49 protein-coding genes, 1 tRNA gene and 1 pseudogene (2 of these 51 cut by a window edge) are annotated in these 57,671 nt (G+C 63.0%); 28 read left to right on the forward strand and 23 right to left on the reverse strand.

All coding sequences use genetic code 11. The features are described from left to right. A protein-coding gene (locus tag C481_RS11005; protein WP_006109282.1) for a methyl-accepting chemotaxis protein crosses the window boundary here: on the reverse strand, positions 1–1,082 show its 5' portion. It extends 394 nt beyond the left edge of the window; 1,082 of the gene's 1,476 nt are visible here — the first part of the coding sequence; it begins with the start codon at positions 1,080–1,082; its stop codon lies beyond the left edge, outside the window. 129 nt (positions 1,083–1,211) lie between these two features. Between C481_RS11005 and C481_RS11010 the strand changes: the two genes are divergently transcribed. Next, the gene (locus C481_RS11010; protein WP_006109283.1) at positions 1,212–2,390 is read left to right on the forward strand and encodes a tRNA sulfurtransferase; all 1,179 of its coding nucleotides are present in this window, start codon (positions 1,212–1,214) and stop codon (positions 2,388–2,390) included. A gap of 210 nt (positions 2,391–2,600) precedes the next feature. Here the strand turns inward: C481_RS11010 and C481_RS23065 are convergent, their stop codons facing one another. Further along, the gene (locus C481_RS23065; protein WP_006109284.1) at positions 2,601–2,948 is read right to left on the reverse strand and encodes a hypothetical protein; all 348 of its coding nucleotides are present in this window, start codon (positions 2,946–2,948) and stop codon (positions 2,601–2,603) included. 189 nt (positions 2,949–3,137) lie between these two features. Between C481_RS23065 and C481_RS11020 the strand changes: the two genes are divergently transcribed. Further along, positions 3,138–3,575, forward strand: a complete 438-nt coding sequence (locus C481_RS11020; protein ID WP_049904599.1) for a DUF6653 family protein — start codon at positions 3,138–3,140, stop codon at positions 3,573–3,575. 150 nt (positions 3,576–3,725) lie between these two features. Here the strand turns inward: C481_RS11020 and C481_RS11025 are convergent, their stop codons facing one another. The 4 genes from C481_RS11025 to C481_RS11040 form a co-directional block, all read right to left on the reverse strand. Continuing rightward, positions 3,726–4,796 carry a quinone-dependent dihydroorotate dehydrogenase gene (locus C481_RS11025; RefSeq protein ID WP_006109286.1) on the reverse strand — a complete coding sequence of 357 codons (1,071 nt, stop codon included), beginning with the start codon at positions 4,794–4,796 and terminating at the stop codon, positions 3,726–3,728. A 97-nt stretch (positions 4,797–4,893) separates the two neighbouring features. Continuing rightward, positions 4,894–5,232, reverse strand: a complete 339-nt coding sequence (locus C481_RS11030) for a (2Fe-2S) ferredoxin domain-containing protein (RefSeq protein ID WP_006109287.1) — start codon at positions 5,230–5,232, stop codon at positions 4,894–4,896. Further along, positions 5,229–6,023 (reverse strand): CbtA family protein, encoded by a 795-nt coding sequence (locus tag C481_RS11035; RefSeq protein WP_006109288.1) that lies wholly within the window; start codon positions 6,021–6,023, stop codon positions 5,229–5,231. The genes C481_RS11030 and C481_RS11035 overlap by 4 nt, the downstream gene beginning before the upstream one ends. Continuing rightward, the gene (locus C481_RS11040) at positions 6,023–6,208 is read right to left on the reverse strand and encodes a CbtB domain-containing protein (RefSeq protein ID WP_006109289.1); all 186 of its coding nucleotides are present in this window, start codon (positions 6,206–6,208) and stop codon (positions 6,023–6,025) included. Before C481_RS11040 ends, C481_RS11035 begins: the two co-directional genes overlap by 1 nt. A gap of 243 nt (positions 6,209–6,451) precedes the next feature. On the opposite strand from C481_RS11040, the gene C481_RS11045 reads away from it, so the two are divergent. The 9 genes from C481_RS11045 to C481_RS11085 all read left to right on the forward strand — a co-directional run bounded on the left by C481_RS11045 (position 6,452) and on the right by C481_RS11085 (position 15,016). Next, the gene (locus C481_RS11045) at positions 6,452–7,495 is read left to right on the forward strand and encodes a monovalent cation/H+ antiporter subunit E (protein ID WP_006109290.1); all 1,044 of its coding nucleotides are present in this window, start codon (positions 6,452–6,454) and stop codon (positions 7,493–7,495) included. A 98-nt stretch (positions 7,496–7,593) separates the two neighbouring features. After that, a complete protein-coding gene (locus tag C481_RS11050) occupies positions 7,594–7,809 on the forward strand; it encodes a cation:proton antiporter (protein WP_369335240.1) in 216 nt (71 codons plus the stop codon). Further along, positions 7,806–8,204, forward strand: a complete 399-nt coding sequence (gene mnhG / locus C481_RS11055) for a monovalent cation/H(+) antiporter subunit G (RefSeq protein WP_006109292.1) — start codon at positions 7,806–7,808, stop codon at positions 8,202–8,204. Before C481_RS11050 ends, mnhG begins: the two co-directional genes overlap by 4 nt. Continuing rightward, on the forward strand, positions 8,201–8,752 hold the full coding sequence (locus tag C481_RS11060) for a DUF4040 domain-containing protein (protein ID WP_006109293.1): 552 nt from the start codon (positions 8,201–8,203) through the stop codon (positions 8,750–8,752). The genes mnhG and C481_RS11060 overlap by 4 nt, the downstream gene beginning before the upstream one ends. After that, complete coding sequence (locus tag C481_RS11065; RefSeq protein WP_006109294.1) at positions 8,752–9,255, forward strand: MnhB domain-containing protein; 504 nt, start codon at positions 8,752–8,754, stop codon at positions 9,253–9,255. Before C481_RS11060 ends, C481_RS11065 begins: the two co-directional genes overlap by 1 nt. Further along, positions 9,248–9,625 (forward strand): cation:proton antiporter subunit C, encoded by a 378-nt coding sequence (locus tag C481_RS11070; protein ID WP_006109295.1) that lies wholly within the window; start codon positions 9,248–9,250, stop codon positions 9,623–9,625. The genes C481_RS11065 and C481_RS11070 overlap by 8 nt, the downstream gene beginning before the upstream one ends. Beyond that, positions 9,618–11,240, forward strand: a complete 1,623-nt coding sequence (locus C481_RS11075) for a proton-conducting transporter transmembrane domain-containing protein (protein WP_006109296.1) — start codon at positions 9,618–9,620, stop codon at positions 11,238–11,240. Before C481_RS11070 ends, C481_RS11075 begins: the two co-directional genes overlap by 8 nt. Continuing rightward, positions 11,241–13,196, forward strand: a complete 1,956-nt coding sequence (locus C481_RS11080; protein ID WP_006109297.1) for a proton-conducting transporter transmembrane domain-containing protein — start codon at positions 11,241–11,243, stop codon at positions 13,194–13,196. Continuing rightward, positions 13,193–15,016, forward strand: a complete 1,824-nt coding sequence (locus C481_RS11085) for a Na(+)/H(+) antiporter subunit D (protein WP_006109298.1) — start codon at positions 13,193–13,195, stop codon at positions 15,014–15,016. Before C481_RS11080 ends, C481_RS11085 begins: the two co-directional genes overlap by 4 nt. Before the next feature lie 123 nt (positions 15,017–15,139). Here the strand turns inward: C481_RS11085 and C481_RS11090 are convergent, their stop codons facing one another. The 4 genes from C481_RS11090 to C481_RS11105 all read right to left on the reverse strand — a co-directional run bounded on the left by C481_RS11090 (position 15,140) and on the right by C481_RS11105 (position 20,614). Continuing rightward, a complete protein-coding gene (locus C481_RS11090) occupies positions 15,140–16,132 on the reverse strand; it encodes a M14 family zinc carboxypeptidase (RefSeq protein WP_006109299.1) in 993 nt (330 codons plus the stop codon). A gap of 225 nt (positions 16,133–16,357) precedes the next feature. Then, a complete protein-coding gene (locus C481_RS11095) occupies positions 16,358–17,551 on the reverse strand; it encodes a tyrosine-type recombinase/integrase (RefSeq protein ID WP_006109300.1) in 1,194 nt (397 codons plus the stop codon). A gap of 182 nt (positions 17,552–17,733) precedes the next feature. Next, positions 17,734–19,347 carry an alkaline phosphatase family protein gene (locus C481_RS11100; protein ID WP_006109301.1) on the reverse strand — a complete coding sequence of 538 codons (1,614 nt, stop codon included), beginning with the start codon at positions 19,345–19,347 and terminating at the stop codon, positions 17,734–17,736. A gap of 256 nt (positions 19,348–19,603) precedes the next feature. Continuing rightward, positions 19,604–20,614: a lipid II:glycine glycyltransferase FemX gene (locus tag C481_RS11105; RefSeq protein WP_006109302.1), complete on the reverse strand. Its 1,011-nt coding sequence runs from the start codon at positions 20,612–20,614 to the stop codon at positions 19,604–19,606. 276 nt (positions 20,615–20,890) lie between these two features. On the opposite strand from C481_RS11105, the gene C481_RS11110 reads away from it, so the two are divergent. Then, entirely contained in the window at positions 20,891–21,973 is a 1,083-nt protein-coding gene (locus tag C481_RS11110; RefSeq protein WP_006109303.1) for a DUF1616 domain-containing protein, read from the forward strand. Between the two features lie 192 nt (positions 21,974–22,165). Here the strand turns inward: C481_RS11110 and C481_RS11115 are convergent, their stop codons facing one another. Beyond that, complete coding sequence (locus tag C481_RS11115) at positions 22,166–22,861, reverse strand: hypothetical protein (protein WP_049904611.1); 696 nt, start codon at positions 22,859–22,861, stop codon at positions 22,166–22,168. Between the two features lie 249 nt (positions 22,862–23,110). Between C481_RS11115 and C481_RS11120 the strand changes: the two genes are divergently transcribed. From C481_RS11120 to C481_RS11140, 5 genes are all read left to right on the forward strand, one after another. Next, positions 23,111–25,012: a hypothetical protein gene (locus C481_RS11120; protein ID WP_006109305.1), complete on the forward strand. Its 1,902-nt coding sequence runs from the start codon at positions 23,111–23,113 to the stop codon at positions 25,010–25,012. Positions 25,013–25,489: 477 nt separating this feature from the next. Next, positions 25,490–26,578: a Gfo/Idh/MocA family protein gene (locus C481_RS11125; protein ID WP_006109306.1), complete on the forward strand. Its 1,089-nt coding sequence runs from the start codon at positions 25,490–25,492 to the stop codon at positions 26,576–26,578. A 42-nt stretch (positions 26,579–26,620) separates the two neighbouring features. Continuing rightward, positions 26,621–28,072 (forward strand): flippase, encoded by a 1,452-nt coding sequence (locus C481_RS11130; protein ID WP_006109307.1) that lies wholly within the window; start codon positions 26,621–26,623, stop codon positions 28,070–28,072. Positions 28,073–28,391: 319 nt separating this feature from the next. Then, positions 28,392–30,101, forward strand: a complete 1,710-nt coding sequence (locus tag C481_RS11135; protein WP_049904601.1) for a right-handed parallel beta-helix repeat-containing protein — start codon at positions 28,392–28,394, stop codon at positions 30,099–30,101. Between the two features lie 329 nt (positions 30,102–30,430). Further along, complete coding sequence (locus C481_RS11140) at positions 30,431–31,426, forward strand: polysaccharide deacetylase family protein (protein ID WP_006109309.1); 996 nt, start codon at positions 30,431–30,433, stop codon at positions 31,424–31,426. Positions 31,427–31,455: 29 nt separating this feature from the next. On the opposite strand, the gene C481_RS11145 is transcribed toward C481_RS11140, so the two are convergent. The 3 genes from C481_RS11145 to C481_RS11155 all read right to left on the reverse strand — a co-directional run bounded on the left by C481_RS11145 (position 31,456) and on the right by C481_RS11155 (position 35,234). After that, entirely contained in the window at positions 31,456–32,475 is a 1,020-nt protein-coding gene (locus C481_RS11145) for a GNAT family N-acetyltransferase (protein ID WP_006109310.1), read from the reverse strand. 138 nt (positions 32,476–32,613) lie between these two features. Next, complete coding sequence (locus tag C481_RS11150; protein WP_006109311.1) at positions 32,614–33,879, reverse strand: glycosyltransferase; 1,266 nt, start codon at positions 33,877–33,879, stop codon at positions 32,614–32,616. Beyond that, positions 33,876–35,234 (reverse strand): prenyltransferase/squalene oxidase repeat-containing protein, encoded by a 1,359-nt coding sequence (locus C481_RS11155; RefSeq protein WP_006109312.1) that lies wholly within the window; start codon positions 35,232–35,234, stop codon positions 33,876–33,878. The genes C481_RS11150 and C481_RS11155 overlap by 4 nt, the downstream gene beginning before the upstream one ends. Positions 35,235–35,409: 175 nt before the next feature. Between C481_RS11155 and C481_RS11160 the strand changes: the two genes are divergently transcribed. Together C481_RS11160 and C481_RS11165 are read left to right on the forward strand one after the other, a co-directional pair. Next, complete coding sequence (locus tag C481_RS11160) at positions 35,410–36,525, forward strand: glycosyltransferase (RefSeq protein WP_006109313.1); 1,116 nt, start codon at positions 35,410–35,412, stop codon at positions 36,523–36,525. Between the two features lie 69 nt (positions 36,526–36,594). Further along, positions 36,595–37,458, forward strand: coding sequence for an alpha/beta fold hydrolase (locus C481_RS11165; RefSeq protein WP_049904602.1), 864 nt, complete (start codon positions 36,595–36,597; stop codon positions 37,456–37,458). Between the two features lie 14 nt (positions 37,459–37,472). Here C481_RS11165 and C481_RS11170 read toward each other — a convergent pair whose 3' ends face one another. The 3 genes from C481_RS11170 to C481_RS11180 all read right to left on the reverse strand — a co-directional run bounded on the left by C481_RS11170 (position 37,473) and on the right by C481_RS11180 (position 40,633). Beyond that, positions 37,473–38,825, reverse strand: coding sequence for a hypothetical protein (locus C481_RS11170; protein WP_006109315.1), 1,353 nt, complete (start codon positions 38,823–38,825; stop codon positions 37,473–37,475). Beyond that, positions 38,822–39,940 (reverse strand): polysaccharide deacetylase family protein, encoded by a 1,119-nt coding sequence (locus tag C481_RS11175; protein ID WP_006109316.1) that lies wholly within the window; start codon positions 39,938–39,940, stop codon positions 38,822–38,824. Before C481_RS11175 ends, C481_RS11170 begins: the two co-directional genes overlap by 4 nt. Positions 39,941–40,045: 105 nt before the next feature. Beyond that, the gene (locus C481_RS11180) at positions 40,046–40,633 is read right to left on the reverse strand and encodes a metal-dependent hydrolase (protein WP_006109317.1); all 588 of its coding nucleotides are present in this window, start codon (positions 40,631–40,633) and stop codon (positions 40,046–40,048) included. 185 nt (positions 40,634–40,818) lie between these two features. Here C481_RS11180 and C481_RS11185 point away from each other — a divergent pair, with 185 nt between their 5' ends. Continuing rightward, positions 40,819–41,166 (forward strand): ArsR/SmtB family transcription factor, encoded by a 348-nt coding sequence (locus tag C481_RS11185; protein WP_006109318.1) that lies wholly within the window; start codon positions 40,819–40,821, stop codon positions 41,164–41,166. Continuing rightward, on the forward strand, positions 41,163–41,474 hold the full coding sequence (locus C481_RS11190; protein WP_006109319.1) for a DUF7521 family protein: 312 nt from the start codon (positions 41,163–41,165) through the stop codon (positions 41,472–41,474). Before C481_RS11185 ends, C481_RS11190 begins: the two co-directional genes overlap by 4 nt. Before the next feature lie 736 nt (positions 41,475–42,210). Here C481_RS11190 and C481_RS11195 read toward each other — a convergent pair. Continuing rightward, positions 42,211–43,704, reverse strand: a complete 1,494-nt coding sequence (locus tag C481_RS11195; RefSeq protein WP_049904603.1) for an MATE family efflux transporter — start codon at positions 43,702–43,704, stop codon at positions 42,211–42,213. Between the two features lie 609 nt (positions 43,705–44,313). Between C481_RS11195 and C481_RS11200 the strand changes: the two genes are divergently transcribed. Next, positions 44,314–45,006 (forward strand): hypothetical protein, encoded by a 693-nt coding sequence (locus C481_RS11200; RefSeq protein WP_006109321.1) that lies wholly within the window; start codon positions 44,314–44,316, stop codon positions 45,004–45,006. A 162-nt stretch (positions 45,007–45,168) separates the two neighbouring features. Here C481_RS11200 and C481_RS11205 read toward each other — a convergent pair whose 3' ends face one another. Next, positions 45,169–46,200, reverse strand: coding sequence for an FAS1-like dehydratase domain-containing protein (locus C481_RS11205; protein ID WP_049904612.1), 1,032 nt, complete (start codon positions 46,198–46,200; stop codon positions 45,169–45,171). Between the two features lie 188 nt (positions 46,201–46,388). On the opposite strand from C481_RS11205, the gene C481_RS11210 reads away from it, so the two are divergent. Continuing rightward, positions 46,389–47,570: a thiolase family protein gene (locus tag C481_RS11210; protein ID WP_006109323.1), complete on the forward strand. Its 1,182-nt coding sequence runs from the start codon at positions 46,389–46,391 to the stop codon at positions 47,568–47,570. A gap of 23 nt (positions 47,571–47,593) precedes the next feature. Here C481_RS11210 and C481_RS11215 read toward each other — a convergent pair whose 3' ends face one another. Beyond that, complete coding sequence (locus C481_RS11215; RefSeq protein ID WP_006109324.1) at positions 47,594–48,844, reverse strand: acyl-CoA dehydrogenase family protein; 1,251 nt, start codon at positions 48,842–48,844, stop codon at positions 47,594–47,596. Positions 48,845–49,045: 201 nt separating this feature from the next. Here C481_RS11215 and C481_RS11220 point away from each other — a divergent pair. The 3 genes and pseudogenes from C481_RS11220 (at position 49,046) to C481_RS11230 (ending at position 51,816) form a co-directional block, all read left to right on the forward strand. After that, positions 49,046–50,597, forward strand: a pseudogene (locus tag C481_RS11220) (class I adenylate-forming enzyme family protein). A gap of 213 nt (positions 50,598–50,810) precedes the next feature. Next, complete coding sequence (locus tag C481_RS11225) at positions 50,811–51,623, forward strand: aminoglycoside N(3)-acetyltransferase (RefSeq protein WP_006109326.1); 813 nt, start codon at positions 50,811–50,813, stop codon at positions 51,621–51,623. Between the two features lie 120 nt (positions 51,624–51,743). Beyond that, positions 51,744–51,816 (forward strand) — tRNA-Gln (locus tag C481_RS11230). A gap of 258 nt (positions 51,817–52,074) precedes the next feature. On the opposite strand, the gene C481_RS11235 is transcribed toward C481_RS11230, so the two are convergent. From C481_RS11235 to C481_RS11245, 3 genes are read right to left on the reverse strand one after another with little or no spacing between them, the layout of a single operon-like run. Next, complete coding sequence (locus C481_RS11235) at positions 52,075–52,653, reverse strand: hypothetical protein (protein ID WP_006109327.1); 579 nt, start codon at positions 52,651–52,653, stop codon at positions 52,075–52,077. 5 nt (positions 52,654–52,658) lie between these two features. After that, entirely contained in the window at positions 52,659–53,549 is an 891-nt protein-coding gene (locus C481_RS11240) for an ABC transporter permease subunit (RefSeq protein ID WP_006109328.1), read from the reverse strand. Continuing rightward, positions 53,546–54,502 (reverse strand): ABC transporter ATP-binding protein, encoded by a 957-nt coding sequence (locus C481_RS11245; protein WP_049904604.1) that lies wholly within the window; start codon positions 54,500–54,502, stop codon positions 53,546–53,548. The genes C481_RS11240 and C481_RS11245 overlap by 4 nt, the downstream gene beginning before the upstream one ends. A gap of 584 nt (positions 54,503–55,086) precedes the next feature. Between C481_RS11245 and C481_RS21240 the strand changes: the two genes are divergently transcribed. Together C481_RS21240 and C481_RS11260 are read left to right on the forward strand one after the other, a co-directional pair. After that, positions 55,087–56,601: a formate/nitrite transporter family protein gene (locus C481_RS21240; RefSeq protein WP_006109330.1), complete on the forward strand. Its 1,515-nt coding sequence runs from the start codon at positions 55,087–55,089 to the stop codon at positions 56,599–56,601. Positions 56,602–56,835: 234 nt separating this feature from the next. Continuing rightward, a protein-coding gene (locus C481_RS11260; RefSeq protein WP_049904605.1) for an alkaline phosphatase family protein crosses the window boundary here: on the forward strand, positions 56,836–57,671 show its 5' end (the start). The gene runs 925 nt beyond the window's last position; only the first 836 of its 1,761 coding nucleotides appear in the window; the start codon lies at positions 56,836–56,838; its stop codon lies off the right edge, out of view.

Raw genomic sequence — 57,671 nt, forward strand, 5'->3', positions numbered from 1 at the left:
TCCTGAGTCTCTTCGGCCAGCGACTTAACCTCGCTGGCGACGATGGCGAAGCCGGCACCCTCCTCGCCGGCCTGTGCGGCCTCGATCTGGGCGTTGAGCGCCAGGATGTTCGTCTGGTCGGCGATGCCGTCGATAACGTCGACGATCTCGCCGATTTCGTCGATGCTCTCGTGGAGCGTTTCGATATCCGCCGACACGTCTTCGGCGGCGTCCGACACGGACTCCATCGTCTCGATAGCGCCGCTCGCAGCGTCTGCACCCTCGTCGGCGAGGTCGGCGGCCTCGTCGCTGGTCCGCTGCACCGTTTCCGTCGTCGACACGATCTCCTCGATGGTCGCGCTCTGGTCCGAGACCTCCGAGGCGATGGTCTCCATGCGCTGGGTCTGTTCGACGCCGAGTTCGTGAATTCGATCGATGGTGTCCGTTATCGCCTCCGTATTCGCCTCGAGTTCGACGACTTCGGACTGGACCTGTTGGGAGACGGTCTCCTGTAATTCCTCGAACTCCTGGCGCTGGTGGACGAACTCGGTTACGTCCGGCGTCGCCTCGAACGCACCGATGGCGTTCCCGTCGGGGTCCCGAAGCGGGACGGCGTACACCTGGTGGTAGCGATCCGAGTGTGGGACCGTCCGGGTATCGTTCTCCTGAATCGGCTCGTTTCGGCGGATGACCTTCTCCGCGAGGGTCTCGCTCTCGCCTTCGGTTTCGAAGATGTCGTAGGCGTTTTCCCCCAGGACGCGGTCGGCACCCGTCCCGTTGAGATCCGTCATCGCCCCGTTCCAGTTCGTGATCTCGCCGCCCGCAGCGACGGCGAACGCGCCCTCGGGGAAACAACCGACGAGTTGCGTGTACAGCGACCGCCAGAAGTCCCGCTCCCGCCGGATTCGACTGAACTCGTCGCCCTCATCGGCGCTCCTCTCGTCAGTGTCCCCACTACCGCTCGCCCGCTCACCGTGCGCTGTCTCCTCGCCCGAGGCGAGATACTGCTCGAGGAGCGCACTCTCGCCCTGACTGTGACCGGTTCGCGTCGAATCCACCGCTTCAGTACCCGTCCGTGTTTCGCGTGCCAACGGCTCGCTCATTACGCTGGACAGTCCGTCCATCGACTATAATCTCTCTGGCCGTTTCCCTCGATACGTCGCCGTCTGAGACGAGTTCTCACGCGATCGTCGCTCGTAATCCCCTTATGGCCCGCCTCCCTAGCGGCGGGCATGCATCCGCCGGGAGCCGACACCGTCCTCGCCCGCCACGGGGACGTTAACACAAAGAGCAACACCGTCAAGCGGTACATGGAGGACCGCCTCGCCGAGAACATCGAGGCCCTCCTCGCCGACCGCTCGATCCCCGGCGAGGTCGAACGCCGGTGGAACCGTCCGCTGATCCACACCGACGAGGAGCACGTCGACGCCGCGACCGACGCCGCGACCGACGCATTCGGCGTCGTCTCCGCCAGCCCCGCCCTGACGGTCGACACCGCCATGGGCGAAATCTGTACGGCGCTCGCGGAAACCGCCCGCGCGTGCTACGACGGCGGCGCGTTCGCCGTCGACGCCCGCCGGGCCGACAAGAGCCTGCCCTACACGAGCGAAGAACTCGCCCGCGAGGGCGGCACCGCCATCTGGGAGGCCGTCGAGGACGAGTTCAGTCCCGAAGTCGACCTCGATAACCCGGACCTCACCTTCGGCGTCGAGGTCCGCGAAGACTTCGCGTTTATCTACCTCGAGACGGTCCCGGGGCCGGGCGGCCTGCCGCTCGGGGCCCAGGAGCCGGTCATCGCCCTGATCAGCGGCGGGATCGACTCGCCGGTCGCGGCCTACGAACTGATGAAACGCGGGAGTCCGGTCGTCCCGGTCTACGTCGACCTCGGGGCCTACGGCGGTATCGACCACGAGGCGCGCGCGATGGAGACGGTGCGAACGCTCTCGCGGTACGCGCCGAACTTCGACATGCCGGTCTACAAGGTTCCCGGCGGCGAGACGGTCGATCGTCTCGTGGAGACGATGGAACAGGGCCGGATGCTTTCGCTGCGGCGATTCTTCTACCGAACGGCGGAGCACCTCGCCGAGCGGGTCGACGCCCACGGCATCGTCACCGGCGAAGCCGTGGGCCAGAAGTCGAGCCAGACCCTCCAGAATCTCGGCGTCACCAGCCGCGCGACGCGACTCCCGATCCACCGTCCGCTTCTCACCCGGGACAAACCGGAAATCGTCGCTCAAGCCCGCGAGATCGACACCTACACGCAGTCGACGATCAACGCCGGCTGCAACCGCGTGGCACCAGACCGCGTCGAGACGAACGCTCGGCTCGAGCCGCTGCTCGAACACGAGCCCGACGACCTCTTCGAGCGGGCCGAAGACGCGGCGAAACGCACTGAACTCGTCGAACCCTGAGCCGGAAACGGAGTTGTCCGCGATAGAGACTCTTCTGAAGCGCTGATCCGAGTAATCCCATCAGAGAATAATCGGTTTGACACCCTCAGCGGGAAGTACTGGTGAGAGCGGTCCCAGCAGAGCCGTCGGTCTATTTGCTGTCTGCCAAGAATCGCGTATTGAATGCAGAGCGTGAATTGAACGGTGGAAGGGAATCGCTCGAGCGTGAGTTCACTGTAGGTTCGACGAGAACAATCTAAGGACTACGAGACTCCAGAGAACGAGTCCAATCCCGTAGAAAAAGAGTCGTACCTGGAACGGAGTGTCGGAGGATACTCCCGGCCAGATTCCCGTATCATCGACCGTCGTTCCTAACTCACCATACTCACCGTACCCGGACTCACCCGAAGTGACCTGTCCAGCAGTACCCCCACCGACCGCAATACAGATGACGCCAAGGCCGGCCAGTCCCAAGATGAGGACTCCCGAGTGGGTGAGACCGTACACGAACGCGACGGTCACGACACCCAACACGCAAGTATCCATCGCCAGCGGTTTTAATAACCGTGTCAAATTCATCGCTAACGAGTGGTGTATATATACTGGCGGATTATTAACATTCGGATCCCGTGACAGATACGTAAGTCTATTTAATGGCTGTTCAACGGTGAAAGTATCGAACCAATAGGTATAACGGAGTCGTCGCTGCGACGGATCGCGGTGAATCCACGCGATAGAGTGATCTACACGCTGCACGAAAAGCCTCCTATGAGCCCCGAGTTCACTGAGAAGGAGACCGTTTGGGGTCGTCACTCCAATCCGAAAAGCGGCTGGAGTCGATTGGGTGCTGGGTTTGTAATCGTTGCTGCACTCTACTATCGCGACTGGAGGGTAATTGGACTCACAGCTCTGTTCTTGGTGATCAATCCGGTGTTGTTCCCCGAACCCGCCGAAGAGCCGGACGACTGGATGTACGCGGTCGTGCGGGCCGAAGAACGCTGGACGAACGACGGACATCGCCTCGTCGGCCTCGGCTATCCGCAGATTCTTAATACGCTGAGCGTTCCAATCGGGCTCTACGGCCTCTACGCTGCGTATAAGCGGAAGCCGATTTCGACGGTGGTTTTCCCGCTCGCTTCAGCGGGACTCAACCAGTGGTGTATGAAGAAAATCATCGACCACTACCGAGAACTCGATTCTCGATGAAAATCGGTCCGCAGATGTCGACCGCCTCCCGCGACTCTTTCGAGAGATCTACGCCCCGTACTCGGCACCGCTCGACAACCATCTGCGGGCAGGGTGTGATCAATTCGGCCGGTGCGAGCAACTGATCGATTCGATCCGCATATCTCTCGGTTACTCGAGTTCAGCCCCAACTGCCTCCGCAACTGATGCGAACCCGTCGCGTTCGAGCAGGTTCACGAGACCGCGGTTGATTCGTTTCGCGGTCGAGGGGCCCCGGTAGACGAAGCCGGTGTACAACTGGACGAGCGACGCGCCGGCGCGGATCTTCCGGTAGGCGCTCGCGGCCGAATCGACGCCGCCGACGCCGATGATCGGTAGGTCGCCGTCGGTGTGTTCGGCGATCGTGCGGATGACCGCCGTCGAGCGCTCCTCGAGCGGTTTGCCGCTCAGGCCGCCCCACTCCTCGCGCCGCGGCGAGGCGAGGTTCTCGCGGTCGGTCGACGTGTTCGTCGCGACGATGCCGTCGAGGTCGAACGCCCGAACGATGTCGACGAGTTCGAGAATCGACTCGGCGGGTTCGTCGGGACCGACCTTCACCAGGATCGGCACGTCCGCGTCGTTTTCGGCTTCGAGCGTCTCGAAAATCTCTCGGAGGTGGTCGGGGGAGGCCTCGTCGAACTCGTCGGGCGTGTTCGGACAGGAGACGTTGACGACGACGTAGTCGGCGAACGGCGAGAGGCGGTCGAAGACGCGCCGGTAGTCCTCGACGGCTTCGCGCTCCGTCGACGAGTTCATCTTGCCGATGTTCACGCCGAGCGGAAAGTCGGGCGCGCCGTCGGTCTCGAGTCGGGACTTGACCCGCTCCATCCCCTGGCCGTTGAACCCCATGCGGTTGACCATCGCCTCGTCCTCGCGCAGGCGGAACAGCCGCGGCCGGTCGTTGCCGCCCTGCGAGTAGGGCGTCACGGTGCCGATTTCGACGAACCCGAAGCCGAGCGCCGCGAGCGCGTGGGTTATCTCGGCGTTCTTGTCGAAACCGGCCGCGATCCCGACCGGGTTCGGGAACGTCGTGTCGAACAGGTCGACGCAGAGTGCGGGATGGTCGTACTGGTAAGCCGCCGCCACGGCCGCCCGCGTCGGCCTAGTGGACTGTGCCGCCCGGAGCGTCCGCTTCCCGAGGCCGTGGGCCGTCTCGGCCGGAAGCCGGAACGCGAGCGGGCGAACTCGCGAGTACAGCGTCATCGACAGCCCCTCGGTGTGGCTGGTAGGTAAACGTCCCGGGACGGAGTCGACAACGGGCGCGCGTTCGCTCGAGGAGTCGGTTCTTCGGCGGTGGTTCTCAGGAGTCGTCAGGGTCGCCAATGCAGTCAGCCGTCGGCCCGAATTCGGCCGCGAGTAGCTCCGGAACGTCTTCGGGCGTAACGTCCGAGTACCAGGTGTTTCGCGGCTGAATCGTGATCGCGACACCGTCCTCGCTGCACAGGCCGAGACACGAAGTCGTCCCGACGGAAACCGCCGTCCAGAACGCGTCTCGCTCGCGCAACCAGTCTTTGACCGCCGCAACCGTCTCCTCGGCACCGACTGTTCCGCAACTCGCGTGCTCCGACTCGCGGGCGTTGGTACAGACGAAGACGTGCGCGTCGAGGCGCTCGCGGTGGCGCTCGGTCTGGTCTTTCATGAATGCAAACTCGTGAGAGCGACTCGCTGTTCGGTACTCGCTCGGTCTCGGGTTCGGGTCTGGAGCCAGCCGAAACAGCCGGCGACGAGCGCCCAGAGTGCGGCCTGGCTGAGCGCGGTCAGTCCCCGGAACGCGGTGACGAGTTCGCCCGGGATTGTACCGCTCTCGACGATCGTCGGTGCTGCGAGAGTCGTCACGGCCGCGAGAGCGACGATTGGGAGGGCTGCAAGACACAGTCCGAGCGGGCGGCTTCGCGTCGAGCCACGGCGGTAGCCGTAGATCGCAGTTGCGGCGATGATTGCGCCCGCGAGCACGAGTCCGCCGTAGACGGCGATGCGGATCGTCGGGGTGTACGCCTGCTCCGCGCCGGGCGTCGCCGGCGGCAGAACGAGCCACGGGGCGCCCGAGACGGCGAGAAATCCAGCGCCGGCCAGCACGTAGCCCTTGATCGACCCGCGTCCGGGGAGTGCGGGTTCGAGGAAGTAGAAGGCGAGTGCGAAGGCGGCTCCCAGCAAGATGCCCCAGAAGACGCCGCTACCGATGCTCACGACGGCAGTCGTCGTTTCGCCGACCGCGTGGGCGTGCTCGCCAGCAGCGTGGGCATGTTCGCCGGCGGTATGTGCGTGTTCGCCGGCGTGGGCGTGTTCGTGGCTGCTTTCAGCGCCGCCCCCCTCGGCGAGGGCTTCCATGTATCCGACCAGCGGATTCGCGACCAGCGTGACGTAGAGGCCGTAGGCGATGCCCGCGAGTGCACCTGCGAGCACGCCTCGCTTGAGGTAGTCGACGAGCATCAGTGACAGGTCACACCGACTGCGTGTCGAAAGTTGTGCAGCGAGTCGTGAACGAGCGGTTCTTGGACGAATAGAAGTGTAAACGCCACTGTTGCAACGAGCGCGAAGACGAGCGCTAATTGTGCGGTCGTGTGATCGTCGCGGGCAGTTTCGATTCGATCGTGAACGGTTTCGGTCGCCGTCATGAAAATCAACTTTCCCTACTGAAAGTATAATTGTAAAACTACCGGTCGCTCTTCGGTCGGCGTGTCCCGCCAACCGGACCTGTTACCCGTTCACGAGACCGAGGCTGGACGTCCCGATATCGCGATAGCGTCGTCCGAACGCGTGCTGGTAGATAACGAAATCGTTTTCCTACAGCTACCGCTTGAATCGACTAACGACGAGAGTCATGAGTATTCAACGCCGGTCACCAGGAGGGACGTGCTGTGGCGGCTGAACGAGTTCTCGTACCGCTGTCGGATACGGTGACCGTTCGACAGACGGTCGGGTACGCCGTCCGAGCCGCACTCGAGGACGCCGATGCGGTCGAGTTTCATCTCGTTGCCGCCCTCCCCTACGATGCAGCGGTCCCGGAGGGGCGCTCGCTGACCGAGGACGCCGAACAGTTGCTCACCCGCGCCGAAAACTGGGTCGAGGAGGACATCGACGATACGGACGCAACGGTCGAGATCGAAACCGCCGTGGTCGGGACGAACGAGTACCTCTTCGGGCCGCGGGACTTTGCGGAGGCATTCGAGGCGTACGCGACGAGACACGATATCGATCAGGTCGTCCTCGACCCGGAGTACCAACCGGGACAGACGGCACAGCTGATCCAGCCTCTCGAACGTGAATTAACCGCCCTGGGCCTCTCCTACGAGGAGGCACCCGTCGACCGTCCCGCCCGTCACGAACGACTGATCGGCGGCGGGACCGAACGGTTCGACCAACTGTTTGCAACGTTCTGGATCTCCTACGGATTCTATCTCATCCTCGGCGATCCGACCGCCCCGTTCGACCTCGTCACCGGCGCTGCGGTCGCCGGTATCGTCTCGATTTCGCTCGCGTACGTCACCTTTACCTTCCCACTCGGCCGGCTCCGGTCGCCGCTGCGGACCGTCCGGTTCGCCCTGTACATCCCGTATCTCCTCTATGAAATCGTCAAGGCGAACCTCGCCATCTCGGTCGTCATCCTCCGGCCGTCGATGCCGATCGAACCCGTCCTCACCCGGGTCAACGCCCGCGTCAGGGGCGGCCTTCCACTGCTCGCGCTCGCAAACAGCATCACGCTCACCCCGGGCACGCTAACGGTTCGCGCCGACGACCAGCGACTGATCGTCCACACGCTCCTCCCCGGCGCTCGCGACGACCTCTTCGACGGCGCGCTCGAACGCGCCGTCAGATTCGTCTTCCACGGCCGCTCCGGGGCGCGCATCCCCACCCCGCGCGAACGTGACGATACCGAGATCATCGGTGGTGACGACGTGTGAGCCCCCCGCTGTCTCCAGCGGCGCTTCCGACCCCCGAAAACTTGGCGCTCACTGAACTCTTCGTCCCGGCAGCCGCGCTGTTCGTCGTTCTGGCGATCATGCTGTTCTACCGCGCTGTCGCCGGGCCGACGACGCAGGATCGCCTCCTCGCGGTGAACGTCCTCGGGACGAACACCGTGGTGATCCTCGCGTTGCTCTCGGTCGGCCTCGACGAACCGTGGTTTCTCGACGTGGCCCTGGTCTATGCGCTGTTGAACTTCCTGATGGCAATCGCCATCTCGAAGTTTACCGTCGAACGAGGTGGGGTTCTGTGATCGACCAGCTCCAGTTCTGGGCGGTCTTCCTCTGTCTCGCCTTCGGGCTGTTCTTTACGTTCGTCTCCACCGTGGGCGTGCTCCGCCTGCCGGACGTCTACTCGCGAGCACACACCGCCTCACAGACGGACACGCTCGGCGCGGGACTCTCGCTGGCTGCCGTTGCACTCGCGCTCGGCTGGGAGAGCACGACGATTTACACCGTCCTGTTGCTGTTCTTCGTGTTCCTCACCAATCCGACGGCTGCACACGCGATCGCGCGCTCGGCCGCCGAATCCGGAATCACGCCGCTGACGGCCGAAGATGAACTCGAGTCTGAGACGGTCGACGACGGGGCGTCCGCTCCAGGCGATACCGCCGTCAACGCCGGCGAGGAGGGAGGTGACCACGCATGAGCGCTCTCGCGTACACGCTTGCCATCTTCATCCTCCTGACCGCCATTGCGACGGCGCTGTTCCGAGACGTGCTCTCGACAATCGTCGTCTTCGGTGCCTACAGCCTCGGAATGGCCATCCTCTATACGTTCCTGCTCGCCCCGGACGTTGCCATGACCGAGGCCGCAATCAGCGCCGGTGTGACGACGATCTTGCTCCTGTTGACGATCGCGCGGACGACGCGACCGTCGACGGACCGGATCTTCGAACGGGTCAACGTTCCCGCCGTCGTCGTCGTCGGCGCGTTCGTCATGGTTCTCGGAACGCTCGTCCTGCCGGAGATGTACGCCGTCGGCGACCAGACGGCACCGATCTGGGGCTGGCCGGCACTCGACATCTCTCCGTCCGTCTACTACATCGAGAACACGGTCGCCGACACGCACGCTCACAACGCCGTCTCCGCCGTTCTTGCGTCCTATCGTGGGTTCGACACGTTCGGCGAGGCAGTCGTCATCTTTGCCGCCGCAATTGCAGTTCTCATCGTATTGAAACGGGAGGTGTTCACGTAATGTCACAATCAGAGACCCAGAACGACACGTACTCAGAGAGCCACGTCATCCTGACATCGGTCAGGATCCTCTCCCCGTTTACGCTTACCTACGGGCTATTCCTGGCTCTCCACGGGACAGACACTCCCGGCGGAAGTTTCCAGGGTGGCGCGATCATCGGCGTGACCATCCTGATGCTCGCGTTCGCCTTCGGGATCGAACCGACCCGCAGATGGCTCAAAAACTCCCTCATCACCGGACTCGTTACCGGCGGCGTCACCATCTTCGTCGCGACCGGTCTCGCAACGATGGTCCTCGGCGGCACGTTCCTCGAGTTCGACGCGTTCACGGACGCCTTCGGACTCTCCCATCACTGGGGGATGGAAGCCGTCGAAGTCGGCGGGGTCGCCCTGATCGTCTCCGGAGTCGTCGTGACCCTCTTCTTCGCGATGGCGGCGGGCTTTACGCCCGAGCGCTACAACGCCGTCCAGGAGGACGTCGCGGAGGTGAGCGACGATGATTGAACTCGAACTCGAGATCCTCGCCTCTCACTACGCCTACTCGTTGCTGTTCGTCCTCCTCGGCATCGGGCTATACATGATGATCGCCAACGAAAATCTCGTCAAGAAACTGATCGGCGTCAACCTCTTCCAGTCCGCGATTTTCCTGTTCTTCATCGCGATGGCCTACGTCGACGGCCGCGCCCCGATCATCGAGGGCAAATCACACAGCGTCGGCGAGATTGCAAGCCCGCTGCCCCAGGTGATCGTCCTGACCGCCATCGTCGTCGGCATCGCGTTGACGGCGGTCGGACTCGCGCTGATCATCCGGATCTACGCGGAGTACGGAACGCTGCGCGAGGATACCCTTCGGGAGGTGCGTGCCGATGAGTAACGTCGACTTCCTCCTCCCGTTGCTCGTCGCCGTCCCCATGTTGCTGTCGACGGTCCCGATCGTCCTCGGCCTCCGCTTCGACCGAACCGGCTGGTCCGTCGCCGCACTCACCACGACCGCGCTGGTCGCCGCGACGACCGCCCTCGCAAACGCCGTCTACGCCACCGGACCAGTCAGTCACAAACTCGGCGGCTGGAACCCGGCCTACGGCATCGAACTCGTCCTCGACGAGTTCTCCGCGCTGATCGCGGTCCTGGTCGCCGTCACGGCCGCCGGCGTGCTCGCGTACACCCGCGTCGGCGGGCCGCGCGGGAACACGTTCTATAGCGGCTACTTGCTGCTGACCGGCGGCCTCCTCGGAATTTCGGTCACCGGCGACGTGTTCAACCTGTTCGTATTCCTCGAGATCGTCGGCCTCGCCACTTACGCGATGATCGCGAGCGGCGACGGGCCGGAATCGGCTGTTGCAGCCCTGAAATACCTCATTCTGGGTACCGTCGGCGCATCGATGTACCTGATCGGTGTGGGGCTCATCTTCATGGCGACCGGCACGTTGAACATGGGGGTGCTTGCGGAGGTGCTCCCGGCCGCCGTCGAGCGCGATCCGACCCTCGTTCGCGCCGGCTTCGCCTTCATCTTCGTCGGCTTCTCGATGAAGGTCGCCCAGTGGCCGCTGCACACCTGGCAGCCCGACGCCTACCAGCACGCTCCCGACGGCGTGACACCCGTCATCGCGGCGGTGGTCTCGACGGCCTACGCGTACGCGTTCGGCCGCCTCCTCTACTCCGTCTTCGGGCCGGAGTTCCTCACCTCCACGCCCTATCTGACTGAACTCGTCGTGACGGTTGGCTGCGTCAGTGTCGTTGCGGGGAGCGTACTCGCGGTGATCCAGACCGACGTGAAGCGGATGTTCGCGTTCTCCTCGGTCTCGCAGTTCGGGTTGATCGTCGCCGCGTACGGGCTGGTCACGGAGTCGGCGTTCGTCGGCGCGACGATCCACCTCGTCGGTCACGCGGTGATCAAGGCCGGATTGTTCGCCGCAGCGGGCGTAATCGCCATTAGCTACGACGCACGAACCGTCGACGAGTACGCGGGACTCGCCGACGAGCATCCCCTCGTCGCCGGGATGATGGCGCTCTTGCTGATCTCTCTGATCGGGATCCCGCCGTCGGCCGGCTTCGTCGGCAAGTGGTACATCGCGCTGGGTGCCGTCGAGGCGCAACTGTGGCCCGTTGCGATCGTGGTTCTCTTTAGCACGCTGATGACGCTCGCCTACAGCGCGCGGCTGCTCGAGAAGATGTACTTCACCCCGGCGACGCCGCTCGAGGCACCGCACGCCCCGGAGTCGGTTGCGACGGACGGCGGCGAGGACGGGGGCGATACCGAGACGGCTGCTGGCGCGGACGCCGCGAACGACGGCGCTGCCGGAACTCGTGGCGGTACCGAGACTGCCGCTCTCGACGCGATCACCGCAAACGGCGATCGCAATACCGTCTCGTACGGCATGCTCGCTCTGGTCGTCGCGGCTGCCCTGCTTGCGATCTCGCTCGGATTCGCGGGCGGATTCCTCGCCGGCTTGCTCGATCCGTCGTTCATCACGGAGGTGTTCAACTAGATGCCTGAGTCAATTCTGCCGCTCGCTGCCGTGCTCACCTCGGCAGTCGCGGTCGTCCTGATCGTCGCGTCGTATCGCCGTCCGAACATCCGCGAGGGATGGTCCGTCCTCGCGGCACTGACACAGTTCGGGATCGTCCTCAGCATGCTTCCTGGCGTCCTGGACGGAACCGTCTACGAGTGGAGTCTGCAGCGGTCACTCGGCGTCGAGTTCCTCGCTGGGATCGACTTCGTCCTGCGAGCGGACCTGCTTGGACTGTTGTTCGCGCTGCTTGCGAGTTTCCTCTGGATCTTCACGTCGTTCTACGCCACGGGTTACATGCGCGGGCTGGACGAACACGACCAGACGCGATTCTTCGCCGCGTTCGCGGCGAGTCTGTCCTCGGCGGTCGGCATCGCCTTCGCCGGGAATCTGGTGACGATCTTCGTCTTCTACGAACTGCTGTCGCTCGTGACCTACCCGCTCGTCGCTCACGACGGGGACAGAGAGGCCCGGATCGCCGGCCGGAAGTACATCGCCTACACCTTCTTCGGCGGCGGCGTCATCCTCCTGGCGGGGACCGTCATGGTCTACTGGCTCACGAGCCAGACCGGCACCGCGACGACGGCCTTCGAAAGCGGCGGTATCGGTGCCCTCGCCGAAGGCGCGGCGACCGACCCCACCGCCGCCCAGATCACGTTCTACCTCCTGATCACCGGCTTCGCCGTCAAGGCTGCGGTGATGCCGCTTCACTCCTGGCTCGCGGACGCGATGGTCGCGCCGACGCCCGTCTCCGGCCTGCTTCACGCGGTCGCGGTCGTCAAGTCGGGCGCGTTCGGTATCGCGCGCGTCATCCTCGAGGTGTACGGTCCCGAGACGATCCGGGATCTTCCGCTTTCGGTCCCCGGTATCGGCGAGGTCGGTCTGAACGTTCCGCTCGCGATACTGGCTGCGTTTACGCTGACCACGGCGAGCATCATCGCGCTGCGAAAAGACCACCTCAAGCGCCGGCTCGCGTACTCGACGACGGCCCAGCTCTCCTACATCGTCCTCGGGCTGTCGATGCTTCACCCCTACGCGATCCTCGGCGCGCTGTTTCACATCCCGGCCCACGCCTTCGCCAAACTCACCCTGTTCTTCTGCGCCGGGTCGATCCACGTCGAGACCCACACCGACTACATCAACGACATGGCCGGCATCGGCAAGCGCATGCCCCTGACCATGTCCGCGTTCACCGTCGGCGCCGCCGGCATGGCCGGCATGCCACTAATCGCCGGCTTCGTCAGCAAGTTCTACATGCTCCTCGGAGCCGGCTACGTCGGCGGCGAGTACTGGCTCTTCGCCGCCGCGTTGCTCCTCTCGGGCGTCCTCAACATCGCGTACTTCTGGCCCGTCGTCTACACCGCCTTCTTCGAAAGCGAAGACCGCCACGACGCCAAACCGCTCCTCGAGTTCCCCGCCGGCGGCATCCGCCAGTTCGCCGGCGACGAACTCGCGACCGACGGCGGCAAACGCGACGAGGAAACGGAACTGAACTCGGACGACGATAGCGGTGCCGGTGTCGATTCCGAAGCCGACTACGAGTACGCCGTCGACCGGTATCCGAGCGATGCGGACGTTCCGGGCGGCCCCGGCGGCTCACCCGCCGAGGGCGACGCGAACTCGAGTGTAAAGACGGGTCCGGAGACCGCTGGTACCGGTCACGATCACGGCCACGCCGTCGCTCACGATGACCAGCACCACGGCGGGCCGCCGGCCGGCGGGTGGACCCGCCACTCGCCGCTCACCGAGAGCACGTGGCTCATGCTCGGCCCGATCGTCGTTATTGCGACAGGGGCGGTCGTCCTCGGGGTTATCCCCGGACACGCCGCCTTCCTCGATCTGGCGACCGAGATCGTCACGTCGGTCTTTGACGCGAACTCGCTCGAGCAGTTACGGGGTCCGCTTTCGGCGGCCCTGGAGGTGAGCACCCAATGATCGAGTCGGAACTCCTGACGATGGCCTACCCGCCGCTGTTGGTGTTCGCCGCGGCGATACTCGTCTGGCTGTTACCCCGCGCCGTCGGGTTCACGTTCGGCGCGCTCAGCCTCGCCGCCGTGCTCGCGATTTCGCTGGCCGTTCCCGAGGGGTCGTACCTGACGGGAACCTTCCTCGGTCACTTCCGAGTCGTCCCCTTCTTCGTCGATCCGTTCTCTCGGTTCGTCGGAATCGGTCTCGGGCTCCTCGGCGTGTGTACCGTGATCTACGCCTATTCGAGCGGCGCGAGCCGCACGTTTACGGCGATCGCGCTCTCGTACGTCGCGTCCTCGATCGGGGCGGCGTTCGCGGGCGACTGGCTCGTGCTGGTGTTCATGTGGGAGCTTATGGCGATCACGAGCACGGTCGTCGTCTGGTACTACGGCGGCGACGCGGTGCGGGCCGGCTACCGGTACGCGCTCTTGCACGGTACCGGCGGCGTGCTGGTGATGTTCGCCGTCGCGGCCCACTACGTGGCGACCGGGACGTTCGTCTACGATCTGAGTGCCGGACTCGCAGACGGATTGCCCCAACTGCTTGCGATGCTCGGAATGGGGGTCAACGTCGCCTTCATTGGACTGCACTACTGGCTGCCTGATACGTATCCCCGGCCCAGCTTCGTCGCGTCGGCGTTCCTCGCGGCCTACACGACGAAAACGAGCGCGTTCATCCTCTATCGGGCGTTTCCCGACGACGGACACCTCTTCCTCGCGTACATGGGTGGCTTGATGTCCATCTACGGCGCGACGTTCGCCCTGTTGCAACACGACATGCGAGCGCTGCTGTCCTATCACATCCAGGCACAGCTCGGCTACATCGTCGCCGGGATCGGCATCGGCACGTCGATCGCAACCGCCGGCGCGATAGGCCACCTGTTCAACAACATCCTGTTCAAGAGCCTGCTGTTCATGGCCGTCGGCGTCGTCATCTACCGGACCGGCGAGAACGATCTCTACGAACTCGGCGGCCTCTGGCGAGAGATGCCCCTGACGGCGATCGCGTTCGGGCTCGGCGCGTTCTCGATCACCGCGATTCCGGGCTTCAACGGTTACGTCAGCAAGGGGATGCTCTTCGACGCGGCCGATCCGCACTACTTCGGCGCACCGGAGTACGAGGCGCTGTACTGGCTGTTGTACATCGGGGCGATCGGAACCTTGCTCTCGTTCATCAAACTCGGCTACTACGTCTTCTTCCACGGCGAGAGCGATATCGAGGTTCCCGACGCCAAGCCGGGCCAGGTGATCGCGATGTTCGGCCTCGGCGGCGCCTGTCTCCTCTTTGGCGTCTGGTGGCAGGGCTTCGCTGACCTGATGCCGGTGATCGAGGAGTCGACGCACTCGTTCATGGCCAACGGTGCTGAGAAACACCTCCACCCCTACAGTCCGAGTCACCGTCGGACGGCTGCAACGCTGACCGCCATCTCGCTCGTCACCTTCGTGATCGTCCGCAAGCCGCTCTCGAAGCTCGAGTTCACGGATCCGGGAAGCGTTATCTATCCCATCGGCTACTATCTGGGTCGGTGGTCGATGCTCGCGACGACGACCCTGTACGCCGCCGTCGACCGCCTCGCCGTCGCGTTCGTCAAGCGGTGGTACTGGATCGGGAACAACCCGGTCCTGGCCGTCGATGCGGCCGCCCGTCGGCTGCCGATGGTCGACGTCGCGGAGCGCCAACCAGCGGATGGCGGCCGTCCGTCCACGATCCACCTCCGGGCGGGAATCGGCACGACGGTGTTGCTGTTAACCGTCGCGCTCACGATCGTCATCTGGTTGCTCGTCTGAGAACTCGAGTTCAGATCGCGGCGGGATTTCGGATCGCCGAACGGAATGCGGGACGTGTTTTGCCGTCGGTTCGCGACTGCTTTCGAGAATGCCGACCGCTGGGGTAGCGTGCGGTCGAGACCGTTACTCGCTATCCCACGGCCAGGGGGAACTGGACCCGCGCTCGGGGATCGTGTTCGCCAGGTCGGGGTCGCGGGCGAACAGCGATCCGTCGGCGGTCTCGGCGAGGAGGGTTTCTATCTGTGCACGCATGTGCCGGACCATCTTCCCCTCCATTCGCTGGCCGCGGTCGTCGACCTGTCCGGTCATCTCCAGCAGGGCGCTGCCGTACCCGCGGATGCCGTACGCGTTGCGAGCGATGTTCGCACCCGTGCCGCCGGGATACTGCGACATGTTCGCGAATCCGTACTCGTCGTCGACCTCGTCGTACATCGCCCAGTTCATCCGCTTCGAGCGTTCGACGGCGTCCGCTTGAGCAGCGGGGGCGATCGGCCAGAACGTCGACGCGCTGATCGACTCGCCGTCGTCGTCGACGTAATCCCCGGTCTGGGTGTGCAGGTCGGCGACCCACGTCGGTTCGAGGGCGGTGACGTAGTCGATCATGGCCTGCGTTTCCGGCGACGGGTTGTCGGTCGCGCCGGGTTCGTAGTCGTGCTGGCGGTTCGGATCGATACCGTCGGCGTTCGTCCGCTGATTTCGCATGCCGCCGTCGGGGTTGTGCATGGGGAGCGCGTGAACGGTCAGTTCGTCCCGGACCGGCGCGACGGCGTTCCCGCCCGCGGCGAGCCGTTGTAGAACCTTCAGGAGCGCGACGGTCCCCGTCGGCTCGTCTCCGTGCTGCTCGCTCGTAACGAAGACGTCCGTGTCGCCGTCGCCGACGGTCGCCACGACGAGTTCGCGTCCCTCGATGCTGTCGCCGATCGTCTCCAGGGAGACGGCTCCCTGGCTGGTGTGTTCGTACGTCGCCAGTCGATCCATCACGTCCGCGTGCGTGTGCCACCGCGAGTTCTCTCGCGGATAGTTCTGTGCGCTTGCAATCCCGATACCGGACTTGAGTACGCCCGTTCCGGCTCCGGCGATGCCACCGATCAACGATAGTGCGTTACGCCGCTTCATAATTGCCTATGACTGTAACTTATAGTTATATTTAATTCTTGTATTAATGTCCTGTCAGGTTCGCCGATAAATACAGCCGACGGTTGATGATAGCGACGGCGATCGGGAGAGCCGGATTCGAAGAAGACGGGACGATCGACGCGGAGTTCAGTCACCGCTCGATACCGCAGTCCGTCGAGCGCAACTGCACGAGCGGGACGAACTCGTCTCGGTTCTCGACGGCAGTCAGTTCTCCTCGGTTCCGTTCGGTTTCCCGTCCGTGTCGTTTACGTCCGTCACGTCGATTCGGAGCGGTTCGTCGACCGGAACGGCGATCGCTCGCTCGCCGGTCGAGATCCGCAACGCCGGCTGTTCGCGCGTCGCCTCGCGTCGCGTTCGCTCGCCGTCGGCCGTTCGGCCGTTCGTTCGCTCGAGTTCGCCGCGGACGCCGCGCGGGGTCAGGTAGTCGCCGTCGACCGCGAGGCCGATATCCGCACAGAGGCGTTTGAGCACCGACCGGGCACCTTCAGTCGTGATCGCCGGCGGGGCGATGTCTCGCTCGCGGGCGAGTTCGGTCGCCGTCGCGTCCGCGAGCAGGGATTCGATCTCGCGTTCGTCGTGGCCGCGGTCATCGAGTACCGTCCTGACCCGGCGGGCAATCGAGGGGGCGTGTCGCGTCGGAAAGAGGGGCCACTCGTTCGAGGGCGGATCGAGGACGACCCGGTACCGCCGCAGCGGCGTGCGGGCGGGGGCGAAGAGGGACACGTCCTCCAGGCGCTGGGACTTCCCGAGGACGCGAATCGTTCCGGTGTAGAAGTCGACGTCGTCCCAGGTCGCGCCGGTCCGCCTGTCGTCTTCGGGGACGCGAAACAGTTCCGAGCCGCGGACGGCGGAGTGGGCGAGGAGCGCGACCATGGCGTACTCGCGCAACCGCGTCCGCCGTTCGACCGGGTCCTGTCGAGTCGTCTCCGAGAAGGCGCGTTTGCGGACGTGGGTTTCGAGTCGGCGGCGCTGTTGGGCACTCCAGCTGTCGGCATCGTCGCGATCGGTTGCACTCGGCAGGGTCGATTCCGCGAGTTCAGTTGCGGCCGGATTCGTTTCGAGGATGCCGCCGCGGACGCACCACGAGAGGAAGGCCCGGACGACGGCAAAGTAGGTCCGGGCGGATGAGGCGGTGTAGGCACCGCGCTCGGTCCGTCTGTGTAGCTCCTCGGCGTAGGCGCGAACGTGATCGCTATCGAGGTCGAACAGCGAGGTCAGACCGAACTCGCGGTCGAGCCAGTCGGCGAATCGACGGAGGATGGATTCGGCGTTCGATGCGTACGCGCCCGCACCCGGTCCGTCGGGATCGCCGACGGCCTTTCGCTGGAGGTAGGCGTCGACGGCGTCCGCGACGGTGACGTCGGCGCCGTTGTCATCGGCCGGTTCACGATCAGGCACGCCGATTCTCCCCCCTCTTCCCGTCGGTGCGACGAGCACGGCGGCCGAGACCGGAATCGTCGCGTCCCATCATTCGTGTCTCCTACTGCGACGGCGCGGTAAATCCGTGTTTCGGTGACTCGGGTCGAGAAAGAGGAGCAATCCGTTACCGCGGCGAAAACGGGTCGCGTCGCCGCCCGTGCTCACTCGAGATAGCCCAGATCCGCGAGCCGCTGTTCGACCCCCTCGTCCGCGGTTTCGACGACCTCACCGTCGTCGCGCCTATCGTAGGTCGCCTTCCCGCTCGGTTCGACACACGGGAGGACCGCGCCGTCCATGCGCTCGTCCGCCGGGACGCCGAGCGTCGCCAGGACGGTCGGCGCGACATCGAAGAGGTGTGCGCTTGCGACGCCGGCGGCGCGGTCGACCCCTGCACCCGCGACGGCGACCGTCCCCTCGAGCTTGTGGTTCCATGGCTCGCTCGGCGGCCCGAACTGCTCCTCTCGCAGCGTCGCCGACAGGAAGTGCTCGAAGTCCGCCGGAATCGTCACGATGTCGACGGCGTGCTCGCTCTCGGGCCCGTGGAAGAACTCTTCGCGCGGGCGGACCGCCTCGAAAACCGGCTCGCCGTCCGGCGTCCGCACCGAGCGGAGGGCGTCGATAACCTGCGTGCGAACCGCCTCGTACTCCGCCTGCGGTACCTGGCCGTTCGGCTCGCGGCCCTCGAGATTGAGCCGGACCCCGAGTTCGATCCGCGAACGCACGTACGCCTGCGAGTTCGGAAAGTCGACCTGGGTCGCGCCCGCGCTGACGAGCCCCGAGGGGACGACGGCGGCGACGAGGCCGGCGAGGCCGAGTCGTTCGAGCGCGGCACCGAGGCGCTGGCTCGTGAGACCGACGCTGGCGGCGGCGGCCATCGAACGCTCCGGCAGGCCGGGATCGCGCCGCGTCGTCTCCTCGCCGGCCTTGAGGGCATCGTCCCGCACCGTCGCCCAGGTTGGCATTCCCTCGCCGCCGTCTTTCGTCTCGACGTAGCCCTCCCGGCGGAGGTGTTCGTTCGCCCTGAACTCGTGGCCCGCGTAGGGGCCCATGCCGTGATCGCTGGCGACGATAACCGTGTCCGGGTCGTGCGTTTCCAGCACGGACGCCACTTGGCGGTCGAGTTCGCGATAGATCGCCCGGATCGCCGCGTCGTTCTCGGGCTCCTTGTGGAAGATGGAGTCGGTCACCTGGAACTCGAGGAAACCGAACTCGGGGTCGAACCGGTCGGCGAGGTACCGAAACGCCTCGCCGCGCATGCGGACGCAGTCGCTGGAGGCGCTGGCGAGGTCGTCGGCGTCTTCGTCGGGATAGACGCGGTACTCGCCGAGTTCGTCCCTGACATCCGCGAGCAACCCGTCGGGGTGGCAGGTCGGGTCCTCCGGCGCGGTGTAGCCCGGGATCAGCGCGCCGCTGAACTCGCGGGGCGGGTGCGTGACCGGGACGTTGACGACGACGCTCGCGATGTCGTGTTCGGAGAGCAACTCCCACAGCGACGGCTCGCGCACGTCGCTTGCGTTGACCACGTCCCAGTCGTAGCCGTCGAAGGAGAGAAAGCCGAAGACGCCGTGCTTGCCGGGATTCTTCCCAGTGTACATGGACGGCCAGGCGCTCGCCGTCCACGGCGGAATCTGGGATTCGAGCGCGCCGCTTGCCCCGTCCTCGTAGAGCGATTCGAGCGTCGGCACGTCGTCGTTCGCAAACAGCGGCTCCAACACGCGGTCGCAGGCTGCATCGATCCCGACGAGCAGGGTCTGCAGCGAGGAATCGTCGTCCATTGCCGGCGTCTCCGCGGCGGTTCCCTTTCGTTATGGGCGGAGTTACCGCGAGCCGCCGGTTCGTGGGTCCTCATCGGGATCACGATCGCCGAGAGCCGTCGGGGACCGAGTGTCAGTCAGCCGCCGTGAAACGACGGGTAACCGCGTCCTACCCGTCCTCCGTTTCGCATCTCTTGTCCTCGCTTTCGCTTTCGCTCTTGATCTCGATCCCGCTCTCGTTCCTCGTCTCTCATCTCCCCTCGCTCTCGTGCCGAGACTATTTGACCGAGTCGTACAGCGACGCCACCGTCCGCATTCCCCACGACCCGTACTCCAGACTGTAGTACGTTTCCAGGTCCGGATTGAACTTCGCCTTGTACCGGTTGATCCGGCGCGTATCCGCGCCGACGAGATCGTACGTCTCGAGTTCGCGGTCGCGGGCGTCCGTCATGATCGCCCAGTCGAGCAGGTCGTTCGTCGGCACGTCCACGTCTGCATCCGTTCGAACGCCGCCCATCCACCGGCCCGTCGTGTCGCCGTACTCGAGCGCCAAAATGCCGCCGACGAACGAACCGTCGACGCGAAGCACGTACGGTCGCACGTGCCCGTTCGCGGTCCGCTCGGCGAGGTCGAGGACGAACTCGACCGGCACGTCGAAGCCGATCCCCTGGGATTCGTACCGGTTTTTCACCTGCTCGTGAATCAGGCGAATCTCCTCGAGACCGCCGACCGAAACCTCGTAGGCGTCCTCGTCGGCGTTCGTGATATTGCTCCGCGCGTCGCTGCTGAACGACAGTAGAAGTTCGTCGCGCTCGCGCGCGAGATCGACCGCGTAGGTGTACTCCGGCGTCGCGTCGAACTCGTTCCACTTGAACGGCCGCGAGTCCGCGACGCCCGTGCTCGTCCTGACGTGGGCGTACCGCGGCGAGAGTTCGGTTCGGATCCAGTCGAGACAGCCGTCCATGAACCGCTGGCGACGTCGCTCTCGCTTTCGCTGTTTCAGCTTGCCCATGTTCAGAAACGCCGGGCCGAGGTACGGCACGCGGATGTGCGGCGGCGGCGAGAACACCGTCGCCACGAACCGTTTCCGCAGTTCGAACACCGGAAAGAGGCCGACCGGTTCCTGTCCCTTGAACCCGATCAGCGGATGGAGCGCCGCCCCCGAATGGTCCGCCTGGACCTCCAGGGCCTCGAGTTCGTGACACAGCGTTCCCTGCGGGGAGCGCTCGACGAACTCGTTCCAGCGCTCGCGGTCCTCGTCGGTCGCAACGCGAACGTCGATGCTCATCGCGTCGCCCCTCCGTGTAGCCGACGGACTCCGCCGTCGGTCGACCCGTTCGGAGCGCTCTCGTGGGATGCATGCAGCGTCGCTCGGCCAGTCATACCGACAGCCTCGCACCACGAGCACTTTGTAAGCGACCCGTTTCCACCGGTGACGGCCCGTCGAGCGGGGCGAACGAGCGGCGAAACCGGTCACGAGCCGCGTTCTGCGGGATCGCGCGAGCGCGGGGGAGTCCCCGCCCAGGTTCTCGGTTCGGATCGACCGGTTACGCGACTCGTAACAATGGTCGAACCAGTCGACGCCCGGATAACTGGCTCATACATGAAAGAGCGTTTGACGAATACGACCGAGCCGTCCGCTACCGTCGGCCGGGGACCTGGAGCTATCGCGTCCCGCCTCCCGACCGACCTGATCGGCGTCGCCGGATTCACTGCACTCGCGGCCGTCCTCCTGCTCGTCGTCGAAATCACGATGCCGATCGCTCGCGTCGCGATCGGGTTCCCACTGTTGTTTCTCGCACCCGGGTACGTCACCGTCTCCGTGCTGTTCCCGCGTGACGAGCCGCCGGCGCGGACCGAACGCGTGCCGGTGATCGGGCAGACGCTGTCGGTAACCGGGATCGAACGCGCGGCGCTCTCGTTCGGGCTAAGTTTTGCGCTCCTGCCGCTGCTCGGTCTCCTGATCGCCGCCACGCCGCTCGTGTACACGGTAACGGGCGTCGTTGGAACCGTGAGCGGGTTCGTTCTCGTCGGTACCGCTCTCGCCGCTGTACGCCGCGCTCGAGTGGCACAACCCGACCGCTACCAGTTCAGTCTCGCTCGTACCATCGACGCGCTCTATACGGCGGTATTCGGTACGAGTTCACCCGTCCACACGGCGGTTAACGTCGTGTTGGTCGTGAGCATGCTCGTTGCACTTTCGACCGTGGGGTACGCGCTCGTCGCGCCACAGGACGGCGAACAGTATACGGACATGAAACTGCTCACGGAGGACGACTCCGGTGAACTCGTCACGGCTGACTACCAGACGTCGACGGAGCCCGGCGAATCCGTGCCCATGACGATCAGCGTCGAGAATCAGGAGAACGCCGAGCGGGAGTATACGGTGGTCGTGCAAGAGCAGTGGGTCGAGGACGGGAGCGGAAACGTGTTCAACCGCACGGAACACGAGCGATACTCGTACGAACTCGGAGACGGGGAGCGCGAACTCACGAACGGCACCGTGACGCCGAACGCCGAGAGCGGGACGGTTCGAATCGCGGCGTTGCTCTACGAGGGCGAGGTGCCGGAGTCGCCGACGATGGCGAACGCCGACCAGTCGACGTACCTCTGGACGACGATCGAGGAGGGCAGTGGGGACGAATAACGGTAACGGCAACGAGACTGAACTCGCCGTCTGCGGTGGTTCGTTCGTTATCATCCGACGGTAGATAGAACGCTTCTTGCGTTTTACGGCAATATCTGAGTAGAGTGATCCGTACACAGTGAAGAGACGGATACCGTCCGAAGAGATTGACTGACCGACGGAAAGGAGACCGTTTCACTCTGAATACAGCTATCAGTCGGCCGCCGCCCGAAAACACCAACCGGCGTAAGCCAGCAATCCACTTCCCGAGAGAAAGAGCGCCACTCTGACGCCGATGAGTCCGTTACCCGTTAGCCAATAGCCTTGAGATTGATATCGTGTTTGCCAATAATACTCCCCATCATATGCAATAATCTTGTTCTGCTCGAAATCGCTACTGTGTTCGCCATACACCGTAACTGACCCGGTTTCGACAGCCTCCTGAACTTCTTCGGACCGTTCCGCCGCATCCACGGCAGTGCGTTCAACAGCCTCAATATTGCTAATTTCCGAGAGAGTTAACACCGTTTTATTGCCTTTATATTCACTTTCTGGAACATACGGCTCACCCGCCATTGTGACGACGGGATACCACCGCGGATCGTCAGTGATTCGCGAGTCGTTACGGAACTCTTCAGAATCGTCTATGAACCCATCGTATTCAACAGATCCTGCCTCGAGTATTTGCGTTTCCAAAGCGCAGGGGCGTTCACCGGGGCATTGTAATACTTGTTCAGATTGCTGAAGAGCTGCTTCCGCTCCGGCTTCAGTTTCGATCGTTTCGACATGGTACGTGACTTTGTATTCCCCGCTTCCATCGGGATGGAGATAGAGCGGATTTAACAGAAGAACGAGACCGAGAAGGGCAGCCCCCGAAACAGCAATGTATGTCAAATATGTATGGTTCATAACTCTCATCATGTCTACCACCTAAAACTATTTTTGATGGAGAATTCACACTGGCTGTCATCATCGTCTTATCCGTCACTTCTTCACCAGCGCTTTTCCGAGAAGCGAGTGTAATACTCTTGATTCCGCTAGCCGGTCTCAGACTGTCGTGGACTGTTTCTCATATCGAACGGACGGTACATCCAGACTTACGGTCAGCAATCGGTGAATAACAAGGATAGCTATCGGATAACGTCGCAGCAGCACCGAATGTCTTCCCAGTCAGCCGCCTCTGACGATCCGTTCCGGAAACTCGCGCTCGCTATCGGCTTCCTCACGGTCGCCGTCACCGCGTTTCTCGCCCACGAGTCGCCGGCGGCCGGATACGAACTCTCGATATACACGATGACTCCCGACCAGGTCTGGGTCGGGTTGCTCGTGGCGATGAGTATCGCCCTCGCCGTCGCGTTCGTGCCGGGAGCACGCACCGATACCGATGGTACCGATAACGGTACCGAAACCGGCACCGACGACAACGACGGCACGCCGTCGCGCGGACTCTTCACCAGCCGCCTGCTCGCTCTCGGACTCGGCGGACTGGCGATGACCGTCTTCGCCACACTGCCCATCATCCGCGGCTACCGCTTTTTCGGCCACCACGACGCGTTAACGCATCTGGGCTGGGCTCGCGCCATCGCCGAGGGAACGATCGTTCCGTTCGACCTGTACTATCCCGGTATCCACACCGTGACCGTCCTGGTCAACGCGGTCCTTGGCACCTCGCTGGAACACTCCATGATGCTGACCGTCTTCCTCTCGCTCGTCGTCTTCTGGGTGTTCGTCCCGCTCTGTATCGGGACGGTCGCCTCGGACCGCCGAGCGGTCGTGATAGCCACGTTCTCCGCGTTCTTGCTGTTGCCAATCACGACGATCTCGATGTTTATGACCGCCCACGCGATGTCACAGGCAGTGCTGTTCTCGGCGCTGCTGCTTTATCTGTTCGTGAAGTATCTTCGCGCGGACCGGTCGCTGGCGTCGATTTCGGCCGTCGGCATCGCGCTCGCAGTCACCTCTATCGCGACCGTCGTCTACCACCCGCAACTCGTCGCCCACCTGATCGTCGTCTTCCTCGGAATCAGTCTCGTCCAGTTCCTTGCCCGGCGGATCGCGGCGACCGGCCGGATCGCCTCGCAGACGCCCATGTACGGCCAGTCGCTTTTTCTGGTAACGCTGTTTCTCGTCTGGACCTCGAATCACGGTTTCTTCGGCGGCATGATCGACCACTTCCTCAGTTCGGCGGTCGAGTTCATCCTCGCGGGGAGCAACACTGCGGGCGATTCGGTCGCGATGCAGGGGGCGTCGCTCGGTGCGATCGGGGGCAGCCTCGTCGAGATCTTCCTCAAGTTATTCCTGCCACAGCTCGTGTTCTCGGTGCTCGCTGGCGGGCTGATTCTCGGTGCCGTCTTCGTCCGGGGATCGGACTGGTTGGCGAGGATCCGGCCTGAAACGCTGTACTTCGCCGTCGCTCTGATCGGACTCGTGCCGCTGTTTGGCATCTACTTCCTCGCGCCGGATTCGACGATGTACTTCCGGGTCTTCGGATTGATGATGGTCTTCGTCACCCTCCTCGGTGCGCTCGCGATCTACGGCCTGTGCAGTCGTTTCTCGGGTGCGAGCCGCTGGCGACGGTCTAGATTCGTTCCCTCGGGACAGCCGCTGTTTGCCGTCGGCTTTGCGCTCTTGCTCTTGCTCTCGCTGGCTGCCGTCTTCTCCTCGCCATACACCTACACGCCAACCGCGCACGTCAGCAACCAGGACATCCAGGGCTACGAAACGACCTTCGACGACCGAGACGGCGAGATCGGTCTCGTCGGATTGCGAAACGGTCCGAACCGTTTCGACGACGCCGTCAACGGGAACGGAGAGCGCATGCGAGTTCACCAGGACGTTCCCGAGTCGACGCTCGGCAGGAATCTCACTGAGGAGTTCGAAGGGGATCGGTATCTCGTGTTGACCCAGTACGATTACGATCGGGAGGTGATCGCCTACGGTGAACTCCGGTACAGCGATGCGCAGTTCAGTGCCGTCGAGAACGAGCGGGGGGTCAGTCGTATCCACTCGACGGACGAGTTCGAGCGCTACTACGTGGATACCGAGAGGGGAGACGCGTAACGAACTGAGCGGCTTGCACGACGCGTTTCGAACGGGTTAGATTGTTCCGTTGTTCCGTTTTCGAGCATCGTGGGACGCTCTATCGGTTTCGGTGCCGGTGCTGTTATGGCGGCGGTGCTGTCGTGGTGTCGCGCTGTCGTGGCGGTGGTGCTGTTGTGGTGTCGGCACCGTTGAAGAGCAAGCTGTGCCGTTCCCGGATCGGTACCGCTCTCGGTGTCTTGCTGGTTCCTGGCGGTGTTCGCTGGCGGCTCGCCTTCGACCGCGGAACCCGATAGTCACTGCTCGCGACGGAGTGGACGCGAAATTCGACCCCTTTCGAATACGCAGGCACCAGTTACCGCTGTGGCGGGCAGCCGAGTGAGCGTTCCCAATGCGGCCGCTATAGCGCTGTTTCCGTCGAATTAGGTGGGAAAACGATCCTGTAGATCGGTAATAGATCTATAACAATACCGTTGTCTGTGCGTCTTTCGCAGGAGAATGACAGTCAAAACGGCAGTAATCGGCGCGGGAACAGTTTCGGAGGTTCACCTGTCCGGCGTCGCCAAGAACCCCCAAACTGATCTCGTTGCGATCTGTGATCTCGACTTCGAGCGGGCGCGCCAGGCGGCACGGCAGTACGACATCACGCCGTATGCGGATATCGATGACCTGCTCGACCAGGAATCGCTCGACTGGCTCCACGTGTGTACGTCGGTCCAGAGCCACCTGCCCCTCGGCAAACGCGCGATCGAGGCCGGCGTTCCGCTGTTGATCGAGAAGCCAGTCACCGAGACTATCGAGGAGATCGAAGAACTCGAGGCGTTCGCAGCCGAACACGACGTGCCGGTGTCGCCCGTCCACCAGCACGTCTTCGATCCGTCGATGCGGGCCGCCCGCCGGCTCATCGACGCGGGCGAACTCGGACAAATTCGCGGCGTCGATCTAATCTACACCGGTCTCTCTTCGCCGGACGAGGCGAACCGCGGCACCTGGGTCTTCGATCTCCCCGGCGGCGAGTTCGAGGAAGGACTGCCCCACCCGCTCTACTCCGCACTTGCTCTCAGCGGCTATCCCGAGAGCGAGGACTCGATTTCGAGTCTCACGCGGCTCATCGGTGACTACGACGACGAGTTCGCCTACGACGCGGCCCAGTTGCAGTACGTCACCGAGGACGACGTGTTGTGTAACCTGAAGATGCTCTCGAGTTCGAAGCCGCGACACGAGATTTACGTCCACGGCTCCGAGCGGTCGATCCACCTGGATCTGATCCTCCAGACGGTCCAGACGGTCGACGACGACTACCATCTGTCCTCGTTCAAGAAAGGGAAGGAGGCGGTCACTCGCTCGGCGGGCTACCTGTCGGGGCTCCTTTCGAACGCCAAACTTGTCGCCGATGGACAGCTGAACGACGACTGGGAGACGGCGACGCGAATGAACCCCCACTACGCGCAGTTCGACCGGACCGCCCGCGCGCTCGAACGCGGTGCCGAAATGCCCGTGTCGCTCGAATCGTCGAAGTGGACGATCCGCCTGCTCGAAGAACTCCGCCGTGCGAGCACGCCGCCCGTTCGTACTCCAACGCCGTAACACGCGCCGCGCTCACCGACTCAGTCATCGGATATATAATATATGAAGGATACGCTCCTCTCCGGGTTTCGAGCGACGCTCGGCGCCGAGATCGTTCGAACGGTCGCAAAGGGCATTCTCACCGTCTCGCTCGCCCGACTCTTTCTGACGCCGGACGAGTACGGCATCCTCTTTCTCGCCATCTCCGTCTTCAGCGCGTCGTTGCTCTGTAGCCGGCTGGGCATCCCCCGATCGACGGCTCGGTATATCGCGGAATACCGCGAAACCGACCCCGGACAGGTTCCCTATCTCGTCCGGAGTTCATTGCTGTTCCTCGGCATCGTCATGCTGATAGTTGCCGCCGCGGTCACGGTCTTTCACCAACTTCTGGCCGATCTGTTCGGCGAACAAGAGCTGGCTCCGCTCCTGTTGCTGGGCGGCGTCTACATCAGCGCCTGGACGCTGAACTCGTACGTCCATACGCTTTTCCAGGGGTTCAACCGCATCACCTGGAGCGCGAGAGTAACGATCATCACGAACGCGTCGACCCTTCTGTCCGTCGTTGCCCTCCTCCTGACCGGTAGCGGGGTGATCGCCGCTCTCATCGGCTATATCATCGGGTATGCACTCGGCGCGGTGTACGGACTGGTCCTCCTGTATCGCCTGGTCGCCGAGTTCGATCGCGCCGCCGAACCCGAACCCGGACTGCGGCGACGGTTGATCGAATACAGCCTTCCGCTGACGGTTTCCGACGGCGCAAACGTCGTCTACAAACAGGTCGATACGCTCCTCATCGGCGCGTTTCTCACGCCGGTTGCGGTCGGCTACTACGTCCTCGCCAAACAGATCTCCGACTTCGTCATCGCGCCCGCGAGTTCGCTCGGGTTCACCGTCTCGCCGTCATACGGCGAGTACAAGGCAAACGGTGAACTCGAGGAGGCGGCACGGATGTACGAAACGACGTTCAAACACAACGTGGTGTTCTACGTGCCGGCGGCGGCCGGGTTGATCGTCGTTGCGGACCCGCTGATCCGGTACGTCTTCGGGTCGGACTACCTCGGCGCGATCCCGGTAATCCAGGTGTTCGCGCTCTTCATCGTCTTCCAGTCGATCGACAAGATCACGAACGACGCCCTCGACTATCTCGGGCGGGCGACCCACCGAGCCGTCTCGAAGGGTGCGACGGGCGCGTTCAACTTCGGGCTGAATCTGGTGCTTATTCCGACGATCGGCGTCGTCGGCGCGGCGATCTCAACGGTCGTGAGTTACGGGATCATGGTCGTCGTGAACATCTATCTCATCCACACTGAACTCCCGATATCGCCGCGGTACCTCGCGAAGTCGGTCGTCATGGTCTCCGGAATTGCACTCTCGATGGCGCTGGTCGTGTTGCTGGTGCTTCCCGCCGCCACGAACATCGTCTCCTTGCTCGCCGTTATCGGACTCGGCGTTACGCTCTGGGCACTCTTCTCCGTGACGAGCGGGCTGGTAGACATCCACAGCGTTCGTTCCTGAGCAACAACATCCCGGAGCCTTCGTTTCGAGATGAATCGAGTCAGCGCCGTCCTCTTACCGTAGTCAGCATCGTAGATTCCGCTTCCAACGGCCGCTATCCGGCGTTTTCTGGGAATCGAAACGTACCGTATTCCGTCTCCTATCGGGGGCGTTCACTTTCGTCCTGTTCTCTCATAGCCACTATATATTGAGATATAAAATCCAAAGAGCGAACATTCATGGGGTTCTTAAGATAATATCACGAGTTATTGACTGTATAGTTGGATTATGCTAAGATAAACAGAAGGTTTATGTTTGCGACTTCAAATCCCCTGACTGTATGGCACGCAATACGGTATTGGATGACGACGGATCTAGCGATCGGAAACCACCGGAAGGCGGTCAGGCAACGGAGAGTAATAGCGGATTACTCCACCGGCGCAGGTACCTCGGACTCGTCGGGTCTGCGGCGGCGGCGCTTGCAACGACGGTTGGAACCGGCGCGGCGGCCGAAGACTACGAGGAGATCACCGTCGCAGCAGGTGACTCCCAGACGGTACGTCTGAGCGATGGAGAAACGCTATCGAACCTCCTCATCGATATCACCGCACCCGACGCCTCCTTTCACATCCGGGCGATCGCGGACGACTGGGAGATCCGCAACATCGGCTTCCGCGGTAACTGGGATAGCACCGCAAAGGAAAACGCGATCATCTGCCAGGTCAACAGTTCGAACGCGACCGGCCTGATCGAGAACGTCTACTTCATGGGGAGCGAAAACGACGACACCTACCCGGGAATCACCGGCATCAACGTCGCAAACGGCCACGCCGGCGACCTCGAGATTCGAAACGTCAACATTCAGAACTGCCCGGACAACTCGATTTACGGGAGCAACCCCGGTGACTCCTCCGCTCACCCCAGCGGTGCCGGAGGCGGCGGCCCGGTCGTCATCAAGGACTCCTACGCTCGCAACTCCAGGGCCGGCGGATTCCGCGTCGGCACCGACGGCTCGCGCGTCGAGAACTGCGTGATCACCGAGTGCGACAAAGGGCTCTGGGGCTACTACGAGCACATAGAGGTCGTCGACAGCGACATCTCCAACTCGCATCACGCCGACATCATCTGTGGTGCACCGGACTGGCAGAAGGCCCAGAACGCGGAGATCACCGTCACGAACACCCGGTACGGGTCAGAAAACAATCGTGGCGCAGCGATCCACGGCTCCTCGGCCGGCACGCCACAGCGCACCGAAGCGGGCGACGTCGACGGCGTTCCACTGAGTCCGGAGGAGGCCGCTTCCGGCTCATCGTCCACGCCGACCCAACCGGACGACGGCTCCGACGACACGACGGACGACGGGAACGAGGGCGAAGAGGGAAATGAGAACTCGGCGGACGAGCACCTCCTCTCGTTCGTCACCGAACCCAGCGCCCGGTATGCAGGCTACGAGTTCAGTGCCGAGGGATCGATCGAGTTCACCGAAGCGCCAGCCGAGAGTCCGTCCGGGAAGCCGATCGAAGGTGGCACGTACGTTGCCGAGGACTTCATCGAAGAAGGCGACGGCGACGAGACGTGGCGCGCCGGCGGCGTGACCGGTGGCGGCTACGGTGATGCCTTCCGCGTTGCGGGCGCGGTGACAGCGATCGATATCGAACAACCCGAGGTCATGTGGGTTGAACTCGACGGCGAGGAAGTCTCGCCGGAGACGGTGGTCGAGCGGACGAGCGGTGACGGCGATGGCAGCGAAGGCGAAGACGGGGACGAAAATGGCGGTGATGATGGCGACGACCAGAACGGGTCGGCCGACCGGTCGAACGTGATCGTCATCGACGCGAACGGGCCCGACGGCGAGACGTCGTTCTCGTTCGAGGTCACCGGCGATATCGAACACACGCCGTATCTGGGCTCCCAGGTCGGCACCATCGACGGCTCTGCAGTCGAGGGGACGATCGAAAGCGGCTGTGACGCCTACGAGTTCAGCGGCGAGATTACGAACTTCCGGCTCGCCGGGAACGCCGATGTCGACGTCGAGTACGACGTGCGATAAGGCGCTGCCTGGTTCCGGATAGCGCGCAGCCGATCGCGTTCGGGTTGTTCTCTTTCGCCCGAATGCGTCTGCGGCGATCGTCGCACGGTCGCCTCGACGCGGTAGGGTCTTCCTATGGCGTCCCGACTGCACGGCGTCACCCGCGAATCGATTGCCGGCGCCGCGATCGGGCGCGCGTTGCCGTTTTGTGGCCACGATCTCTAGACTGCATCGAATAACCGTCTCCATACTAATAGTTCATCCAGGGGATCACTTCGTGTGTGCAGTCGTTGACGCCGCCGGAGATCTCGATCGCTCGAATGGCCTTCGACAGCACCAGACGCTAACACATGGGCAGTGTACTCATCTCGATCGACGCCGAGCTCGCGTGGGGGTTTCACGACCTCGATAAGCCGCCAATGGAGAGGGTGCAGAACGCGCGCTGGGGGTGGCGACGCCTCCTCGAACTCCTCGACGCCTACGAGGTCCCGGCGACCTGGGGCGTCGTCGGTCACCTCCTGTTAGAACGCTGTGACGGCCGCCACGCCGGTCACCCGGCCGCACGGAACGGCTGGTTCGACCGCGACCCCGGCGGCAGGGCTACCAACCGCGACCACTGGTTCGGCATGGACCTCGTCAACGCCGTCCGAGACGCCGATGTCGAGCACGAACTCGGCTGTCACTCGTTCTCTCACGCGTGCTTCGACCCCGAGGTGACCGACCGCGCCGTCGCCGAGGCTGAACTCGCGGCCTGTCTGACTGCGGCCCGCGATCGAGGCCTCTCGTTCGACTCGTTTCTCTTCCCGCGAAACGCCATCGGGTATACGGAGCTGCTGGCCGAGTACGAGTTCACCTGCTACCGCGGTCGCTCGCCGGCGCAGTGGTACGACAGGCCCTGGTTGTATCCGCTCGGCAAGTTTGCAAGTTATACGGCCGGGATGACGCCGCCGCCGCTGGTGACGCCGGAGATCGACGAAAACGGCACCGTCAACCTGCCGGGATCGCTGTGTCTGTTCTCGTTCGAGGGACTTGCGCGATCGATCGTCGAGCCGGTCGTCGGCGATCCGGTGGTTCGGAAGGCCGCACTGGGTATCGACGCTGCGGCGGCGGGTGATGGGATCTGCCATCTCTGGTTGCATCCGAACGATCTGACGACCCCTCGACACGTCGCTCGGCTCCGGCGGATTCTCGAGATTATCGACGAGCGCCGGCGGGAGTCGGACCTGCGCGTCGAGACGATGCGAGCGGTCGCTCGGCGAACGAAACGACGGGCGGCCGACGATCACGGGAGCGAACCGGTGCTCGAGACGACGAAACCAGAACGAAGCGTCCAGCGAATACGGTAGCCGGGAGGCGCTTTAGAAGCGGGTGGTCTCTACTTCAACGAACCGGCCACGCGCTCGTAAGCCGATTTCGCGAGCGTCATCTCGAGTCCGGAGGACTCGACGACGTAGTACGGCCGGAGGTCGCCGTTGAACTTGCCCTTGTACTCACAGAGGCGTTCGGTGTTCGCGCCGACGAGATCGTAGCCCGTCACCGACTCGAGTTCGGGATCGGTGACGAGATCGTCGAGGATCACGCGGTGGAGGCAGTTGTTGACGCTGACGCGCTCGTAGGAGGCCGTGACGCCGCCCTGCCAGTAGTAGGCCAGGTCGTTCGAGAAGAGGGTGATGATGCCGCTCTTGTACGTCCCATCGGGCGTTCGTGCGACGTAGACGCGCCAGCGCTCGTCGTCCAGGTTCGAGAGCAGGTCCCGCAGGAAGGGGCGGGTCATCGGCGCGGTATCGTCGTACTCCTCGTACTGGTCGACGACGTCGTCGTAGATCCGCAGCGCCGCATCGATGCCCTCGGTCTCGATCGAGAGGTCGAGTTCGTCGTACCGGCGCATCTCGTTGCGGAGGCTCTTGCTGAACCCCGCCATCGCGTCGTCGAGGTCCTCGCAGCCGTCGAGATCCACGACGTAGGTGAACTGCGGTTCGATCGTGAACTCGTTCCAGCCGTACGGCCGCGGATCGGCGTAGCCGAGCGGGCAGGTCATTCGGAACAGCGTCGAGCGCCTGTGCGTTTCGAGGTCCTCGAGGACACCCTCGGCGAGCGCGGCGTTGATCCGCTCCCACTTGCGCTGTTTGGGACTGTTCGGGTTGATGATCGGCCCGAGCCGCGGGACGCCCAGGGAGAGCGCCGGCGAGAAGACGGTGCGGCCGACGGACTTTTCGTCGACGAAGACGGGGAGCAATCCGACTGCTTGCTGTCCTTTGAAGGCACCATACAGTCGCAGGTCACCGCCGGTATGGGCGTCGAGCACGGTGAGTGCGTCCGGATCGTGAAAGACTTCGAAGCCGCGTCGCGGGAGCGCGTCCCCCCACTCCGAGAGGTCGAGTCGTTCGATTTCCATGTAGGTCCGGCTGCGATGACTGACCGTTTTGTTACCACGTGGTTACCGCCCCGTAACGCGTCCGATCCACGATCCGCACGCTGGCGGGATCAGTCACCTTCGTCGCCGACGAACTGGCACCGCTTTCCCAGTCACGTCTCAGTCCGTCTCGAGCGCAGCCAAAATGCGCCGCCAGTCCGCGCTCGCCCGGGCCATCGAGAACTCGTCTCGGACCGCGGTCGCGTTCGCCGCGAGGGACGTCCGCAGCTCGGGGTCGTCCAGACAGCGCGCCATCGCCGCGGCGTACGTTTCGGGCTCCCGATCCGCGACGACGAGTCCGTTCTCGCCGTCCGTGACGGCGTCCTGAATCGAGCCGACCCGCGGAACGACGGACGCGAGTTCAGTTGCCATGGCTTCGAGGAGGACGAGCGGGAGTGCATCCCGCTTCGACGTGAGCACGAAGGTCTCCGAGCGGTGGTAGTACGCGAGCGGATCGTCGACCCAGCCCGCGAGTTCGATCCGGTCGGCCAGCCCCCGAGCCTGAATTTCGGCCGCGACCGACTCGTACAGCGGGCCGTCGCCGACCATCACTGCGCTGAACTCGCGTCCGGTCGCGTCGAGTTCGGCGGCGGCGGCGACGAATCGGTGGGGGTCCTTTTCGGTGCTGAAGCGGCCGACCCAGACGAAGTCGACCGTTTCGCCGGTTGTTTCGTTCCTTTCGTCCGTGTCCGCGTCCGCGTCTGCGTCCGTTTCCGCGTCCGAGACCGAGCCCCCGGTCGCGCGATCGGCGGGCGGGCGGTAGGCGTCCGCGTCGATCGGGTTCGTCAGGCGCTCGATTCGCGCGGGCGGGACGCCACACCGGGCGAGTCGGTCGGCGTGGTCGGAGCCCGGAACCGAGACGACGTCGAACCGACGGAACAGCCAGCGCACGAGCGGGCCGTACCGCTGTGCGGCGTGATGATCGAGGTCGATACCGATGATCCCGAGGTGTGCCGGATAGCCGTAGACGGCCTTCAGCGCGAGCGCGTAGCAGCCGTAGGGAAACAGCGAGATCGAGGCGACCGCGTCGTAGTCGTTCCGGTAGCCCTCGTACAGCGCGAGGACGAAGAGGAGCGCGATGCGAAGGAGGCGGGGACCGACCTGGGGAACCGTGACGTTCCGCGCCGCGTCGACGCCCTCGACGGGAGCGAGCGAGACGAGCGTCGTTTCGCCGGCCGCGTCCGCGAGCGGTCCGTAGTGACGTTCGTTCTTGTGGGCGAGTCCGGTCACGACGAGAACTCGTCGCGTTTCGGCGATGCCGGGTGCCGGACGCGGATCGGATGCCGTGTCGGACACGGCGGACTCGCTATTCGCTTCACTGTCCGACGCCGACTCCGACGCCGACGATACCGACTTCGGCGCGCCGCCGACCGCCCGTCGGCTCATCGCTTCCCGTCGGCCGACTCTCGGTCGTCCACGAGCGCCGTGCGATTCATCCCCCGCGCCGCGGCATCGCTCGCCAGCATGAACTCCGAGAGCGCGTAGGCCATCCAGCCCTGACACCACCGCATCAGGGTCACGCGCTTCGTGTGGTGGCGATACTGCCGATAATAAAATCGTCCTTCCTCGCCCTCGACCCGCAGGTTCGCGAGCACCCACCGGAGGATCCGCTCGGCGAACTCGAGTTCACCTTCGCGCGTGAAGACGAGCATCCCCTGCGTGCTGGCGTGGATATCGCGGGGATAGGCGTTTCCCTCGTCGAAGTTCGGGGCCCCGTCGAGTTCGAACAGTTCCTCCCGGTAGAACTCGAGCGCGGTCGACAGCGTGTCGGCGTAGCGCCCGGCGTCGATCGCGTCGCGGTAGCGCTGGAAGGCCTCGATGACGAATCCGTTGTGGTGGCTGTCCATCGAGAGGTGCGACGCTGAAGCCGGGAGCCGGTAGGGCCAGCCGCCGACGTCGGTCTGGGCCGCTGCGATGTGGTCCAGAATTTTCGTCGCGCGCTCGCGGCACTCGTCGTCGCCGAAGAACTCGTAGAGATCGACGAGCATCGCAGCGCCGACGGCGGCCGCATTGATGGTGTAGGAGTCCTCGGGGTGGTTCATGTGGTAGTCGATCTTCGCCCCTTCGTCGACGTTGCGGTAGTTCAGGTCCTCGACGAGGAAGTCGACCGCCGTTCGGGCGAGATCGGCGTACTCGCTTGTGGCTTCGTCGTGGCGAGCGGCCTGCAGGAAGGCGCGGACGGCGTAGGCGGTCGAGACGATGTCGGGGTCGCTCGGCACACCCTTGGTATGGAGGTGCTGGATCGGATGGCGGTGGCCGCCGCAGAAGCCGCTGTAGTCGGTAATTCGCTCGTCGGCGAGCCAGTCCGCCAGTCGGTCGGCCTCGCCGAGCGGATCGCAGGCAGGCGAGACCGCATCGCTCCGTCTCGCGAGGTCGTGGTAGTTCAGGTTCGCCATCGCGAACAGCGCCGCGCCCTTGTAGTTGCGTTTGCACTCGACCCGGAACAGCGGTCTGACGTCGACGGGCGTGCGTTTGACGGTCTCCTGAACGACGAGATTGAGCACGCGGTTCTCGAAGGGAAGTGACTGGACGAGCTGGCTGCTCAGTCCGTCGCCGTAGTCCGGCCCGACGTAGTCGTGTCGCCGGGCGTAGGCGAGCGTTGCATCGAGAACGGGACCGTACTTGCCGAAATCGATCGTTCGCTCCCCGGTGCTCGCCGACGAACCGCCCGCGGCAGCAACGTCTCTGGGGGTGTCGGACTCGGTCGTCGCGGTTGGGTGGGAACGTCCGTGCGACTGCATCTACTGACTGCTGACCTGTGTGAGCCATTAGTATCCGCTCACTACCCGGCAGACGGGCCGGACGACGGTACCGGTATCCGACGAGTTCGCCTCGACCGGACAGTCCGTCGAACTGGTATGCAGGTGATAACAAACCCGGTCGGTGAGCCACGTCGGACAGAGACGTGGTCTCCCCATGAACTACCTATTCTTTACGAATACGCCGGCACACGTCCATCTGTACAAACACGCAATACGCGAATTGCGCGAGCGTGGCCACGAGGTCCGCATCCTCGCCCGCGAGTACACGTGCACGGTCGAATTGCTCGAATGGTACGACCTGCCCTACGAGGTCTACGGCTCCTGTGGCACCTCGAAGGGATCGCTGTTGAGTCGGTTGCCGGCCCACTACGCTCGGGCGATCCGCCTCGCCCGTCGATTCGATCCGGATCTCATCTTCGGCATGGGCGGCTACGCAGCCCACACCGGCGCGTTGCTTCGAACGCCGACGGTGCTGCTCATCGACTCCGAACCCGCGTCGTTCGATCACACGATCTCCACGCCGTTCGCTCGCGTCGTCCTCACGCCAAATACGTTCCGCAAGGATCTGGGCGACCACCACTACGTCTTCGCGGGCGTCAAGGAATGTGCCTACCTCCATCCGGACATCTACGAGCCCAACTCCTCGGTTCGCGACCGCCTCGGACTCGACGCCGACGAACCATACGCGATCTTGCGGCTCAACGCGTTCGGCTCCCAGCACGACGTGGGCAAATCGGGGATCACGGGCACCGACCGGCGTCGGATCATCGAGCGGCTGGCCGAGGACGCGACCGTGCTCGTCTCCGACGAGGGCGGGACGACGAATCTGGAGGGCCTCCCCGCCCGCCCCTTCGACCTCCATCCAGCCCTGCTTCACGACGTGCTCGCGGAGGCCGAGTTGCTGGTCGCCGACACCCAGACGATGGTCACCGAGGCCGCGATGCTCGGCACGCCCGCGATCCGGTCGAACTCCTTCGTCGGCGACGACGACATGGGTAACTTCGTCGAACTCGAAAATCAGGGGCTGATCCGCAACGTCTCTTCGGCGGACGAAATCCGCGCCGAGATCGATACCTACCTCGGACCCGATACCGACGAAACGTGGCGCACACGACGCGACGAGTTCCTCGCGGAGACGGTGAACCTCACCGACGTGATCGTCGATGTCGCGACGGTGGACGGCCACGTCGATGAACTCGAATCAGTTCGACAGTTCGGGAACCACACGCGACAGGAACCGGCGAGTTCCGTGGGCGTCGGCAGCGACTGAGCGCGGGTTCTTCGATTGCGATCGACGTGTTTTTCGTCACCCACACAGAGCGTATCGGTAACGCGCTTCATGTCAATTTACCGTTCACGGGCGGGAAAAGCGCGGATGCTAGCGGTCTACGACGCCGCCGCCGACCGTCTCGGCGTCGATATCGACGAGCGCCGGGTCGAAACGCGACACGGGTCGACGCACCTTCTCGTTGCAGGGCCGCCGGACGGACCGCCCGTCATCGTCTTCCACGGCAGCAACGCGACCAATCCGATGACGCTCGCGTGGTACACGGGGCTGGCAGACGACTACCGGCTGATCGCACCGGACACGATCGGACAGCCGGGAAAGAGCGCGGAGACGCGCGTCGACCCGAACGGGAGCGGCTACGGCGAGTGGACCGTCGATATTCTCGATGCGCTCGACATCGCGTCAGCGTCGATGATCGGCACCTCGTACGGCGCTGGAATCGTCCTCCGGACGGCCGCCGTCGCGCCCGAACGGATCGACCGCGCTGCGCTAGTCGTGCCCGCGGGGTTCGGAACGGGCTCGCTCGCCTCGATACTGCGGGTCGGTCTGCCCGCCGCGCTCTATCGGCTGATCCCTCGCGACCGGCTGTTGGACCGCGTCTGTTCGGCGATGGTCACACGACCGGGTTCGAATCCCGTCGTCCGAGACACCATCGCAGCCTCACTGCGATATGTCGACCTCGAACGAGCGTTCCCGCAGGCGACCGCGGCTGAACTCGAGAGGTTCACCGCACCCGTTACGCTGGTCGTCGCCGAAAACGATCCGTTCTTCCCGCCCGACGAAATCGTTCCTCGCGCCCGTGACCGTCTTCAATCGCTCTCGCGTGTCGAGTGCATTCCCGGCGAGAAACACATCCTGTCGCCGCCAGCCCAGCGGCGAGTCACCGGCGTTATTCGCGAGTTCTGCAGCGGATAAGAGCGTCTGCGGTGCTATTCTCGACGCCGAGTTCGGATCGCCGCGGCCCCGATGAGGGCGACGATCACGCTCAGCGCGACGACCGGACCGAAGCCGGGCATCGGCGATTCGGTGATGGTCGACGGTTGCTGTGGCGCGACGGTGAATCCGCCGAGCGACGACACCGACGCGCTGAACTCGTAGCTGTCGCCGGTGGCGTCCCGGACGGTCGTCTCCGATTCGGCCCAGCCGTCGCCGCCCCGTTCGTAGAGGGCGAGTTCATCGGGCTCGATGCCGCGTTCGTTCAGCAGATCGGCGTCGACGCTGAACGTGACCGTCCCGGAGACCTCGCCGAGTTCGTCGTCGCTGGTGACGGAGAGATGGCCGAGCGATTGCACGTCGTCGGGTGACTCCGGCAGGCCGTCGGGCTGGTTGCTTTCGAACCGAATCGTGCTGTCGGTGTCGAGGCCAGTCGCCTCGATCCCGTCGAACCGAACGCCGTCGGTCGTTCCTGCCGTCGGCTGGAGGTAGACGGTATCGCCTTCGCTCGCGCCGTCGATCGTCGCGGTGATGCCGTCCCCTTCGGTGTCGGGACCGCTCGTATTGCCGTGGCGCTCGTACGTGACGGACGGTCCGTCGCAGGTCCCGGTTCGGATCGTCACCGGTTCGTCGAGGGAGGGAAGCGTCGCGCGATCCGGATCGTCGGCGTCGCCCGAGAGCACGACCCAGTCCTCGATTTCGCCGCCGTCGTGGAAGTCCGGATCGTACAGCTCGTCCGCGTCAGCGAACTCGGCGTCGTCGTTGAACGCCGGCTGGACGGTTAGACTGAACGGTCCGTTGAGACCGCCGTTGATCGCGCCCCCATCAGTTCTGCCCTCGGCCCAGATTAACGAGGCCCCGAGCCAGCCGTCGCCGCCGTACCATTCGGCCATGTTCGTCTCACCGGTGTAGTTGTCGTCCTGGACCGCCCACGCGCTCTCGTGGGGAACGCCGACAAATTCGAACGTGGCGATGCCGCCGGTGGTATCGCCGTCGACGCGGTCATTGACGGTGACGAGACTCAGGCCGTCAGTCCCTTCGTGAAGGAAGAGGAGGCTCGTGTTGTCCTCCTGAAGGTCCTGTGTCCCGTAGGAGCTGTACATTCGATCGGTGTCGTTGGAATGCGTTTCGTGGTTGCGGTAGTCGTAGAACGATTCGACCGTTTCGCCGGTCGAGAGCGGTTCGATCTGCTGGCAACGGTCACCCTGCTCGACGACGTACGTGTCGGTCGGCGGCGCGTTCACCTGTGAGGAGACACCGGTTTGGCCGCGCTGTTGGGCGACCCCGCCGATGCTGGCGCAGACGAGAAGGACGGCGACCGCAAGTACCGGAGCCACTCGCGCGCTCATGAGTGGGACTCACCCCGTGTTGTCGGCGAGTACGGCTGTGGCGTCGTTCGCTCGTGCTCCCCGGTCGGTGATTGCAGGTCGTACTCCGTCCCCCCGTTCCCTTGAACCGCTGCCGGTTCTGAACTCGGCTCGTCGGCGTTCGAGAGGCGAGCCGTCCGTTCGTCCTCGATTCGAGTATAGAGTTCTGCCGGCGTTCCGACCCAGCCGCCGAGTTCGAACGCGCGTTCGACCAGCCACCGGTAGCAGTCGCGGTAGCCGGGGAACTCGCGGTCGTTGAAAAACCGGGGGTGCCAGAGCACCGTCATCACCGCGTCGTTGCGGACGGCATCGAGCAACAACCGCTCGCAGGTCCGCCGGGCGGCCGCCGGGTTCGCGCCCGGATCGGGAAGCGCCTGATCCATGATCGTCAGTGGGAAGACGACGAACTCGTCGCCGAAGGGCCGGATCGGATGATACCCGTTGTGGAACCCGCACTCGGTCGTCGATCCCAGACTCGTATCGTACGCGAGCCCGAGGTCCCGATAGTGGGCCCAAGTATCGGGAACGGAGAGCCGAAGGTGGTGCTGGCGGCCGCCCGTGATCGGATGCCCGAGGACGGTTTCGAGTTCAGCTTGCTCGACGTCGAGTCGGTCGCGGTCGTCGCACGTGTGATAGGAGCCGTGGAGGCCGACCTCCCAGCCGCCGCTATCGAGGTCGCGGATGGCGGTTGCGACGTCGTCGGCGTCGAGTCGGTATCGGCCGAGGTGTTGCACCCAGTGTGCTGGGGAGAGCCACTCGCGCGGCGGCCGCGCCGCAAGCAGGTGTTGTTCGTTCAGGAAGTAAAACGCCGATCGGACGCCGAGGTCGTCCTCGAGCGCCATGATCTCCTCGAACTGCCAGTAGGGATTACCCGAGGAGAGCGCCGTTCGCAGGTGGTATCGCGATCGCCCCTGCGTTGCGTAGTACAGCGACCGAAACCCCTTGTACGGGCGGTCTACGTCGTGAGTGAGACAGAGGGCGAACTCGGCGTCGTCGGGGAGGGTCGTGACGCGGGGACAGTGGTCGGTAGTAGCCGTTTGCTCACGGGCGCGCTCGCGCTGGGCCGGTGAGCGATGGCAACCAGTCGTATCGCTCATGCTGTCTAACACGCATCGGAGCCGATATGATAGTAAATGACAACATTACGCGCGCACTGATCGTGCGACTCTCACGAACGATCGGTACCGAGACCATACCCGGTTTTAGCGACCGCTGGTGACGATTCGAACGCAGCCGCGTAGACACTCTCGGACGACCGGTGCACCGTCGTAGAGCCAGACCAGCGCCGCGATCCCGACGAGCCCGAGCTGTGCCCATCGATACGCCGGCAACTCGCCCGCCAGCAATCGTACCAGATACTGCCCGAACAGGCGCCTGAACTCGTTGATGAAACCCGAACTCGTGCCGGTCGATTCGACGGTTTCGACGGGCCACAGCAGAATGTCGAATCGAATTTGTCCGCCCCGGAAGTACGTGTCGAGCACGTCACTCGGCAAGTGCAACAGATATCCGAGGCCGAACGCGAGGCCGACGCGCGGTCGACCGGTCGACTGCGCGATCGCGCCAACGATAAGTGCGAGCGGAATCGCGATAAAAACCGAATGGGCGAGCGCGTATCCCGACTCGAAGATTCCGAACTCCCAGGCCAGTGGCTTATCGATAATATCGGGGAGCACCGACGCAAACACGACGGCGAATGCCTCGAGTCCACTCGGCGAGCGCCGATACACGAGGTGGCTGCACAGTGAGTAGGCCAGATAGCCAACGATTGCGTGTTCCCATGGCCACATCAGTGTACGCCAGCCACCTCGTCTGGTTAGTTATGCAGCTGATAACCCGTTGTGACAGCGATTCCGCCACCGACTGTGGACGCTGCCTCCCACCCGCATCGTCGATGCCGTCTGCCCGCACAGCGTTTTCTCGGTCAGAAAAACCGGACCGTTTTTCATAGCGATGCCGAAACGATCAGCTACCAGTGAGTGAGGATACCGATTTATCGACCGTTCTCTCGGTACTCGACGACGAGTACGCGCGAGAGATCCTCACACATACAAGCGTCGAATCCATGTCTGCCAGTACACTGAGTGACCGATGTGACGCGTCCCTCCCGACGATCTATCGGCGACTCGATCGTCTCGAGGAGTGCCGGCTCGTCACCGAGGAAACTGAACTCGCCCCGGATGGTAACCACTACAGCGTCTACAGTGCGAACCTCGACCGACTTGAACTCTCACTCGAGGACGGGGCGTTCGATCTTGAATTGTCCTATCACGAGGAAGATGTCGCTGACAAGTTCACCCGGATGTGGGAGGGAATGCGATGAGCGACGAAGCCGTCCCGCTCACCGATGCGACGCTGTTCGAAGTATTCACCGTCGTGAGCCTCTTTCTCGTCGCCCTCCTCGGGACGGTTATCGCCTACCAGGCTTATCGCGGTTACCGTCGGAACGATGCCGAGTCAATGCTCTACCTTGCCATCGGATTACTCTTGTTGACACTTTGTCCCTTCCTCGTCAACATCGTCATCAATACCGCAACCGATATGGCACGAATCGTGACGGTCTTTGCCGAGAATCTGAGTCGCCTTCTCGGCCTCGTCGCGATCATGTACTCGCTGTACGGCCAGCATTGATTCACCGGTATAGTAAGCCGCTGCAAGTCACTGCACATCCACTCGGCGTTGGCTGTGCGATCGGCGTGTCAACCGTTGCCGTTCGAGAGTACCGCGATAGAACAGCAGCGATCGTGATAGTGTAACTGGTTCGACAACTATAATCCGCATTCGTATTCGTGGTTGTGTTTCCCGCCTTCGTGCACTCTCGCAGGATTTACACCTTTTCTGACCGGTACAGACGGGACCGGTAAATCGAGTTCAGTTTGCGAATCGGAATCAGATTCAGTAGGTAGGGCCGAAGTGGGCGGGGAGCGAGCGCGACACTGACAGTGTAGGCCCGCTGTCGAGGGAAGTGGAGGTGAGGGTGGATTCGAACGGGAACACGGCGGTTGTGGGGACGGCCGTGCCGGGCTAGGGGTCCCGTTCGAACTGGTTCGAGAGGGGGACCAACGAGGTGCGGGATTCGATCCGTCATGTCCCCCACGTTGTTCGTTCGACTGTACCGTATTAGTGTCGGGAGGGTATTTTCTGAGTCGGAAAACGCGCGACGGGAGGGCGATCACGGTAGTGCGTTGAGAGTGAGTACTAGCGATGGAGGGTGCGAGCGCGGTACTGGCGGAGAGCACGGCAGATCGTGTGTGAACGAGGGAATCGACGTCTCGAGGGTGATGGTCAGACGGTCTGCTGTACCGATTTTCCGGCGCAACTCGGGACGGGTCGCGAGTGCGCCGGCACTAATTGACAGCAGTCCGTATCAGTCGTCACTTGGTGCTGCCTCAGGGCGGTAGCCACGGCTGATCGCCTTCCAGCGCCCGGTCGAAAACCGGTGGTAGTTGATAGCTGCTGGAGCAGCCGTCTCTGCGATAAACGAGAGGTAGAGTCCCATCAGTCCGATCGGGGCGACGTTGAGTCCTGGAAGCGGTCCGACCGCAGGGATAGCCAGTCCCTCAGCGCCCAGGTATGCGAGCGGAATCGCGAGGACGAACATGCCAATGAACTGGCTGAAGAACGGCCAGAGCGTATCGCCACTCGCTTTGAGCGCTCCCTCGGCCCCGGTCGAGACGCCCTTCAGGATGACCGCGAGACAGGCCGCGTAGATGAGCGAGACCGCAGTCGGAACCGAGATATCGGCCGGATCATCGGTAAACAGCAGGACGATCGGCTCGGCAAACACGAAGACGACCGCGGCGGCGACGACGTAGATCGCGACGGCGTACAGGATGATCTCGTGGCCGTAGCGTTCGGCGCGCCCCTCGTCGCCGAGGCCGAGTTTCTGCCCGACGAGACTCGAGGCGGCCAGCCCGAATCCCCACCCGGGCGTGTTCATCAGCCCCCAGATGCGACGGGCGATGACGTAGGCGGAAACGGTCTGTTGTCCGAACAACCCGACGATCGCGAGCATCGGGAACTCGGCGACCGTCCAGACGGACTTGCTCCCGAGAACGGGAAGCCCGATTTTCGCCAAGTCCCGGATAGACTCCTCGTGGACGTAGCTCCCGAAGGGATCGATGCTGACCGGGAACGACCCCACGCCCGGGAGTCGGCCAGCGACGAGGGCCCCGGTGAACGCAGCGGTGACGACGACGTTCGCGAGGACGGTCCCCAGCGCCGCCCCTTCGACGCCGAGGTCGAGCCCGAAAATAAGGACGGCATTGAGAACGATGTTAGAAATCGCCCCACCTGCGCGGACGATCATCGGCGTCCATGCGTCGTCCATGCCGACGAAGGTACGGCTCCCGATGAGGTTGAGCCCGGCGAAGGGAATGCCGAGGCCGACGATCTTCAGGTAGTCCGCCCCCAGTTCGATCGGCTCCGGCTCGTTCCCGATCACCGCGATCAGTTCGGTCGGGTACGTCCAGAACAGGATCGTCAGCGGCAGCGTCAACAGGATAACGAGGAGTGAACTCGATCGCACCGCCTGGCCGAGCGAGGCGAACGATTCGGCGCTGTAGCGCTGTGAGACGAGCGCGATGGTCCCGCCTGCGACGCCGCCGCCGGCCGCAAACGCGAGACCCCAGAACGGCGAGGCAAATCCGACGCCGGCGATCGCCGGTGACCCGACTGCGACGCCGACCATCGCCACGTCAACCGCGTTTTTCGACATGCGGGCGAGACCGGTGACCACTCGGGGCCAGGCCAGATCGGCGGTACGGCGCGCTCGATCGGCGTCCAGAACGCCGAGACGGGCGAGCGCGAGTCCGACCCAGTAGATACACAATCGGATCGGATTGGGAACGCGACGACTCACAAGAACCGTCTCGGCCTAGTTCGGGGGTACAAAAGTGCCTTGGCGACGCGGCAGACGCGGCCGATTTCGACTCGCTATCCCATCTCATATTCCGCATCTGATGGTACTGAACGCGATTGACGTACTCGTTCAACGAGTTGGCGAGTGCCCACGAACACATCGTTTCTCAGCGGACCGTCCCCATTGTGGCGGCAAACAGCAGAACCGCTTGTTGTCAACACCATCGTCGGTTTGGATACTGATTTCTCGGCCACTGACGAGGAAAACTGGACCGACTATCTCAGGGAAGTTGCGCAACCGGCCAGTGAGTGATTCCGACGAATTCGGCGTTCAGATCCTCGCTCGCGGGCCGGTTGAAGGACCGCAAACCCGTTCCGCCGATAGAGTTCGTCTCGTCTCGGCTTCCGTCGTTGGCGCTTCTCGAGATAGGCCTGGCCTGGTGTTTCGCTCTTACAGATACGCATATCTCGCTTCCTCCGTGCAGACTGAGCAGCAAGATCGACTGCTAGCTTCATCACGATAGGATTGGAACAGCTCGTTCGAATGAACGCTTATAATAGGTAATCCATACCCCGTCGTTTTAAATGACATTGGAATCAAATTAATCTAATGACCGGAAGTAAATCCACGGGTTCCGGAACGGGCGTTGGATTGGTCACTTCTCTTGGGATCGTTGGCCGCTACTTCGTGATCCTCGGTACACCGCTCGTCCTCGCAGCTACATTCTGGTTCCATCCCCACGCAGGCGATGATATATACACGGAACTCGCGCCGGTTTCAGACACGTGGTTCTACGTCCACATTCTTCTGTTGCCGCTATTTGGTCTTCTTGGCATTGGCGTACACTTACTCTTGGCCGAATATGAAGGCCCTCTCGCGACGGTCGGACGGATCGGAAACGCAGCGTATCTTATTTGTTATACCGCGTTCGAATCGATCGCCGGAATCGCCACTGCCGTCGTCCTTCGCGAAGCACAACACCTTCCGCCCGAACAGCAAGAGGGCGTCGCAGCGGTCGTTCAAGTACTGTTCAACGACCCTCTCAACGGCGTTGCGGGAGTCTTGGCCCTGCTAGGGATCGTCGGTAATCTCGTTGCTGTTGTTTCACTCGCTGTCCTCCTGCGTCGTTCGGGTGCGCCGCTCGTCCCGCTCGTCCTGCTGGCTGGATTGCCCATAGGCATTACCACTCACGGATCGAATCCCACGGACGTACTTAGCATTCTCCTGTTCTTCCTCGCCATCGCGTGGCTCGAACTGAGTTGGAAGCCCAGCGAAAAACAGCAAATCAGGCGGACGACCTGACCGTCCGTTCCGTCGTCGATGAACGCTGTGGTGTTCGCCCCGTCGGAAGCGTTCTTCACGAGGTCGATCTTATCCGATCGTGACACGAAGAGTCGACTGGGCCGCGTGTGGGGCGGCTCTTTGTCGCAGAGAATCGGACGGTATTGTCCTGTTTTCGGCCGACTACGGCTTCCGCTCCGGAAGCGTCGCCGTCGCCGTCCCGGTAAGGAGCGTCGTCCCGCTCGCAGTCGTCGCCTCGATAGCTGTCTCGACGGTCCCGTCTCCTGCAACGTCGGTCACCTCGCCGGTTGCGACGATCGTCTCGCCGGGAAAGACCCGCGACTGGAATCGAACGCCGAACGAGGAGATAGCAGCGCGGCCGAACCAGTCGGTGACGACTCTCGACGCAACACCGGCCGTGAACATTCCCTGGCCGAAGACGCTCTCGTTGCCCGCACTGCGGGCATAGGGTTCATCGTAGTGTATCGGATTGAAGTCACCGCTTGCGCCGGCGTACGTGACGAAGTGGCGTCGTTCGAGTTCAGTAACGACGATTGTCGGGCCGGTCTGTCCCGGGACGAGATCCTGCGCTGATCGCGGTGAGACGACGGATTCGGGGTCGGGTGTCGCTGTTCCCGTGTCGTCGGATGGCTCGCCGCCAGCCGTCGGGCCGTCGTGGGTTTCGGTACTCTCGCTCTCGCTCTCGCCATCGTCGACGGCACCCTCCGTTTCGATGGCCGTCGCGCGGTCGGTGAGGACGAGTTCACCCGACTGGTCGCGGTACTCGGTTTCGAGCACGGCGAAGGTCATCGTGCCGGCGCGGCCGCCGTCGCGCTGGTAGACGTCGGTGAGCGTCGTCGTCCCGGTCAGTTCGTCGCCGACGAGCAGCGGGCGGGCGTACTCGTAGGCCTGTTCGCCGTGGAGGACGTACTCGGGGCGAAAGCCGAGGTCGAACCCGTAGTGCCCTTCGTCGATAGCGGCCCCATCGTCCGCCCGATACCGCGGAAAGCGCTTGACGCGCGGATACGTAAGCGGTGCCGGGACGGCGTCGAGGCCCTGCTCTCGGGCGACGGACTCGTCCCGGAACGCCGGGTTCGGATCCGTGATCGCGCGGGCGAACTCGGCGACTTTCCCGGCCTCGACGCGAAAGCCCTCGACCGTTCGGTGCGAGTCGCCGATCATCGCTTCGAGTTCAGCGAGCGGTTTCGTCGGCATCGCCATCACCTCCGTCGCGTCCTGTGGTGGGCATTGCCAGCAGGGTTCGTTCGACGAACTCATAAGCGTACGCCAACCGGTGGCTGGCGAGTTCTGTCGGGTGCGCGTTGGTTCTACTGCTAGTCTCGGTAACCGCCTCTGCGGGACGTGCGGAACGTCTATAGGGGGCGCTAGAGTATTCCTGACACATGTACGACGCAGTTATCGTCGACGCTGTCCGCACTCCGTTCGGCAATCGGGACGGCTCGTTCCGCGACACGCACCCACAGGACCTGGCGGCGAAGCCGCTCGAAGCGCTCGAGCGTCGAAACGAGTTCGATCCGGAGACGATCGAGGACGTCATCTACGGCTGCGTGACGCCGACCGGCGAGCAGGGAGCGAACATCGGCCGGCTGGCGCCGATGGTCGCCGGCTGGGGCGACGGGGTCCCCGGCGTCCAACTCAACCGCATGTGCGGGTCGGGCCAACAGGCGGTCAACTTCGCCGCGACGAACATCATGGCCGGCCAACACGACGTGCTGGTCGCCGGCGGCGTCGAACACATGACTCGCGAACCGATGGGCTCGGACGGCGACGGCGTCACGGACACGTACTTCGAGTACTTCGAGGAGGTTACCACCCAGGGCGAGGGTGCAGAACGGATCGCCGAAGACTACGGGTTCACCCGCGAGGAGCTAGACGAACTCGCCGTCGACTCCCAGCGTCGCTGGGCCGAAGCCTGGGATGCCGGCCACTATGACGACCAGGTCGTTCCCGTCGAAACCGAACTCGACGGGGAGGAAAGCGAGTCGGATAGTCGAACGGAAAGTGAGACGGTCCGCGTCGAGCAGGACGAACACCCGCGACCGGATACCGATCTCGAGACGCTCTCGGAACTGCCGCTCTCGTTCCGCGAGGAGGGCACCGGCGTCCTCCATCCGGGCAATTCCTCGGGCATCGTCGACGGCTCGTCTGCCCTGCTGCTCGCGAGCGCCGAGGCCGCCGAGCGCCACGGCTGGGAGCCGATGGCCCGCATCGTCCAGACGGAAGTCGTCGGCGTCGACCCGATCACGATGCTCACCGGCCCGATTCCCGCGACGGAGCAGGTTCTGGAGACGGCCGACATGGAACTCGAAGACATCGATCTCTTCGAAGTCAACGAGGCCTTCGCTTCCGTCGTCGCAGCCTGGCTCGCGGAAACCGGCGTCTCCTGGGAGCGAGTCAACGTCAACGGCGGTGCCATCGCCCACGGCCACCCGCTCGGGGCGACCGGTGCCATGCTGCTGACGAAACTGGCACACGAACTCGAGCGAACCGGACAGGACACGGCCCTGTCGACGATGTGTATCGGGTTCGGACAGGGGATCGCGACGATCATCGAGCGAGTCTGAGGTCGCTTTCCCTCGCCGCGCGCTTACTCGTCGAGTTCGTCGACCCGCAGGTCCTCGTCGAACTGGAGGGTGTTCTCGATTTCGTCCTCGTCGACGTCTTCGAACGCCCAGCGAGCGATCGAGCGGCGGTGGACTTCGTCCGCGCCGTCGACAATACGGAACGCGCGGACGTTCTCGTAGAAGTGCGCGATCGGGAGGTCTTTCCCGATGCCGTTGCCCCCACAGCATTGCAGCGCGAGGTCGATCGTCTCCTGCGTGACGTTCGCGGTGAACATCTTCGCCATCGCGACCTCGATGCGGGCGTCGCTGCGGTCGAGTTCGCGGGCGGCGTGGCGGACCATCGTTCGCGCGGCGTGGAGTCGGGTTTCGGCGTCCGCGATCCGGTGGCGAAGCGCCTGCTTTTCTTCGAGCGTCGTGCCGAAGGCCTCGCGTTCGCTGAGGTAGGCCTTCGCGATGTCGAGCGAGCGCTCGGCCATGCCGGAGTAGCGCATGCAGTGGGTGAGCCGGCCGCCGCCGAGTCGCATCTGAGCGATCTGGAAGCCCTGGCCGGCTTCGCCGATGGTGTTCTCGACGGGAACGCGGACGTTCTCGAACTTCACTTCGGCGTGCCCGCCCTCGCGTTCCGTGATGCCGTGGCCGCCGAGGTGGGGGACGTTTCGGACGACGGTGACGCCGGCAGCGTCGGCGGGAACGAGGATGATCGAGGTGCCCTCGTAGGGGTGGGCGTCGAGGTCCGTTCGGGCCATGACCAGGTAGAAGTCGGCGTTCAGCCCGTCCGAGGTCCACCACTTGTGGGCGTTGACGACCCACTCGTCGCCGTCTCGAGTGGCCGTACTCTGGAGCATTTTCGGGTCGGAACCCCCTCCCTGTCGCGGCTCGGTCATCGCGAACGCCGAACTGATATCGCCCTGCACGAGCGGGCGAAGCCACCGCTCTTTCTGTTCGTCGGTACCGACCATCTCGAGCGTGTGCATGTTCCCCTCCTGGGGCGCATTGGCTCGGAGCGCGAGCGCGCCGATAAGCGACCGGCCGACCTGTTCGAACGAGGGGAGCATGTCGCTGAAGTCGAGCCCTTGGCCGCCGTACTCCGCAGAAACCTGCGGAGCGAACAGTTCGCGTTCTTTCGCTTGCTCCCAAAGATCCTCGATTTCGGCCATCGGAATCGGTTCCTGCGTCGCAAGCGCCTCTCGCTCGCGCGGGATGACGACTTCGTCCATGAACGACGCGACCCGGTTCGAGACGGCTTTTGCCGTATCGGAGTCGTGGTATTCCATACCCAGTCATTCCCATACTCCATTGTAAATGTACGCGCCCCGTCCAGCCACCATTGTAAACACAATCGATTCGGTCGAATTCGGATCTGACGGACGGTTACCTCCCCCATCGCACCGCACTTCGGCCCTGTCGCCGTTCTGCTGCCATCCGACGTGTCGGTCCGGGGTACGTTTTAATATTGGCACATGATACACAGGAACATGGAACTGGACGAGACGAGTAGTACCGCCAGGGAGGGCAATGCTGCACGGATACACGACGAAACGGCTCGCCATCACGGCGACGCAGTTGCCATCGAGTACCACGGAACGGAACTCACGCACGACGAACTCCGCGAGGAGAGCGCTCGGTTTGCCGGCGGACTGGCCGACCTGGGCATCGAACCCGGCTCGGTCCTCCTCCAGTACGTGCCGAACTGTCCCGCAGCCCTGATCGGCTCGCTCGGCGCGCTCAAAGCCGGCGTCGCCGTCTCCCCGGTCAACCCGCAGTACCGCCGCCGTGAACTCGCCTCCCAGCTCGAAGATACCGGCGCGACGGCGGTCTTGACCCACGCTGCGCTGGTTCCCCACCTGCGAGAAGGACTCGCGGCCGTCGACGCCGATCCGGCCGTTATCAGCGTTGCAAGCACCGACGACGACGTTCACACCTTCGAGTCAGTTCGCGGCGAGGAACGGATCGTCGAGCGAGCCGCCGATGATATTGCACTGCTCCCGTACACCTCCGGGACGACCGGCAAGCCGAAGGGCGTCCACTTGACCCATCGGAATTTTCGAACCCAGCTGTTCTCGACCCTCTCTCAGGAACAGTCTCTCGCACCCGAGACGGTCCGCAGTCTCGCCTGGCTTCCGCTGTATCACATCACCGGCTTTACGCACACCGCATGGCAGCCCCTCGTCCGCGGCGGCCGGGTGTTCCTGCGCAGCGCCGCAAACTGGGACGCCGACGCGGCGATGTCGCTGATCGAAACGGAGGCGATCACCCACTTCATCGGCGTCACCGCCATGTACGTCGACATGGTCGCGAGCGACGAGTTCAGCTCGTTCGATCTCTCGAGCCTCGAAACGGTCAGCGAGGGTGGGGCGAAGCTCTCCGTCGCCGTCCAGCAGCAGTTCGAGGAGACCGCCGGCGTCGACATCCAGGAGGGGTACGGTCTCACGGAAACGCACGGCGCGACCCACAGTCAGTCGAACTCGACGTTCGGGCCGCGCCACGGGACGATCGGGCAACCGCTACGGATGACCGACTGCAAGATCGTCGACGACGGTGGCGAAGAGGTTCCGCCGGGCGAGGCAGGTGAACTCCTCGTTCGCGGCCCGCACGTCATGACGGGCTATCACGACCGGCCGGACGCAACCGCAGCCGCGTTCACCGACGACGGCTACTTCCGGACCGGCGATATCGCCCGCCGGGACGACGACAACTACTACGAGATCGTCGATCGGAAAAAGCACGTCATCGTCACCGCCGGCTACAACGTCTATCCGAGTGAACTCGAAGAACTCCTCGCCGAACACNGGCATTCCGGACGAACGGCGCAACGAGGTCCCCAAGGCGTTCGTCGTCCCGACGCCGGACTCCGAGCCCGGTGTCGATATCACCGAATCGGACATCACGGAGTATTTCCTCGACACCATTGCAGCCTACAAGCATCCCCGAGAGGTCGAGTTCATCGACGAACTCCCGCGGACGGCCTCGGGAAAGATCCGGAAATTCAAATTGGCGACGGGTCACGGATCGATAGACGGCGAGTGACGTGTCGTTGTGAACGCCCTCGCTATTTACAGGTAATTTCTCGTATTCGTATCGCGTTCTATAGAGACGGGCCGCGGGCGAGGATACTGATATACTGATACCACTTCCACAGTCTGTGTGCCCCTCGCTCTAGCACTGGGTTTTCAGCAAGTGGTTCTCTATGGTATCGACACTAATCGGTGGTATTACGGTATCTGACCGAAACGAACGGCTATGAGCGAAGCGGACGCTGTCGATCGCGTTGCGGAGCCGGCTACCGTCTCCACACTTACCGAGGAGTTTCGTGCACTCGGCGTCGGGGCCGGCGAGGTGGTGCTCGTCCACTCGTCGCTGTCGTCGCTCGGCTGGGTGGCAGGCGATGCCCAGGCCGTCGTCGAAGCCCTTCGAAATGCGGTCACGCCCAGTGGGACGCTCGTCATGCCGACGCACACGACACAGTATTCCGACCCTGCTGTCTGGTCGAACCCGCCCGTTCCGGACGACTGGGTCGACACCATCCGCGCGTCGCGACCACCGTTCCGACCGGCCGTCACTCCGTCGCGAGGAATGGGTGCGATTCCGGAGTGTTTCCGAACCTACGACGATGTCGTCCGGAGTTCGCATCCGGTCTACTCGTTCGCCGCGTGGGGTGCGGACGCCGAGGCGGTCGTCTCCGAGCACGGGCTCGATTACGGACTCGGCGAGGACTCCCCGCTGGCGACCATCGCTGAACTCGGCGGAACGGTCTTGCTCCTCGGCGTCGGCCACGATTCCAACACGTCGTTGCACCTCGCGGAATATCGCGCTGCACTCGAGCGGGAGACGACGAGAAATACCGTCCCGATGCTCGAGGACGGCGACCGAGTGCAGCGGGAGTACGTGGACATCGCCCAGTCGACCGACGACTTTCCCGAAGTCGGGGCGGCGTTCGAACAGCAGGGAGGATCAGCAGTGACGACGGGGACCGTCAGTGTGGCGACGGCTAGGCTCCTGTCCCAGCCGGAACTCGTCGACTTCGCTGTCGACTGGTTCGAGGCGAATCGGTGATGCGGTCGGCCGCGAGCGGCGGTGAGTCGTGGGCCGACCGGTGAGCAAGACGCTGGCGAGTTGGGAGAGCGAAACAATAACTCATAAGCCAGTCTGTCGCTAACCCACAGGTGGATCCGCAGTCCCGTGGTGTAGTGGCCAATCATCTGAGCCTTTGGAGCTCAGGACGGCGGTTCGAATCCGCCCGGGACTATGAACTCGAGGTTTGAATCCTGACAGCCGTGAGCGGAGGCAGTGAGGCGGGTTTCCACGGCGAGATACGAAGTGCTGCGTTCTTGAATTGTATACGAATTTGAAGCGGCCGTGGTGAATACAGACACAGCAGTGATTGAACGTCGGCTCTCACTTCTCTCGGAGATAGCCCCTTAGATTGGCTTTGGCAGTCGTTTCATTCCACTACCTGAAACGGCCTTTGGTCGGAAGAAGTCAGTTGTAGGTGTTCTATGACGGACTAAGTTGACTTCGAGGACAGGAGATACCCACCAATACCGAACGAGATAACTGCGAGGAGGCTGGCTGCAAGGCGAAGCAATTGCGGAGTCGCACCGAGCGGCGGTGGCCCCTTTGAAAGCGTCATTAAATCGTAGCGCTGGACTTGTTCGCGGTGCTGCTCATACTCTTCGTCATTTTCGCTCGGGCCTCGATTGGACGGCTCATCCGCTGGCGGGAGATCGGCATCATCCGGTCGTTCAATCGCAATAAACCCGGGTTGGTGTTCCGGATTCTCATCCTGACGTTGTGCAAGTTCTACACTAGTCATGTAGTCGAATTCAGGGGCTCCCTGCTCTGTCGAGACGCGATACTCGCCGCCATTTTCGAGGGCTTGGACGTACAATTCTTGTCCCTTCTCGGAGAGGTTATCGTATTCGACGATCTTGGTACCCTGTTCTTCGAGCTGTTCTTGTCCGTCAGAGGTCGAATCCCTCGTGTCGTGAGTGAGCACCGCCTGCACCGGGAATAGAGCCGGCACAGTAAACAGGACGATCGCAAGGACAACGAAGGCCGTACCGAGTTTGTTGCGTGTGTTCATAGGGATCACTCTAGATCGGTTCGTTTGAACGCCCAGAATCCGACGAGAAGCGGGACAACAAGCCAGAACGCCAAAATGACAAGCGAGAACTCATCAGTCAGGTATACCGGCAGGTTGAGGTCAACGTCGGTTGCCCACATGGGTTCGTCTCCGTCCAGATTCGTAGCGCTGTCGCGGAACAATTGCTGTTCTAACCGATTGGGAACCACAAGATTAATCGCCTTCTGATATGCGAGGAACGGACTCGTGTACTGGACGGCGTTATAGAGATCAGGATTGCTCTCCATTCCCAGTAGCGACGTGTGAATTCCCTGAACCACGGTTTTAACCTGGATATCAGGGAACACGTAGAGAATGACCAAGACAAAATATGAAGCAAGTGCATTGGCGATAGCGCGGCTTCGGGAGGCTGCGGCTGCCGATACTGCGACGGCGATACTGACAAACACTGACCCGTAAAGAATCGTCAGTAGGAGGGTCCCGGCGATAACGCCGAGAGGGAACACGCCGTGTTTCGTCAGTGAAACGCTACTGGCAGCGATATACATGAAGACAACGCCTGAGGCGACGATGGCTAGTCGGCTCAGAAGCTTTCCAGTGAAGACGTCCCGTCGGGTATTCGGCAGGGAAAGTAAGAACTTGATCCCGCCGCCCTCACGTTCCCCAGCGATGGCCATGTACGTCGCAGTCAAAGCAATGATGGGCAGCAGGACTGCTAGTATCTGTGTCAACGTTCGGAACAGGCCTTGGACAGCCTCCACCTCGGTTTGCCTAAAGGCCTGGTTGCCGTAGGCCAGTACCACGGCAACCAACCCCAGTAGGACGGCAGCAGCCCAGAGTGATTTGGACCGCCGTGCTCCCTTAAAATCCTTTTTTGCGACGGTGAGCCAGCTCATACTGGCACCTCCTCGAACTCGGTGTTCGCCTCTTCCTGAGCCATCCCGTCACGACCACCGCTGGTATACTGGTTGAACAGTTCCTCGAGCGACGTCTCATCGACAGAGATGTCCACGACATCGGCTTGGTCGTCGACCTGTCTGACTATATCGGCCTTGACCGCTGGATCAGCACAGTACGCGGTCAGCGTTGTTCCCTCGATAAGTACCTCACTGACGGCGTTGAGATCGTCGACAGCATCTCTCGTCGGCTGCGTTGCACACTCCAGCATGATGCTTTCACGGCCGCCTGCCTTCTTTCGGAGTTCCTTTATCGTATCCATCGCTACAAGTTGACCCTCGGTCATGACGCCAACTCGATCGCAGACCGCTTCAACCTCCGAGAGAAGATGACTCGAAAAGAACACGGTTGTTCCGTTGTCAGCTCGATCACGGATCAACGAGCGCATGCGTTGGATCCCATTGGGGTCGAGTCCTGCGGAGGGTTCATCGAGGATAAGGAGATCGGGATCGTTGATCAAGGCCATGCCGAAGGCAAGACGCTGTTGCATTCCCGTGGAATAACTGGAAGCTTTCCGGGCCGCGTCGTCACGGATACCAACGGTGTCGAGTATCTCGTCAGGGTCGTCGTCAGCTGCCTTCGTCTCGATAGTCCACTCAATGTATTCGCGGCCGGTCAGGTGGTCGTCAAATTCGTATCCTTCTGGAAGGACGCCGATACATTCGCGGATCGCAGCAGTTTCTTCTTGGGCGTCCATCCCGAGGACCTGTGCGGATCCTTCTGTTGGCCGGATGAAGTCGAGCAACATGTTAATCGTCGTTGATTTCCCAGCTCCGTTCGGGCCGAGAAAACCGAATATCTCTCCTTTCTCAATAGAAAGGTTAAGATCATCAACAGCGACCATGTCATCGCCGAATTGTTTCGTCAATCCATTCGTCTGGATGGAGGGCATAGTTCGGTCTCTACTGAACCACTATAGTGTCTAAGTTCTTTCCGTTTCAAGCGAATTTCATATGTGCCTATCTTTGAACGCTGAGATAACGGATAGAATCCTCTGGCAAGTTCGCGCGTGCAGTGAGCACGTGAAGAACGGGACTTCAACAAAGCCGGCTGATATGGACGTTTCTGCTTCGATGCTTGGTGGTAATCCGTTTACTTCTGACGAGGAACGGGATCTGTTTCGGAGTCCTTTATCAGAGTTCAAAGCTGGGATGACTGGGATGACTGGGAGATTCAATATTCGGAGGACGGCGACGGTGATGGACCATGTAGACGAACGCCCGACTCACCAGCGTCACGGCATTTTAAGATGCAACACTCGGAACGCCAGCCCCGCTCGGAATTATCTTGTTGCGACCAATTCCGCGGGCGGCGAACCCGCTCGTAACTAGTTTGGCGCGACCGAACTCTTAGAAACGAGTTCTTCCAGTCGATTCGCCGGCCGTTCTAGCGCGAGTTCACCGGCGGCCGGAACGGCAGCGAGTGGGCCGGGGAAGGCTAAGTCCGTCAACGGTGTCGTCCCTTCCAGAAGATCAAATGAGTCGATCGACAGTCTCGACGCTTACGACTTCGGTCACGGAGCGCGATCATAGCCGCGGACCGGACGATGCGCCGTTGACGCTCGTACAGTACGCTGACTTCGAATGTCCGTCCTGCGGGAACCTATACGACGTCCTCGAGCGGCTACAGAACCAACTCGGCGATCAGTTTCGAGTCGTCTTTCGCCACTTTCCGCTCACGTCGGTCCATCCGCATGCGCTGCGCGCTGCAGAAGCGGCCGAGGCGGCCGCCGCCCAGGGAAAGTTCTGGGAGATGCACGACGTTCTCTACGAGAACCAGGGGGCGCTCGCGGCGGACGACCTGGTTCGTTACGCCGCCGAAATCGGGCTTGATACGGATCGATTCGTCCGCGAGTTAGAGAACGGCGTCCACCAGGAACGCATCGAGGCGGACGTTTCAAGCGGTGCCCAGAGCGGCGTCGACGGGACGCCGACGGTCTTCATTAACGGCCGTCGGTACGATGGGCCTGCCGAACTCGACGCGCTGCACGAGGCGATCGTTCGGGCGGGAGATATCACCGCTATCCAGGCGTCGATCCGGCATCGCGGGAGGGCGCTGCGCGATACGATCGACCGTTCACAAAGCGGGGCCCCGGCCGCGGGTGCGGCCATTCGGGATTACTTCTCGGCGGACGAGATTTTCCAGCGGATCGTCGCCACCGCCGACGAGGAGTTCAGTCGGAGCAATCGTCTGTTATTCATGAGTGGGCTGGCAGCCGGGTTCGCGGTGACGCTGACGTTTCTTGCGCGGTCGGCGGTTACTGCGGCTGTTCCGTCCGATTCGGGGGAGTTGATCGGGAATCTGTTCTATCCGGTCGGCTTCGTACTCATCGTGATGGGGCGGTATCAACTCTTCACCGAGAACACGCTCACGCCGGTCACGCTCGTGTTGACGCGCATCGCGAGTGTACGAAACCTACTTCGACTGTGGGTGGTTGTTATCGTTGCGAACGTTCTCGGGGCGGCTCTCGGCGCTCTCGTCCTTGCGACCACGGGTGTGTTCACGTCCGAAGCTGCCACGGTTGCACGGGGGTTCGGCGAACACGCGTTTGCGACCGGCTGGTGGGATCTCTTTTTCAAGGCGGTGTTCGCGGGGAACATCGTTGCAGCGATGGTCTGGCTGGTGCACGCGAGTCAGGATACGACGGCGCGCTTTCTGATCATCGTTTTTCTCATGTTCTTGATCCCGGCGACCGATCTGTTCCACTGTATTACTGGCATGTGCGAGGTGCTTTACTTCGTCTTCCGCGGGCAAGAAACGCTCTGGGCTGCCATTGTGGAATTCTTCGTTCCGGTTACGCTCGGCAATATCGTCGGCGGCGTCTTGCTGGTTGCACTGCTCAACTACAGCCAGACGGCCGAGCGGCAATACCCGGATCGAGATGCGAGCCAGCTCAAACTCTCTTGGGCGGAGTGGCTATACAGCCGACAGACGGGTCACCCTCAGTCGCCATCGTTCAGTGGCGAGAACGACGACGAATTGACTGAGTAAGATGGAGCGGGAACCGATACTGCAGTTGGCAGACGGAGAGTTCACTAGTCGGGAGCCATTGCAAGATTTCGGTTTTGAGGGGTTTAACGAACAGATAATGAAGGGCACCGTCTCCGTTGGCTTGAACTAAGACGCGTGCTCGTATCGGCCGGCGAGTGGCTGTGGTCCGTCGCAGACTGGACGCAGTACCGGTCGGGCTAGCACAGCAGTACCACATACTAGAGGCATGATACGATGAGTCGGACGTCTAGCCGCGACGAGATGGTATCGAACGAGAACAATACGGACGGCGAGTCGAGTTCACTCGAGACCTTGGTGATCGGCATCGACGCGGGTTGTTTGCCGGTGTTCGAGCGGTTGTTCGAAGACGATCGGATTCCGACGATCGAACGGCTGTGTTCCGATGGCGTCACTGCGCCGCTCGAGTCGCAGATTCCGCCGTGGACGCCGAGTGCTTGGCCCTCGGTGTATACCGGCGTCAATCCGGGAAAGCACGGGGCGATCGGATTCGTCGGCTACGATGGATACGATTGGCACGTGACGAGCAACGACGACGTTGCCGCACAGCCGTTGTGGACGTTGCTGGACCAGCAGGATCGGTCGAGCGTCGTCGTCAACGCGCCGGTGACGCATCCGCCGGACGAGTTCGATGGCGCGGTCATTCCCGGGTTCCTCGGCCCCGAAGACCCGCAGTGTCATCCGGCGGGACTGTTAGCGGAGGTTCGGGAGGCGATCGGCGAGTATCGGGTCTATCCGAACTACACGCGTGATGACGAGTCGGTTCCGGAGTCCGTGAAGATGGCGGAGTACCAGCAACTGGCTCGTATGCGCGGAGCGGCCTTTCGCTATCTGGTCGACGAGTACGACCCCGACTTCGGGTTCTTGCAGTTCCAGAAGACGGATACGGTCTTCCACGAGTTCGCGGGAGACGAAGAGAAGGTCGAGACGATATACGAGGCGACGGACGAGGAGATTACGCGCGTTCTCGAGGCCTGTGATCCGGATCGGGTCTTCCTCGTGAGCGATCACGGCATGGGGCCGTACGAGGGCTACGAGTTCAGGCTGAACGA

This window comes from Natrialba asiatica DSM 12278 (genome assembly GCF_000337555.1).
GTDB classification, from domain to species: Archaea; Halobacteriota; Halobacteria; order Halobacteriales; family Natrialbaceae; genus Natrialba; species Natrialba asiatica.

Excerpts from the sequence above, each read along its gene's own strand:
- C481_RS11010 (WP_006109283.1), top strand. The coding sequence starts at position 1,212 with ATGCATCCGCCGGGAGCCGACACCGTCCTCGCCCGCCACGGGGACGTT.
- C481_RS23065 (WP_006109284.1), bottom strand. The coding sequence starts at position 2,948 with ATGAATTTGACACGGTTATTAAAACCGCTGGCGATGGATACTTGCGTG.
- C481_RS11020 (WP_049904599.1), top strand. The coding sequence starts at position 3,138 with ATGAGCCCCGAGTTCACTGAGAAGGAGACCGTTTGGGGTCGTCACTCC.
- C481_RS11025 (WP_006109286.1), bottom strand. The coding sequence starts at position 4,796 with ATGACGCTGTACTCGCGAGTTCGCCCGCTCGCGTTCCGGCTTCCGGCC.
- C481_RS11030 (WP_006109287.1), bottom strand. The coding sequence starts at position 5,232 with ATGAAAGACCAGACCGAGCGCCACCGCGAGCGCCTCGACGCGCACGTC.
- C481_RS11035 (WP_006109288.1), bottom strand. The coding sequence starts at position 6,023 with ATGCTCGTCGACTACCTCAAGCGAGGCGTGCTCGCAGGTGCACTCGCG.
- C481_RS11040 (WP_006109289.1), bottom strand. The coding sequence starts at position 6,208 with ATGACGGCGACCGAAACCGTTCACGATCGAATCGAAACTGCCCGCGAC.
- C481_RS11050 (WP_369335240.1), top strand. The coding sequence starts at position 7,594 with ATGCTGTTCTACCGCGCTGTCGCCGGGCCGACGACGCAGGATCGCCTC.
- C481_RS11060 (WP_006109293.1), top strand. The coding sequence starts at position 8,201 with ATGAGCGCTCTCGCGTACACGCTTGCCATCTTCATCCTCCTGACCGCC.
- C481_RS11065 (WP_006109294.1), top strand. The coding sequence starts at position 8,752 with ATGTCACAATCAGAGACCCAGAACGACACGTACTCAGAGAGCCACGTC.
- C481_RS11070 (WP_006109295.1), top strand. The coding sequence starts at position 9,248 with ATGATTGAACTCGAACTCGAGATCCTCGCCTCTCACTACGCCTACTCG.
- C481_RS11075 (WP_006109296.1), top strand. The coding sequence starts at position 9,618 with ATGAGTAACGTCGACTTCCTCCTCCCGTTGCTCGTCGCCGTCCCCATG.
- C481_RS11080 (WP_006109297.1), top strand. The coding sequence starts at position 11,241 with ATGCCTGAGTCAATTCTGCCGCTCGCTGCCGTGCTCACCTCGGCAGTC.
- C481_RS11085 (WP_006109298.1), top strand. The coding sequence starts at position 13,193 with ATGATCGAGTCGGAACTCCTGACGATGGCCTACCCGCCGCTGTTGGTG.
- C481_RS11090 (WP_006109299.1), bottom strand. The coding sequence starts at position 16,132 with ATGAAGCGGCGTAACGCACTATCGTTGATCGGTGGCATCGCCGGAGCC.
- C481_RS11100 (WP_006109301.1), bottom strand. The coding sequence starts at position 19,347 with ATGGACGACGATTCCTCGCTGCAGACCCTGCTCGTCGGGATCGATGCA.
- C481_RS11105 (WP_006109302.1), bottom strand. The coding sequence starts at position 20,614 with ATGAGCATCGACGTTCGCGTTGCGACCGACGAGGACCGCGAGCGCTGG.
- C481_RS11110 (WP_006109303.1), top strand. The coding sequence starts at position 20,891 with ATGGTCGAACCAGTCGACGCCCGGATAACTGGCTCATACATGAAAGAG.
- C481_RS11115 (WP_049904611.1), bottom strand. The coding sequence starts at position 22,861 with ATGAACCATACATATTTGACATACATTGCTGTTTCGGGGGCTGCCCTT.
- C481_RS11120 (WP_006109305.1), top strand. The coding sequence starts at position 23,111 with ATGTCTTCCCAGTCAGCCGCCTCTGACGATCCGTTCCGGAAACTCGCG.
- C481_RS11125 (WP_006109306.1), top strand. The coding sequence starts at position 25,490 with ATGACAGTCAAAACGGCAGTAATCGGCGCGGGAACAGTTTCGGAGGTT.
- C481_RS11130 (WP_006109307.1), top strand. The coding sequence starts at position 26,621 with ATGAAGGATACGCTCCTCTCCGGGTTTCGAGCGACGCTCGGCGCCGAG.
- C481_RS11135 (WP_049904601.1), top strand. The coding sequence starts at position 28,392 with ATGGCACGCAATACGGTATTGGATGACGACGGATCTAGCGATCGGAAA.
- C481_RS11140 (WP_006109309.1), top strand. The coding sequence starts at position 30,431 with ATGGGCAGTGTACTCATCTCGATCGACGCCGAGCTCGCGTGGGGGTTT.
- C481_RS11145 (WP_006109310.1), bottom strand. The coding sequence starts at position 32,475 with ATGGAAATCGAACGACTCGACCTCTCGGAGTGGGGGGACGCGCTCCCG.
- C481_RS11150 (WP_006109311.1), bottom strand. The coding sequence starts at position 33,879 with ATGAGCCGACGGGCGGTCGGCGGCGCGCCGAAGTCGGTATCGTCGGCG.
- C481_RS11155 (WP_006109312.1), bottom strand. The coding sequence starts at position 35,234 with ATGCAGTCGCACGGACGTTCCCACCCAACCGCGACGACCGAGTCCGAC.
- C481_RS11160 (WP_006109313.1), top strand. The coding sequence starts at position 35,410 with ATGAACTACCTATTCTTTACGAATACGCCGGCACACGTCCATCTGTAC.
- C481_RS11165 (WP_049904602.1), top strand. The coding sequence starts at position 36,595 with ATGTCAATTTACCGTTCACGGGCGGGAAAAGCGCGGATGCTAGCGGTC.
- C481_RS11170 (WP_006109315.1), bottom strand. The coding sequence starts at position 38,825 with ATGAGCGCGCGAGTGGCTCCGGTACTTGCGGTCGCCGTCCTTCTCGTC.
- C481_RS11175 (WP_006109316.1), bottom strand. The coding sequence starts at position 39,940 with ATGAGCGATACGACTGGTTGCCATCGCTCACCGGCCCAGCGCGAGCGC.
- C481_RS11180 (WP_006109317.1), bottom strand. The coding sequence starts at position 40,633 with ATGTGGCCATGGGAACACGCAATCGTTGGCTATCTGGCCTACTCACTG.
- C481_RS11190 (WP_006109319.1), top strand. The coding sequence starts at position 41,163 with ATGAGCGACGAAGCCGTCCCGCTCACCGATGCGACGCTGTTCGAAGTA.
- C481_RS11200 (WP_006109321.1), top strand. The coding sequence starts at position 44,314 with ATGACCGGAAGTAAATCCACGGGTTCCGGAACGGGCGTTGGATTGGTC.
- C481_RS11205 (WP_049904612.1), bottom strand. The coding sequence starts at position 46,200 with ATGCCGACGAAACCGCTCGCTGAACTCGAAGCGATGATCGGCGACTCG.
- C481_RS11210 (WP_006109323.1), top strand. The coding sequence starts at position 46,389 with ATGTACGACGCAGTTATCGTCGACGCTGTCCGCACTCCGTTCGGCAAT.
- C481_RS11215 (WP_006109324.1), bottom strand. The coding sequence starts at position 48,844 with ATGGAATACCACGACTCCGATACGGCAAAAGCCGTCTCGAACCGGGTC.
- C481_RS11225 (WP_006109326.1), top strand. The coding sequence starts at position 50,811 with ATGAGCGAAGCGGACGCTGTCGATCGCGTTGCGGAGCCGGCTACCGTC.
- C481_RS11235 (WP_006109327.1), bottom strand. The coding sequence starts at position 52,653 with ATGAACACACGCAACAAACTCGGTACGGCCTTCGTTGTCCTTGCGATC.
- C481_RS11240 (WP_006109328.1), bottom strand. The coding sequence starts at position 53,549 with ATGAGCTGGCTCACCGTCGCAAAAAAGGATTTTAAGGGAGCACGGCGG.
- C481_RS11245 (WP_049904604.1), bottom strand. The coding sequence starts at position 54,502 with ATGCCCTCCATCCAGACGAATGGATTGACGAAACAATTCGGCGATGAC.
- C481_RS21240 (WP_006109330.1), top strand. The coding sequence starts at position 55,087 with ATGAGTCGATCGACAGTCTCGACGCTTACGACTTCGGTCACGGAGCGC.